Below are 57,671 nucleotides of genomic sequence, written 5' to 3' on the forward strand. Positions count from 1 at the left end.
TGGCAACGATCGGTCTTGATAGACTGTACTATTCAAAAATAACCGAGGACACTAACGGTGAGGAAACTTATGCCCAACCTTCTGTACTTGCAAAAGCCATCACTGCTGAACTCTCGGTAGAACTGGTGGAAGCAATTCTGTATGCTGACGACGGAGCGGCTGAGGTTGTGAAAGATTTTAACAGTGGTACTCTCACTCTCGGTGTAGACGACATTGGTCCGACAGTCGCAGCGGATTTAACTGGTGCTTCTACAGATGATAACGGAGTATTAATCTCAGCCAGTGAAAACGTGGGTACACCCGTTGCAGTTGGGTTTCGTGCGCAAAGGGCTAATGGAACATACCGCTATTTTTGGTTGTATCGCGTTAAGTTTGGACTACCAGCAACCAACTTGCAGACAAAGGCTGATTCCATTACCTTTTCTACACCCACCATTGAGGGAACCGTTATGCGTAGAAATAAGCTGGATGGATTGGGCAAGCACCCATGGAAAGCGGAAGTTACAGAAGGTGATCCTGGTGTTTCATCGACCACCATAACAGGTTGGTTCACAGAGGTCTATGAACCTGTATATACACCTGAACCATAGGAGGAGAAATAATGGATAAGGATAGAAGTGCCTCAATCAACATAGGTGACAAAGAGTATGAACTGGTTTTAACTACACGTGCAACAAAGGCCATTGCGGGTCGTTACGGTGGTCTTGAAAACCTTGGAGAAAAGCTGATGAAATCAGAAAACTTCGAGATGGCACTGGACGAGATTGTTTGGCTAATTACATTGCTTGCAAACCAGTCCATTTTGATTCGTAATCTTAAGAATAAGAACGCACCAGAAGAATTGCTTACAGAGGAAGAAGTGGAGCTTCTTACTTCACCGCTTGACTTAGCGGCATATAAAACTGCAATTACCGAGGCAATGTTCAAAGGTACAAAGAGAAATGTGGAAAGTGAGGAGGAAACTCCAAAAAACGTGGAAGTCGGGTAACGGACGCTGAGGTCTTTACCCGGCTTCTTTATTATGGAACAGTCCAGATGGGCATGGAGGCAGAGGAATTCTGGCTTCTGCCAATTGGACTGTTTTTTGATTTATGGGCTTGCCATAAGCAGTGGCATGGCATTGAAAAGCCAAAGAAAACTCAGACCATTGACGATATTATCCCACTAGGCATATAGGAGGAGGTGAAGGGATGGCGGATAATTTTGGATTAAAAATAGGTGTCGAGGGTGAGCGAGAATTTAAGAAGGCACTCTCCGAAATCAATCAATCATTTAAGGTACTAGGTAGTGAAATGGCCCTTGTAACCAGTCAATTTGATAAAAACGATAAATCCATTCAATCGATTACGGCTCGAAATGCCGTTTTAAATAAAGAAATTGACGCACAGAAAGAAAAGATTTCTACCCTTAAGGCTGCCCTTGATAATGCCTCCTCCTCTTTCGGTGAAAATGACCGTCGTACCCAAAACTGGCAGATACAATTAAATAGGGCTCAGGCAGAACTGAACCTTATGGAACGTGAACTTGAGGAGTCTACAATTGAAGCGGATAATCTCGGTGAAGAGTTAGAGGATTCAGGTAAAAGTGCAGAGGATGCTGGTGGCAGGTTTGAAAAGCTTGGCGGTGTACTCAAGGGAATTGGTGTGGCGATGGGTGCGGTTGCCGTTGCCGCTGGAGCCGCGGCTATTAAGTTAGGTAAAGAGGTAGTTACTCAGTTCGGAGAATTAGAACAAAACCTAGGTGGATCGGAGGCGGTTTTTGGAGCATATGCTGCATCGATTCAGAAAACTGGTGAGGAAGCCTATAAAAATCTAGGTGTTTCCCAAAGTGAGTACCTTGCAACTGCCAACAAAATGGGCGCGTTATTCCAAGGTTCTGGTATACAGCAACAGAGAAGTCTTGAGCTAACTGAAAAGGCCATGCAACGTGCGGCAGACATGGCATCTGTTATGGGTATTGATATGTCCTCGGCATTGGAGGCAGTCACTGGGGCGGCAAAGGGTAACTTTGATATGATGGATAACTTAGGTGTTGCGATGAACGCTACAAACATCGAAGCCTATGCTCTCGCAAAGGGTCTGGATTTCACTTGGAATACTGCAACACAAGCGGAAAAAGCCGAAGTAGCAATGCAAATGTTCTTTGAGAACACAGAGCAGTATGCAGGTAACTTTGCAAAAGAATCAACCGAGACAATCTCCGGTTCTATTGGGTTACTACAGGCCGCACTTGGTTCATTTACAGCTGGACTCGGTAATGCCAATGCTGATATGACGAATCTGACTGAGAATCTTGTGGAGGCTTTCGAGGCAGTTGTAACTAATATCGTACCGGTCTTGGAAAATATCGTAGCCGCCTTACCAACAGCGACGGGCGCAATATTAGCAGCGGTTGCAGACTTGCTTCCAATGCTTCTTGAATTGGTTACAAATATTTTCACGCAAGTACTGGAAACAATTTTGAGCCTTTTACCCGAACTTATTCCAGCTGCGGTAAGTGCTCTAATGACGATTGTCGGTGCATTAATTGATAACCTTCCACTGCTGATAAATGCAGCAATCGAACTAGTAACAGCACTTGTGGATGGGATCGGAATAGCGTTACCACAACTCATCCCTGCCGCGGTTTCTGCTGTAATGCAGATTGTCCAAGGATTGATGGATAACCTACCACTCATTTTAGATGCCGCTTTGCAGTTGATTATAGGATTAGCACAGGGATTGGTAGATGCCATACCTCAGCTTACTTCTGCCTTACCTGTCATCATCAAAGCAATAGTGGATTTTATCATTAAATCTATTCCGCAGATTATTGAAGCGGGTATTCAATTATTGACCTCACTGGTTACAGCTTTGCCTACCATTATTACAGCAGTTGTGGAAGCAATTCCGCAAATTATCGATAGTATCATCAGTGCTGTTATTGGGTCGATTCCTTTGATTATTGATGCAGGTATCCGGCTTCTAATATCACTCATTCGGGCATTGCCACAGATTATTACTACTGTTGTAGGTGCTATTCCCAAGATTGTTAGCTCACTGGTGAATGCCATTATTGGTAACATCGATAAGATTATCTTAGCGGGTGTACAACTGTTTGTGGCACTGATTGCAAATCTACCGAGGATAATCGTGGAGATCATTAAAGCCGTACCGCAGATTATCTCTGGACTGGTTAGGGCATTTACTGGCTATATCGGTCAAATGGCACAAGTGGGCGGCAATTTGATTAAAGGTTTGTGGAAGGGTATTTCAGACGCAGGGGCTTGGCTATGGAATAAAATCTCTGGATTTTTCGGTAATGTGGTATCGAAGATTAAGAACTTCTTTGGTATCAAATCCCCCTCTGCTCTGTTTGCTGGAATTGGTCACAACATGGGTGAAGGTATCGGTGTAGGTTTTGAGGATGCAATGACAGCAGTCTCGAAGGATATGCAAAATGCAGTACCAACGACCTTTGATTTTAATTACAGAGGTGTATCTGGACAAGGCAATGCCAGGGGTTCAAGTATCACTCAAAATATTTCAGTTGTGACACCTAAAGCTCTATCAGAAAAAGAACTAGCACGGGAGTTTAAGAATCTATCCCGTAAACTGGCACTTGAATTGTAAAGGAGGTACGGAAATGGAGCTAACATACACCAATAGAGACGGAGAGAGCATTACGCTTAAGCAAAGCCGACCGTACTTTCTTACAAAGATAGATGGTACTGGCAACATCCGTCAAACTGTCAACACTTTCAAGGCGCCAGACCAAGATGGCGCTTTTTATATTTCCTCCACACTAGATATGCGAAACATAACGATTGAGGGTACGGTTGTTGCTGATACTCCCGATGAAGCTTATAAAAGGAGACAACGCTTCCTTCAAATATTCAGTCCCAAGCTATTAGGGACTCTTCAATACCGTGACCGACAGATATCCTGTGTGGTGGAGGAGGCAGGTTTTAGTGTTTCTAATCGGCAACGAATACCAAACTTCTTTGTCAGTCTACTCTGTCCATCCCCTTTCTTTGAGACATTAGATGAGGTACGAGAGGAACTGGCATCATGGATACCGCTATTTGAGTTTGAGTTGGAAATTCCAATGACTGGGATGGAGTTCGGAATGCGTCAACCTAGCCAAATCATTACAGTGGAAAATATCGGGGATGTATCTTGTGGATGTGAGATTGTATTCCGAGCCTTAGGTACTGTGTCGAACCCTGAACTATTAAACATAGACACGGGAGAATATATCCGACTTCTCACTACAATGAGCGCTGGGGATGAACTTCGTGTATATACCCACTTCGCTGGTAAGCGTGTGGTCCAGATTGATGGGTCAACGATTACAAATGCTTTTTCACTGTTGGATACCAATTCGGTGTTCTTTCAACTCGCGGCAGGTCTTAATACACTGCGATACGATGCTTCAGTCAATATGGAACTGTTAGAGGTTAGTATTTACTTTCGTCCGCAGTTTCTGGGGGTGTAAAGATGGAACTGTATATCTACAATTCAAACCGAGAGCTTGTGGGCATTGTGGAGTCCTTCGAGTACTTACGCTGGACGAGACGCTATTCTCAGTGTGGCTCATTTGAGTTAAAGGCAATTGCAACTACGGAAAATACAGAACTATTAAAGGAAGGAAATATCATCTGGAAAAATGATGATGAGGAAGCGGGGATCATCGAACATCTAGAACTTTCTCAAACCGAGCATGAAATTATTACTGCAAGTGGACGTTTTACAACTTCTTTTCTCTCCCGCCGCATTGTTTGGCAAACGGAGAAATTGTCTGGTGACATTTCTGCCTGTGTGGAGCAACTGATAAACAACAATCTTATCAATCCTTCTGATACAGCAAGGAAGATTTCGAACCTATCCTTTTCTGCTCCAAACTTAAATGTTCCTATTAGCACACAGGTATCGTATCGAAATTTAATGGATGCCGTGACGGGACTATGTGTTGCTTCGGATATTGGCATTAAGACCGTATTCACTCCTGCGACAGGGGTTTTTACTGTGGCATTGTATAGAGGAACGGAATCACAAGCGGTTTTTTCTAAGGAATTTGAAAACCTTACGGAACAGATTTACACAATAAGTGCTGGAGATTATGCCAACACCGCTCTCGTTGGTGGTGAAGGAGAAGGTACAGATCGAACCTTTGTTGCGATTACAAGTGGCTCAGGTGAGACAAGACACGAAATTTTTGTGGATGCTAAGGATTTGCGAGAGGAAGACTTTGGCTCTGATTACATTGATACACTGATCTTTCGGGGGCAAAGTAAGCTGAGTGAGCAAGCCATACGCTATTCATTTGATACATCGGTCAATCCACACGGCAATTTGACATATAAAACAGATTTTGATCTTGGTCAGACCGTCAAAGTTATTTCCAAAGCGTGGGGTGTATCCATGACGACACGTATCACCGAAGTCGAAGAAACTTATGACGCAGATGGCCAGAGCATTAGTGTAGTGTTCGGAAAATCTGAGTTGACAATCGCACAAAAAATTCGCTCCGACTTGAGTGAAGTTAAAACAGCAATAATGGCACCAACTGGCATATCCGAAATTGCACAGGCTTTAGGAACTGTGGAGGAAACGCTGGAAACTGTAGAGGAAACCTTGGGAGACTTGACGGAGGTAGATTCAGAGATTCAAGGAGACAACGTTGCATCTACTATCAACAATCTGTATGGAAAACTGCCTGCACTCGAAATTAATGTTGGCGGAGGTACTGTGTCGATTGGTCAATATGCGTTGCACCAGATGAACCCTGGAGATGCCTTTTATTTCACCTCATGGAGCGGCAATAAGTTTAGTGACCAGCCAAATGACGACGGTCATGTCTTTTTAGTAAAGCATAACGGGGATAACACGGGGAATGGCTTTCAAAGGGCAATGGGTTTCTTTATTTCTCGTAATACCATGACATTTTATGTGATTTCTATTTTCGTATTTAACAATCCTTCTGGTCAAGCAAACTGGCTTAATATCAATAATGAACCTGTCACTACTTCAAGGATTGCCAATGGAGCAGTCACCGGTTTGAAAATGGCAGGCCGAACAATTACAGCTGCCAAAATGGTATCCTCCTTTAGCGACTACTCAACTACAGAACAAAACACAGGGCGGTTATGGATAGATGGCAAGACGATTTATCGTAAAGAGATAAATCTCGGTTCGCTTACGGATACAACACCAAAACATGTACCTCATGGTATAGCAAACCTAAGCACTGTTGTCAGTTTATCCGGTTTTGTCACGAATGGGAATATTTTCTTACCACTACCTCTTGCTCGGTATAACAACTTCGCATCGCAAATTGGACTCTTCGTGAATATGACCGACATTGTTGTCGAACCAGGAAATGATAGAACAGCATATACAGGCTATGTAGTTATAGAGTACACAAAAACAGCTTAGAAGGAGGGAATAATTAATGGAGAAAAGTGGTTTTTTCAACTCATCCGATGGAGATAGAGTTTATGATGCAACGGACTTTGCTGCCTATTTTGGAAGCCTTGTCTCGAACGGTGTATTTTATGCCATACCAACAAACCTTCTGGTTTCTCCTGGGATTGGGTTGGCAGTCAGCATAGCATCGGGCAGTGCATGGATTAATGGTTATCGATATGAAAATACGAATCTTTTAAATAAACCTCTTGCTACAGCAGACGGAAGCAATCCTCGCATAGACAGGGTTGTGGTTCGGTTAAGTCAAATTACGAGAAACATTCAGATTGCCATTGTCACGGGTACTCCCACAGTATCACCCGTAGCCCCAGAGTTGACAAGAACAAGCGATGTCTATGAACTTGGCATTGCTGATGTTCTAGTACCTTCGGCTGCTACCTCAATTTCAGCAAATAACATTATAGATACACGATTAAATACTAGTCTTTGCGGATTGGTAAACTCGCTAGTTTCGGCTGTTTATGAATAGGAGGTGAATGTAAGTGGCGGATATTAACGGAATAACTCTGCAGGCGGGTTCTAGCCCGACCGTCCATTACACAATTACTTATACCAAAAGCCGTCTAAATAATAGTCAGATGAGATACAACTTCACCATATCCGCTGCGTTGGGTTCATCAGGTTCCTTTATTCGTAGTGGTTATGCATTGCTTTGTACTATGACTGTAAATGGATCTTCTTCACAGGTACGTATTAAAGCGGCGGACGGAGATAACTGGGAAGGGACCACACCAAGGCTCAGATATGTTTCGGTGACCTGTGCTTCTACTACAGGTAATGCAACCCAGCCAGTCACATTTAAAGTGGTATCTGATGGACGATTGCCATTATCTTCTGGGGTAATTACAAATTCAAGCTATACGGTATTAAGTTCTCCATTGCTTACTACAGCTTGTGGAGCCCCAACATCTTGTACGGTTTCTCCAACACTTGCGGAAGGGAATGTGACTCTTTCTTGGAGCGGTGCTTCTGGGGGGATCAATAATACAATTTCTAGTTACGAGATTCAATATAGTGATTCCACCGATAATGTCACATGGGGAGCGTGGACTGCCTTGACTACGCTGACCACCACAGCAACAAGTGGTAGTGTATCGGTTGCACCGCCTCCTACCCGGGGTAATTACCGAAGATTTCGTGTACGAACCCGTGGTACAGCAGGGGCTAGTTATTACTCTAGCTGGAAAGTATCCACAAATAGTGTCCGCAGGAATACGGTGCCTAAGCCAGCAACGACTGCTGTTGCCTCCCCTGCGGCATATAGTAATGAGACTATCACACTTACTTGGAGCGGAGCGTCCAGTGGTACCAGTCCAATTAAGGGATATCAAATTGCCAGTCGCACATCCACGGATAACAGCACATGGAGTGCGTGGAATGTGTTGACCATGTTGACATTGGCAGCAAGCGGTGGTAGCTATAATCCAATTGTATCGAGGACCCCAGGAACATATACACAATTTGGTATTTGGACAATTGACACATTTGATGTTTACTCAATAGAGAAAATCAGTAATAGCATTTATTGCAACATCACTGCCTGTGCAGCACCGACTGCCTGCACGGTAAGTGCAACATTATCTGAAGGAAACGTTACTCTTTCGTGGAGTGGGGCATCTGGTGGCGCAGGTAATCCCATCACTTCCTACGAAATACAATATAGTGATTCGCCAGATAATAGCAATTGGGGTGCTTGGATGGCATTGGCGATAGTCAATACTTCTGCAACAAGCAGTATTTTAAATGTCAGTCCACCTGCTACACGTGGTCATTATCGTCGGTTCCGAATAAGAACCCGTGGTACAGCTGGAGAGGATTTTTACTCAGGCTGGACTATTACCAGTAATACTGTTCGTAAAAACATACTACCAATACCGCCGACTTCTTTTACTGCAAACCCTCCTATCTATGAAGTAAATACAATAAACCTTTCGTGGAGTGGAACGGTACCTGGAACCAGCTCCATCAAGCAATATGTTATTCAACAGGCTACTTCGATAGATGGACTAAATTGGTCTGCTTATGAAGCACTGACGACAGTTATTTCCAATGCGACTTCAGGCACTCTTCAGGTAAATGCCTCACAGGTTGCCGGTAGATATACTCGTTATCGAATCAGCGTCACAGATGCACTTGATGCAGTGTCTGCCTATGTTGTTAGTAACGTGGTAAAGAAAAACAGCCCGCCTGTAGCACCGATAGTGGACTGTCCAATGTCTGGCAATTTTACTTATAATGCTACACCGCGTTTTATGATTACAACAGGAATTGAACCAGATGGACAAACACAAATAGTGGAGGTAAGGATTGACTCTGGTCCATGGCAAAACAGCGTAGACAATCCTGAGCGGTTTTCTGTAAGCGGCTATCTTGGTAATGGGGTCAAGACAATTTACCAAGCTGAACCGCTTTCTGCAGGTAATCATACGGTTACCTTCCGTTGTCTTGACAGTGATATCGAATCAGCAAGTATAGAAGTTGTTCGTACTTTTACGATATTGGCATTACCTTTTGAAATCATCACTCCAAATGTGACGCATGTAAAGGCAGCACATATTCAGACGCTTCGAACTGCTGTAAATAGGGTGCGTAGCTATTACAATCTGTCCCCTATGACTTGGAAAGAGGAGATTATTGCAGGAAAGACCACTATTAAGAATTGGGCATTTCATATCGTTGAAATACGCAAGGCTATTGATGCGATTGTTGTAATGGTTAATGGTTTTGATTCTTCGCAGGCATTCGATATACCACCAGTCACATGGCTACCTATCGGTACAGGACGACCAAAAGCGGATGTGATGCAACAAATTCATGATCTAATTCAAATAATGTAAAGGTAACATTCAGCGCTCTTGTCATTTGCAGGGGCGCTTTTCTATATGGAAAAACACGAAATGGAGGTGTCTATTAATGAAAGAGATTTGGAATTGGATACAGCTGGCTATTGCCGCTGTCGGTGGATTTCTTGGATGGTTTCTCGGAGGTTATGATGGATTTCTTTATGCGTTGGTTGCCTTTGTTGTCATTGATTATGTAACGGGAGTGCTTTGTGCCATTGTGAATAAAAAGCTGTGCAGTGAAATTGGTGCTAAGGGAATTTTCAAAAAGGTGTTTATCTTTGCAATGGTAGGTATTGCTCATATTATCGATACACAAATTTTAGGTAGCATTGGAGACAATAGTGGAGCCTTACGCACAGCAGTAATCTTTTTCTACCTGAGTAATGAAGGAGTATCCATTTTAGAGAATGCTGGTCATATTGGACTACCCATCCCAGAGAAACTAAAATCAGTTCTACAGCAATTACATGGACGTGATCAAGAACCCCGTAAGCCAGGTGATGAAGTATGATTGACATAACGAGAGCAGTAACGGTGTTCATCGGCCGCAGAGGTGAACATCACTATCGAAATATTGAGTTTGATGTATCCAGCTTATTGGAAGAAAAATACCCCAGTGCCTCGTTAAATGCAATTTACAAAAGACCGGATGGTAATGCTTATCCAGTGATCACGAGCTATGCTGACGGAGTTCTTACATGGTCGCCCAGCGCAACGGATACATCGACTGTTGGTGTTGGTCGTCTAGAAATTAGGGTTACTTACGGAGATGTGGTTGGAAAAAGCATTCAGATATTAACCATCGTTGAGGATGCCCTTGAAGATGGAATTGCCGAGCCGCCCGAACCTCCTGCACAGGAATGGCTTAATCAGGTTCTTTCTGCATTAGCTGAACTAGATGTTAATGAAATAAATAGTCTACTAAATCTCATCTACAGCCTGTTAAATAATAACTACAATTTGCTAAATACCACACACGGTCTAATCGAGGATATACGAGACACACTATACACTCGGACTGGAATTATCCTTAACCATTTGCACCCGATAGAAAGTGCTACTGCACCGGACATGGTAAGCCGGAGAGCATCCATAACATTCACAGGCATAAATAGCGGTAACAACGTAGTACTTGGCACGGCAACCTATACATTTGTTACATCCTTGGGCAGTCCAACAGCAAACAATGTGCAGGTGCTAATCCAAGGTACCCTCCGCAATACAGTTAAGAAACTTGCCGAAGCCATAAGGGGTATTCAAGATGTAGAGAACATTGCATATGGGTCAGGAACATCACCAAACCCAGCAAGTACAGCCTATTGGACGAGCCGAGTTTTCTCCATTGGTGAAGTTACTATTCCTTCTGGTGAGAGTCTATTCTTATTGGAAAGAGCGGAAAATGCTACGACACCATTGACCATCACCTCTACCGCAACAGCTACTATCAACGCATTTACCAGAGCAAGCTATTTGAGATATGTCTTAAGCGGTAATACTACAGGTGGGAGCGGTATTAACAGTATTCGAGGACCTTTGCAAACATTATTGCCCATTGGTAGCGTGGTTATAGGCGGGCAGGGTAGATTGCTTTATCCAACAGCTTATGATTGTCATTTAGTTACCCTTTGCCGCCAATCGGATACGAGTGAAAAAGAACTAGACCTATATATTTCAAATGATGAAGTGAACTTTACCAGAATCTCACGTAGCACACCTATAGGTGCCGATAGTTCAAACGCTGGGATGCATATTCATATTCAAATGCGTCAAAGTCGGGTGCCTTCAGGTTATGGACTGTATATCAGTATGGGAAGTGATGGAACATCGGCGAGTGCTTTTTGTGATTTGAAGTTTACCTATCATCTATACCCTGTGGCTCTTGCATCTGACACAAACTCTTGATTAGTGAGGTGATCTTAATGAATCTGCATAAGTTAATACTTACAAATAATGCCTGTTTCAAAGCAGGAAAAACAATATTACCGAAGGGCATCATGGTTCACTCAACCGGAGCTAACAACCCGTGGCTCAAGCGATATATTGGACCGGATGATGGCTTGCTAGGAAAGAATCAATACAACAACCATTGGAATCAAGACAAACCTGGAGGCCGTCAAGTATGTGTCCATGCCTTTATTGGTAAATTAGCAGATGGCTCCATTGCAACCTATCAAACATTGCCTTGGAATCACCGAGGTTGGCATGCTGGAGGAGCTGCGAACAATACTCATATTGGATTTGAAATTTGCGAGGACGGTTTGACCGATGCCTCGTATTTTTCTGCTGTTTATAAGGAAGCTGTGGAGCTTTGTGTTTATCTTTGCAAACTCTACGGGTTTAGTGAAAAAAATATCATCTGTCACAGCGAAGGTTATAAACGAGGCATTGCCAGTAACCATGGGGATGTGATGCACTGGTTTCCTAAACATGGGAAGAGCATGGATACCTTTCGAGCGGATGTGAAGAAACTATTAAGTGCTGAAAATAAACCAGTAGACACGGTGAAAAAGAAATATTACCGTGTGCAGATTGGTGCTTATACTGACAGTGCAAATGCTGAGGCACAGCTTGCCAAAGCTAAAAAGGCAGGCTTTACCGATGCATTTATTAAGTATGATTAACAAATGGAGCGAGTTAAAAATCATCGAGATTCCTAAATAAAATATTAAACTATTAATTTATCTAGCCTGTGGGGGTTCTTTCCTTGCAGGCTCTTTTTTTATGCCTTGATTTAATTAAATTCTACAAATCCTCAACTTCGACCTGTTCCCACGGCTATTAGGTAGGAGGTGATTCCTAGTGAATCAGCACGAGGATAAAAAAGTTACGAAGATCTCGGATGAGGTTATAGACAAAAGCACCACCGCACTTAAGAGAGTATCACAGGAACAGTTACAACGTGAGTTTGATTATATCCAGGCAGAAAAATTGCTGAGAAAGATGCTCGAAAAAGGCTTAATAACTGAAGTAGAATTCAACAAGATAGATGCACTTAATCGACAAACATTCTCCCCCTTTTTAGCTGAGATAATGCCCTGAAAACGTTGATATATAAGGGTTTCAGAGGTAATATGTGACCTACCAAGAGGGAGGTGAGAGGATGAAAAAGATAACGAAAATAGAAGGGAATCTAGCCAACTCTTTTATTAAGCCAAAAACACGAGTGGTTGCCTACTGCCGAGTTTCAACAGATAGTAATGAACAGCTAGTCAGCTTGCAAGCACAAAAGGCCCATTATGAGACCTACATAAAGGCGAATCCAGAATGGGAATATGCAGGCTTATATTATGACGAGGGAATCAGTGGCACGAAAAAGGAAAACCGCTCTGACCTGCTTAGAATGTTATCAGACTGTGAAACTGGGAGAATTGACTTAATCATTACAAAGTCCATCAGCCGATTTGCGAGAAATACTACAGACTGCTTGGAGATGGTTCGAAAACTGATAGACCTTGGGGTTCATATCTATTTTGAGAAGGAAAATATTAATACGGGTTCAATGGAAAGTGAATTGATGCTCTCTATTTTAAGTGGGCTTGCAGAAAGTGAGTCAATTTCCATTTCAGAAAATACGAAGTGGGCCATTCAAAGACGATTTCAAAACGGAACCTTTAAAATTTCCTACCCGCCATATGGGTATCAAAACATGGATGGTCAAATGATAGTAATCCCTAAGCAGGCTGAAATTGTAAAGTATATTTTTGCAGAAGTATTATCGGGAAAAGGCACACAGAAAGTTGCAAATGATCTTAATCAAAAGGGTATCCCATCAAAAAGAGGTGGTCGTTGGACAGCTACTACGATTAGAGGGATTTTGACCAATGAAAAATATACTGGCGATGTACTTTTGCAAAAGACATATACTGACAGCCATTTTAACAGGCACACCAATTACGGTGAGAAAAATATGTATCTAATAGAAAACCATCATGAGGCAATTATCAGCCATGAAGATTTTGAAGCTGTGGATGTTGTTCTCAATCAGAGAGCAAAGGAAAAAGGCATCGAAAAGCGCAATGAAAAATATCAAAACCGCTATTCTTTTTCTAGCAAAATTATCTGCTCGGAATGCGGCAGTACCTTTAAAAGACGGATTCATTCATCTGGAAGAAGATATATTGCTTGGTGCTGCAGTAAGCATATAAGCAATATAACGGAATGTTCTATGCAGTTCATTCGAGATGAAGATATAAAGACTGCATTTGTTACGATGATGAATAAACTCATTTTCGGTCAGAAATTCATAATAAGACCACTTTTAAATGGGTTACGTAACCAAAACAATGCAGCAAGTTTTCGTAGAATCGAAGAGTTGGAAAATAAGATTGAAAACAACATGGAGCAAAGCCAGATGCTGACGGGCTTAATGGCCAAAGGATATTTGGAACCTGCTCTATTTAATAAAGAAAAGAATTCACTGGAAGCAGAAAGAGAAAATCTTCTTGCTGAAAAAGAGCAACTTACTTATTCAGTCAACGGCAATTTTGCAAAGGTAGATGAGGTTGACCGTCTGCTTAAGTTTGCGACTAAGTCCAAAATGCTTACAGCCTATGAGGATGAGCTGTTTGAAAATTACGTAGAAAAGATTATTGTTTTTTCACGAGAGGAAGTTGGATTTGAATTGAAATGTGGAATCACATTGAGGGAAAGGTTGGTGAATTAGATGGGGCACACACCCTATGGATATAGAATTGAAGATGGAAAGGCTGTTGTAGATGATATAGCAGCAGAACAAGTAAAAGAATTATTTTCAGGATACTTGGCAGGACTTTCTTTGAAGGGAGCTGCTAAAGGAGCTGGGATAGACTGCTACCATGCCACTGCAGGAAAGATGTTGCAGAATAAGCACTACCTTGGAGATGAATTCTACCCTCCAATTATTGATAAGGAAACCTTCGAAAAAGCTAAAGTAGAAAAACGAAAACGAGCAGAAAAACTCGGAAGGATATGGGAGCCTAAAGATGAACCGGAAAGGGATTACCCTGTAAAGTTCAAAGCAAAACCTCTGGCGCAAAAATATGACGATCCATACAAGCAGGCAGAATATGCCTACAGTTTGATAGAAAGCGAGGTGTAACAAGTGGCAGTTAGTAGGAATGTAACAGTGATTCCGGCAATTAAACGAGTCGGAAATAATAAAAATAGTGAAAGCAAACCCAAAATACGAGTGGCTGCCTACTGTCGTGTTTCAACGGATAGTGAGGAGCAGGCTTCAAGCTATGACATTCAGATTGAGCATTATACAAATTATATTAAGAAGAACAAGGAATGGGAATTGGCAGGTATTTTTGCGGATGACGGCATCACAGGTACAAATACAAAAAAGCGTGATGAATTCAACCGCATGATTGAAGAGTGTATGGCAGGCAATATTGACATGATCATCACAAAATCCATCAGCCGATTTGCGAGAAACACCTTGGATTGCCTTAAATATATCCGTCAGTTAAAGGACAAAAACATAGCGGTATTCTTCGAGAAAGAGAATATCAACACTATGGATTCTAAGGGTGAAGTATTGTTGACCATCATGGCATCCCTTGCCCAACAAGAAAGCCAATCCTTAAGCCAGAACGTTAAGCTGGGTATTCAGTATCGATATCAGCAAGGTGAAGTACAGGTCAACCACAAGCGTTTCCTTGGATATACCAAGGATGAAAATAAACAGCTAGTGATTGATCCAGAGGGCGCTGAGGTTGTTAAACGGATTTACAGGGAGTACCTTGAAGGAGCCAGCCTTTTACAGATAGCAAGAGGACTAGAAGCAGACGGTATTCTAACAGCGGCGGGAAAAGCCAAATGGAGACCAGAAACATTGAAAAAGATACTGCAGAACGAAAAATACATTGGTGATGCCCTTCTACAAAAAACATATACGGTTGATTTCCTTTCTAAAAAGCGAGTCAAGAATAACGGCATCGTTCCCCAATATTATGTAGAAAACAGCCATGAACCTATCATTCCACGTGAGCTTTTTATGCAAGTTCAAGAAGAGATGGTTCGAAGAGCAAATCTTCGCGGTGGGAAAGGCGGTAAAAAGCGAGTTTACAGTAGTAAGTATGCTTTATCGAGTATTGTTTACTGCGGACAGTGCGGTGATATTTACCGACGGGTACATTGGAATAACCGAGGCTACAAGTCTATTGTTTGGAGATGCGTCAGCCGTTTGGAGGAGAAGGACTCTGAATGCACTGCCCCTACGATAAATGAGGAAACATTGCAGACAGCAGTGGTTAAGGCTATTAACGAACTTTTGGCTAACAAAGAACCCTTCCTCCAGGCGCTACAGAAAAACATAGCTACTGTATTTAATGAAGAAAATGATAATGCCACTGATGACATTGATAGCAAATTGGAAGAATTACAACAACAGCTTCTTGTCCAAGCAAAGTCCAAGAATGACTATGAAGATGTGGCTGATGAAATCTACCACCTTCGAGAATTGAAGCAAAATGCACTTGTTGAAAATGCAGAGCGTGAAGGAAAAAGGCAACGAATCGCTGAAATGACTGATTTCTTTAATGAACAATCCTGTGAGTTAGAGGAATATGATGAGCAGTTAGTAAGGAGGCTTATAGAAAAAGTTACGGTATTTCATGATAAGTTCGCCGTTGAATTCAAATCAGGAGTCGAGATTGATGTAGAAGGGTAATCTTTAGAAAGAGAACAGAAGAATTATATTGGATTTTTAAAGATAATATGATATAATAAAACGACTTGGAGGTGGAAGAATGTATAACTTTTCTTGCTAATTATATGATGCATAATAAGATATTTAAAGAAACGGCTATAGAACCGTTTGTTTTGTTATGCAAATTGCAAGAAAGTTAAGTATTCTACACTCAATAATACATTACAGTAACCTTATGTTATGTATAACAAAAGGTAATAATAGTATTTGTTTTTGAGCCGTAAGAATTTACTTTCTTGCGGCTTTTAATATTTGTAAAAGAAAGGAAGATAAACGTGATAGACAATGATACTATGTCATTCATGACAAAATCCTTGCAGAGTTGGATAACATTATAGAGTAATTAATGCCGAAAACCGACTTTGCTTATAAAATTTTTATAATGTAAAGGAGGAAGAAATATATGTCCTTAATAAATGTTTCAAATCTAACTTTTTCATATGAAGGAAGTTATGACAATATTTTTGAAAATGTAAGTTTTCAGATAGATACAGATTGGAAACTCGGTTTTATTGGAAGAAACGGACGCGGTAAAACTACTTTCTTAAATTTACTGCTTGGCAAATATGCGTATTCCGGCAATATAAGTTCTACAGTTAAGTTTGAGTATTTTCCTTATGATGTGGAAGATAAGAGTCTATATACAATTGAAGTAATGAAGAGTATTTGTACGGAATGTATGGATTGGGAGATTTTTCGTGAAATATCATTGCTTGATGTTCAAGAAGATGCTTTATATCGTCCGTTTAATACATTGTCAAATGGTGAGCAAACAAAGGTCCTTCTTGCAGCTTTATTCCTTACAGCGAGTTGTTTCCTGCTTATTGATGAACCTACAAACCATCTTGACATCGATGCACGTAATGTAGTGCAAAACTATTTGAAACGCAAGAAGGGGTTTATTTTGGTATCTCATGATAGAAGCTTACTTGATCAATGTGTTGACCATATACTATCTATCAATAAAACGAATATCGAAATCCAAAAGGGAAATTTTACTTCTTGGTGGGAGAACAAAACGTTACAAGATAATTTTGAACTGGCAGAAAACAAGAAACTCCTTAAAGAAATAGGAAGGTTGTCTTATGCAGCAAAACGTAGTTCAAACTGGTCAAATAAAGTAGAAAAAAGTAAATATGGAACAACAAATTCTGGTTCAAAACTGGATAAGGGTTATGTTGGACATAAGGCTGCAAAAGCGATGAAACGTGCCAAAAATATTGAGTCAAGACATCAGGAAGCCGTTTTACAAAAATCAGAACTGCTCCACAACATTGAACAATATGATGACTTAAAAATTTCACCACTTGAATTTCACAAAGAGTGCTTAATAGAAGCGAATGATTTATCATTGTCTTATGGAGATAAAGAAGTATGCAGTAATCTTAATTTCAGAGTCAATATTGGTGATAGAGTTGCCATTATCGGAAAAAATGGGAGTGGTAAGTCTAGTATCCTAAAATTGATTAATGGAGATGATATTAAATTTACCGGAAATTTTATGCTAGCAAGTGGACTAAAAATTTCTTATATTTCGCAAGATACTTCATATTTAAAAGGTAATCTATCTGAATTTGCCTATAATAATAAGATCGATGAAACTCTATTTAAAACGATTCTTCGTAAACTGGATTTTAATAGAGAGCAGTTTGATAAGAACATGGTGGATTTTAGTGCTGGTCAGAAAAAGAAAGTACTAATTGCTAAAAGCCTTTGTGAAAGTGCACATTTGTATATATGGGATGAGCCATTGAACTATATTGATATTTTTTCACGTATCCAAATTGAAAAAATGATTTTGGAATATTGTCCTACACTATTGTTTGTGGAGCATGATGATGCTTTTTGCAATAATATTTGTACGAAAAATATTAATTTAGGTTTGTAGAGATTTTGAGTTGCCACAATAACTAAAAGATATTTACATGAAAGGGTGAAGAAATGTTAAAACAAAAAGAATTAATTGCAAACGTTAAGAATCTTACTGAGTCAGATGAACGAATTACAGCTTGTATGATGTATGGATCGTTTACCAAAGGAGAAGGTGACCAATACTCTGATATAGAGTTCTATATATTTTTGAAAGATAGTATAACCTCGAACTTTGATTCATCCAACTGGTTGTTTGACGTAGCTCCGTACTTGATGCTTTATAAAAATGAGTACGGAACAGAGGTAGTTATTTTTGATAATCTTATACGTGGGGAATTTCATTTCCTTTCTGAAAAAGATATGAACATAATCCCCTCGTTTAAAGATTCAGGTTATATTCCTGATACGAAGGCTATGCTTATTTACGATGAAACAGGGCAATTAGAAAATTATTTATCAGAGATAAGTGGTGCAAGACCAAATAGACTTACTGAAGAAAATGCTAATTTTTTGTTGTGTAATTTCTCTAATCTATGGTTGATGGGAATAAACGTTCTAAAAAGAGGAGAATATGCTCGTTCATTAGAACTCTTATCACAACTTCAAAAAAATACACTACAACTTATACGTATGGCAGAAAAAAATGCTGATAATTGGCTAAACATGAGTAAAAACCTTGAAAAAGAAATTAGCCTTGAAAATTATAAAAAATTTGCAAAGACCACTGCTCGATTAGATAAGGTAGAATTATTTGAAGCCTATAAAAATTCTTTGCTATTAGTTATGGATTTGCAAAGTCACCTTATTGAACAATACAACTTAAAAGTTACACATGACATTTTAGAAAGATTGTTGAATTACATTAGTGAATAGGAGAGTAACGTTATTTACAGTATTGGGTACTGAAAATTAACAGCATACCTCAGTTTTTCAAAAAACAGCGAAGCCTATGGATATGTTTCCGTCTACCGATAGTGTAAAAAACGCAGTAGATATGTTTCCGAGAACGGACATAATCAAATGACATTCATTCTATCCTCTCAAGCCATGTTGAGACGGTTGTATTGATGTCACGCATATCTGGCAATTCGTAAATTTCAAAAACACAATATCTTGTGTCTTGAGGCTTGAAATATATTATTATAGCCTACTTATCATTTTATCGTAAGAGAACACATAGATAGGCTAAACAAAGATGAGGAGGTGGACTGATGGATTCAAAAATCTGGTATATTCCGGCAAAAAGCGACCGCTTTGAAAAGCCTGTCTGTATTTATTGCAGGGTCAGTACAACCAAAAAAGAACAGTTGTATAGCCTTGTTGTGTAGATTTCCGCTTTAACAAGAGCAGTTGCAAACGTCAGTCAGTGGAGATTGACAGATGTGGATATTGGATCAGCCAAAGGCGACGTTCCACGTCGAGAATTTGAGCGATTGAGGAATGCGAAGCTCACAACATCTCTGTTGTTCTGATAAAAAGCATCAGCAGGTTTGGCAGAGATACCGTTGAAACAACTTTCTGCATTAAACAGATTAAAAGCTGCCAGAGTCAGGGTGATTTTTGAGCAGGAGAATGTGGATACCGATGAGGTTGACAGCAATCTTATGATTTCAGCGATGGAGCCTGTTGCGTAGGCAGAAAATGAAAGTCGCAGCGAAAATATCCGTATTGGACTTGCACATTTAGAGCAGCAAACGGTACATCAGAATTTTATAAGCGAAAGCTGTACGGATATGCCAAGGGCAAAGATGGTGAGCTTGTTATTGATGATGAACAGGCAAAGGCGGTTCGAGATATCTTCCGTTGGTATCTTGATGGTGCCAGTGTGCTTGACATTATCAAAAAGCTTTCGGATGAAGGTATTCCATCCCCTACCGGAAAGGAAAAGTGGAATAAGCGTGCTATTAAAAAGATGCTTGAAAATGAAAAATATATTGGTACTGTAACACTGTTGGATTCGGCTACACAAGAATATGAGTACCAGATGAAAGAGTGCATTCTATCGATTATTACCGAAAGTGATTTCAGGGCGGTACAGGAAGAAAAGAAGAAGCGAAGCAACATCATCACTGATGATCACGGCACGCATCGCAGCAGTAAAAAATATAGTTCGAAGAAGAGATAACAAAATTTGAATTTGAAGGAGGAAATACATCTTATGAATATCTTGGTGTTAAACGGTAGTCCACACCCTAATGGGAATACGGTAGCTATGATAAATGCGTTTGCAGAAGGTGCAAGGGAAAAAGGACACTCTGTTGAGGTTATCAATATTTACGGAAAGAAGATCACAGGATGTCTTGGATGTGAATACTGCCATAATAACGAATATGGTATATGTGTGCAAAAGGATGATATGCTGGAGATATACGAGGCTTTAGAGTCAACGGAGGTCATGATTCTTGCTTCCCCGATGTATTTCCACAATATCAGCGGGCCACTTCAGTCGGTGATAAGCCGAATTTACGCTATGGGCAAACTGAAACACCTTAAAAAGTGCGGTATGTTGCTAAGCAGCAGAATCGATGGGATATATGCAGGAATTACGGAAATCCACAGGACAACGGTAAGAATCATGGGCGTGGAAGATATTGGGATTATTACATCTGTTGGAGATGAAAACTCTGTTGCCGAGAGAAGAAAGGAAATCATTGAGGCAGGAATTGTATCAGGACAGGTGAATGAAGAAAAATCGAAGAAAAAGCTGGAAGAAATTCGTGAGTTCGGCAGGAATCTTTAACCTATTGAGCATACAGACAACTCCCAGTTTGCAGGACTGTTGGGCTTGCAAATAGCCTACTCTATCGAGACAACAGATTTTTGATACCCATTCTCGTAATTGAACCGTTTGATGAGAAAAACTGTAAGGCAATAGGAAAAGTACTTACAAAGGGAATTTGCTTGTAAACAAGACATTAACAGTTGGATGGAATTGCTAGAATTGGTTAAACATAATTTTCCGGGTTTAGAAAAGGAAGTTTATAAAAAAGGGCTTCAAGTAAGTATCATGGAAAAGGAAGCATTGGTAGCGAAAGAAAATGGACTAGTGATAGGGGCCTTAGCTTTTTCCAATGATAGTAAAGAACTAGTTTTTTTAGCGGTTGATCCAGAATATCGTAAAATGGGAATTACGCAGAATTTGATAAAAAAGATGGCATCTTTATTTCCAACAGGAACGCAGTTAAGTGTTATTACATATAGAGAAGATGACTTGCACGGGCGCGCTGCAAGAAAGCTGTATCAGAATTTCGGGTTTAAATGCGGTGAATTGCTTACAGTATTTGAATATCCATGTTAAAGATTGGTTTATACTGTTTGATAAACGTTTCAATCTACTAACCTGATATACTTATCAGAGCGAGTTTTTCTGATGGTTATCCTTCCGCCAAGGCTCTACCATGTTCAAACGACATCTTTTTTGATCGTTCAAGGCATGTGGAGGTTTGCGTTGAAATATGTCCAAGAGAATAAGAATTGATATAGTTCAATTTTTTGCTCATCCCATTTTCAATATCTGTTGGAGCGTAACCGACAATTGCCTTGGATATTTATTTTAAGCGTTATAAAGTTAGTTCATCGTATTGGAGTAATATAAATCGTAAATGGGGCATTTCTTTTCATAATATTTATTGCGGAAATTTTTATGAAAATTCTTGACCTTCCAGTAGCTGGACCTTTTAGAATGATATTATCATTATTTTAGGAGGATTTATTATGATACAAAATGTAATGGAAATAAGATGGAATGATCTGCAGGAAATGGATATGAATAAGACGGTTCTTTTTATAGGAATTGCTCCTATTGAGGAACATGGCAGACATTTACCACTAGGTGTTGATATTTATGAAACACAGTTTTGGATGGATAATACTATGAAGAAACTGGAAAACGAATTTAGTGAGTATACATTTATTACATTGCCTGTCATACCTTATGGTCATGCAGTAATGAATGGTTTTCGTGGTAATATTCACCTATCACAGAAATTGTTCTACGATTTGATTCTTGCTACACTTCGTAATGTGGTTGAATGGGGAGTTAAGAATATCATTGTGATTTCAGGACATGCTGATCCAAGGCATACAATTGCTATCGAGCAAGCCTGCGAAAGTATTAAAAAAGAGAGCGGTGTGATTGCTTTTGCCCCTATGGGAGCTATTTTTTCAGGTAAAGTTTTATTGAAAACAGAAGATGCTATATGTGTGGAGAAACAAATGAAACAATTTTCAGATGATTTTCATGCAGGATGGATTGAAACCTCAAATATGCTTGAAATCAGACCTGATCTTGTTCATGACAATTACAAGGATCAGCCAGATATTAAGATAAATGGAAGAGATATGATTATTCCACAAGTAGTCAGTGCTGCAACAAAAGATTATGGACATCTTGGATGTCCGAAAGAAGCTTCTAAAGAAATTGGGAGAATACTTAATGAATGGACGATACAGAGGATTATGCATTGTGTAGCAGCCTATCTCAGAAGAACAGATTATGATATATACGAGCATCATCAATTATACAATATTCCCTCATTAAGGGTTAAGGAGGAAAATTAAATGTATAGTATTGGCCAGTTTTCTGTAATGTTTCAATTAAATAAAAAAACCCTAAGATACTATGATGATATTGGATTATTTAAGCCGGCTTTTGTTGATAATAATAATCAATACAGATATTATAAAGAAGAACAGATTGCTGTGATGAAAGAAATTATTAGGCTTAAAGATATTGGAATTCCTTTGGATTTGATTAGTAAAATATTAAATAGTCAAGAGGACACGCAGATAACGGAGTGTTATGACATACGTTTACGTGAAATAGAGGAAGCGCAGAGTTTATTAGAAAAGCAAAAACAACTGATTCTCAATTATAAAAAACAGAGCGAATATATAACTGACAAACCCTCTTTTAATATTGAAAAGGGATACTTTATCGAAAAAGGTTTTGTTTACTATATGAGCATAAACTCCGGAATGGAAGATATACAAAAAAATATCGGACTATTTTATGAAAACGCAAAAGGAATTTACTTGAAAGGATCACATATTTTTAAAATGAATATTGATGAAAACTCTGATAGCATTTCGGAAATATTTGCTTATACCATTAACGAAGATAATGATAGAGTTCGAAATCAAGTAAGGGAATTATGTATTAAGGTCGAATGTGAAGAAATGAAGCTGAAAGCTGAAGGTTATCAAGCATTATTTGAATATGCAGAAAAAAATAGTTTATCAATTAAGAATATATACGAGAAATATAAAATGGAAAAAGGTAAAATGAGCCTAACAATATTAACAAGTATTGAATAATGAAAATTTACTTGAATTATTATTTTCAAAAAGGTACAATTGAAGGAATTAAGAAGTTGAACCGCGTTGTCTATGAGATGACAATTATCAAATTGTGTGGAAAATAAGGAGGATTGTAATGAGCATTGAATTTGGCATGCCCACTTTAATTGAACTGGCAGGTTTGGAGGAAAATGCTAAGCTTTGCAATGATACGGTTAAACAATCTTTAATAATTGCAAAGAGTTGGAAATTCCACTTTTAAACATGCATATGAATAAAGGGGTTTATTTTACGCTTTCAGATCAAAAAATATTTCTATTTGATAAATATCGAGATATATATTTAAAGAACATTCAATATTTCAAAGGTATGTGTGAAACTCTGATTGATGGGGACAACATCAATATAGCCATAGAAAATTCGGAAAAATATCTAAGAATCCTTGATTTTAGGCACTTTGAGAGGCTTTTTCAGTTTTCACAAAGTGACCGAAAAGGGAAGAAAAAAGCAATTTCTGATGGGATGAACGTGTCAGTGGTATTAGATATGGTGTCCGGGAACACATCTGAGTAAGGTTAATATTTTTACTATTTTTCATTATTCAACTAAATAAGAACATGTCGTGAGACCGTTTGTTTTCAAGCTAATTGAGAATGGATGGTCTCTTTTTGTTTTCAGAAATTTATTTTAGAAAGGACGTCGTTCCGGATATGGGTGCAAAAATGAAGGAGTATTCTTCTTCGCAAGAAGAGGTTCAGACAGAAGGCAATACGAATACACAGGTGGATGAAATCAAGAATTTAAGGCTAAATCAGCTAGTAAATTTCAAAGATCATCCGCCTTACCTACCTCATCTCTAAAATCCTAGACATGGTCGATGAAGGTAAAATAGCTTTCACAATAGCAGTAGAACTTTCTTATCTAAAGGAAGAAGAACAATATGAATTACATGCAGTTATGGATATAGAGCAGTGCACACCGTCATTGTCACAGGCAAATCGTTTGAAGCGAATGAGCCAGAAAGGAGAATTGGATACGGATGAAATGTACAATATCTTAGGAGAGGAAAAACCGAATCAGAGGGAACAGATTAAGAGCAGTGTTGCTCACAATATTAAAGTGGATAACAATGATCATTTTAGGAGCACTAAGACTGTGCCTAGAACTGGCAAAGGTTACGCTGCTTCTGTTTGGACTTGTTGCAAGAGTTTGACTTTGACGTTAGGTCAAGTGATATAATCATAGCAGAATGATAAGGAGGGAGGGTATGTGTCAACTAAAGTGTCTAAGTTAGGAGGGACGTAATGGAATATACTAAAATAACAGAAGTGACAGAAAAGTTTGGTGTTTCTTCAAGAACGCTCCGCTATTATGATCAGGTTGGACTACTGAAAAGTGAGCGTCCGCCTTTTGAAAAATATCGCTTTTATGACCGCGAAAACATCAATCGTATTCAACAGATTTTAGTACTGCGTAAAATGCAAATTCCAATAAGAGATATTTTGAGGATTTATGAAAACCAGAGCATAGAAATCTTGGTGCAAAGCTTTGTGAATCGTATGGAGGCAATTGACAACGAAATCGATACGCTTTCCCAGCTAAAATCATATTTGAATGATTTTTTGAAAGCCATGACGGAACATGGAATCACACAGATATCTGCACTTCCTCTGCTATATGAGAAAGTTGAAAAAGAACTTTTCTCTAATCCAAAGCAGGATTTGACCATGGAGAAGCTGAATAACCTGTCGGACAAACTGGCAAAGCCACTGGATATGGATATTGTTGAATTACCATCTATGTTCGTGATTACCTCCATACTAACTGGAAGCGGCAGGTCAGAGATTGAGAATTTTTGCGACTGGCTATCTTCCAATCAAATCCCTTTTGGCAAACCAGGAAGCCGTACACTTTTTGAATACCAAAGTGGAGAGGAAATTGTTCTCATGCAAAGACTTACGGAAACTTTTGGCAATAGGGAAGGAAAGAACAGTTTATTAGAAGAAGGCCCTTTTGAAGGCCGGGAATTTTTAGGCGGTTTGTTCGCAGTTTCTTCAGCATATACAGACGAGGATTTAGGGGCTTTGCAACAACGTATGATTCAAAGCTTTGATGATAATCCGGGTTATGAGATTGATTTTTTGCATTCTGGGATTCTTCGACATGAAACGTTAATTGAATCGGTATTTTCTGCGGAAAGCAATCGGGAACGAATAAATCTTTACATTCCTGTTCGGCAGCGCAAGCCGAGCTTTACCGATTATCCGGAATTTGAACTTATTGATAATATTTCATTTGAAGAAATTGAGAATGCAAATCCGATTTTACAGGAATATACAGTTGATTTTCGTAAGATAACACAGATATATTATCCTCATTTTCAGATTCTCGAAAACGGAGAAGCTGAATTTATTGCCTGGATTTCTCAAAGGAAGCTGGATATCAACGTGGCAGTCAGACTTCCGTTTCGGATCGATATTGAATTTTTGGCAGAGGAAAAGAGTGAAGAGTATCTTTGGGGAACCACCGAAGGAAGCTTGTGGTTTTCCCATGGAAACTGTACCTATACTATGAATGCCGAAAACTATGCAGATATTGCTTTGAAGCAGCATGCGATAGTCTTTCAGCAACCAGTGCTGGAGAATGAGTACTCATATCCAAAAATTGGCGACATTCCTCATAACTGCTATAACAGGATGACGTGGATAGTAGGTGAAAAGCATTTTCCTGTTGTATTAAATGGTCAAGTTCGCTTTTGTGGTGTCAATTTTCCATATATGAATATGAATCTGCATCTGCAGGAACCCCAGTCCATTATCATCGGGACCAATGGACAAGGGAAAAAGCTGTTTCGTTCCATTAAAGTTTCACAGTTAAAAACGACACCCAAAACAAACACTATAAAGGGAACCATGCAAATCAATGTGAAACAAAGTAACAACACTTTACCGAATTTACGACAGATTGTACATGGTGAATACGGACAGAACTACTGGTTCAATGGATGTGCGGCTTATGTTATGGAGTGTTTAGGCGAATCAGACTATGACTACTGGCTTTTTGCGGGGTTGACAGGCGAAAATTTCATACAGATTTTTTCGAAGGATCATTTTCGTGGAGACGGTGTTATGGATTACCGGATGAGTGAACCTAGTAATCATTCTGTGGTGGAAGAAATTTTTAGGAAGATTGGATATGCGTCCACATTTGTTCCCCTTGCACAAATTCTTAAAAACAAAGAATTGTATATTCAGACTCTCATATCTTACATCGACAGAGGAATTCCAGTCATTATGAATGATTATGGGAATAACCCGCATAACCACTTTGGATTTGGGGTTTTAGTAGGTTATGAGAATTATGGGAAAACCCTGCTGTACATGTGTGGAGATAAAAAAGAGCCAGTACAGATTGCAACTGCAGATTTGTTGACAGATGATTATCAGAATGAAACAGGTCACTGCCATGGATGGTTGTTTATCGGTGAAAAGCAGGAAAACAGGGCTTTAGCCGAAATTTACCGGGAGCGGATTTTATCCCTGCCCCAGATGTTTGATTTTGAAAACAATTATTATTGTTTTGGAGTAAAGGCCTTTCTGACATGGGCGGACCAAATTGATGGTGGCATTTTTGAGCGGGTAAAATCAAGTGAATTTAACAACTCGGATATGTACACTGTGTATGTTTGCTGTCTGGCTACCAACAGCGGGGGCTGTAAAGGTTTTTTGGAAAAGACATTGGAACTGAATCCGGAGATGTCATTTATCAAAGAGGTAATTGCATTGTATGCACAAACAGGACACTACTGGAATGATGATAATGGAACAGACTTAGAAGCACTTGGCGGTGGTTTTAATGTCACACTGGAGGCTTTGCAGGATGAAACAAAGCGCAAAAGAATTGCACATAAACTGAGGAAATTTGCTGCTTGCATGAGACAGGTTGGTGACTTGATTGAAGGTTTTATATTAGAGCAAAAAGACTGACTGATAATGACTGATTGTCATAGCCTGCTTGAAAACAAGCGATTAAAAAGCAGACAGCGCAATCATTTGTTTGTCGAGATGGGGACGAAGAAGCTCATGACAGACTGTATAAGGAAGTGTGTGATTATATAAATGCTTCAGAAGTATTTCTTCAAAACTAGAGTGTAGTGGGATAAAAAAAGGAGTCACATGTATTTTATACGGGACAAACCAATGATTGTCTCCGTATGACCGAATAAATTCATATGAATTCCAACTGTAAAGTCGATAGGTATTAACGGAGAACAACCAGATCCTATCCCCTTGCAGCAGGATAGGAACGAACAGCTTGAAATAGAGCTGTTTTTTAGTACCATAAAAGTGTAATTGTTAAACGCATCATTTGGAGCCAAGAAGCATACTTCTCAGGTATGAAAAATCAAAAGATTCTCTTTTGTGCGACTGTACTGACCGCTCGATTGACTCCGGCAAAAGCGTTACAATTAATAAAAAGGCGATAAATGAAATTCCGGCTCCGAGCTGGCTCATACTTTTGCTTCTTTCGTCCTCCGAGCTGGAATCTCCCATATACGCCAAGGACGCGACGGACGTAGCGGATGACAAAATACCAGATAAACTGCGTGATAAACAGCGTCCAAAAGGATGAAGCCAAACCAAACAGGAACAAGCTGATAGCATAGCCTATAATACCAATGCTGATGATAGGCTTCCGGCCGATTCGGTCGGACAGCGCCCCCTAAAAAGGAGCGCATACTGTTTGCGTCAGCGCATATACGGCAGTAAGCCAGCCAAGCTCGTGGCCACCCGCACCGAGGTTTTCCATGTAAAATGGCATAACCGGAAGTATTAGGCTATATCCTAACGCAATCACAAATGTCGCAAGCTTCAAAGCGAAAATAAGCTTTTTATTCATTGAGCGTCACCGTCCCCGCCGCCCCGTCCACCGTTATCATTTGTCCGCTCTGGATGGTTCGTGTGGCGGTGTGTGTCGCCATGACAGCGGGGATGCCATATTCGCGGGCGACAATGCTTGAATGGCTGAGAGGGCCGCCAATGTCCGTTACAATCGCACTTGCGGAGGCAAACAACGGTGTCCATGCGGGAGTTGTGGTAACGGCAACTAGCACACTTCCAGACTGGAATCTTTCAAAATCTGCTGGGCTGTTCAGTACACAGGCGGGAGCAGTCACAACGCCAGCACTGGTGCCAATGCCCATCAACACAATTTTCCCATCTTTCCGCTTCTGTGGTACGTGTGATATGGCTTTTTCATTTTTCTCCGGCAACTTGGAGGGTGGCACATAACCCCGGTATTTTTTAAGTTCTGCTTTTCGAGCAGGTATCGCCTTGCTCATATTAAATAGAGGCATATTTTTATCCAACTGCGCTATGAGTGCTTCCAAATCCGATTTTGTCAGCCAGTAAATATCATCCAGATGTGAAATAGCTCCGCCGCGTATGAAGCGCTCTGAAATTTCCTGAAACATACGGCGAATCAGCGGATGCCCCATTCCCATCAAATAAATAGCGTTTTCACGCATGGGGGCGGTTTCCTGCGCCCAATGGAGCAACTTCAAAAACAGTTTTTTACGCGAGCCACCTATCTGTTGTAAAATCTCTTCTTCTGCCTGTTTCCTGCGCTTTTCAAATGTGGCTTGGCGTAAAAAAGGACTTTCCCCTTTTCCTTCCACGAATGTTTTTATGGATTCAAGGGTTGGTGTAAGCGTTTCTTGGGGTGTGGAATACGCGAAATCAAATTCATAAGCGGTACGCCCAAACTCTATAAAATACTGATTGATTCGATTTTTCCATTCTATCCATACTTCCTGCGAAACTCCGGCAGGCAGAACTGAGGACATGAAATCTTCCGCTATCTTTGTTGCCAGATTGTTTTGAAGATAAAGGTTGAGGGTGTTATTTTGCTTTACCCATTCCGAGAGGCTCCACAGGTTCTTTTCCGATTGCAGAGCAATCGTATCAAATCCGAGCAGGAAAACGGAAGTATCTGTTATACCGGCGCGGCGGGCTGCTCCCTGAAATAATTTTGTAAATAATGTTTCGCTGATAGAGGCGGCGGGTAATGTAAGTTGAATCCTTGTGAAATAAATACACGCGGCATAAAATACGGTCTGAATACCATCCATTATTTGATGGGTGTTCAGCGTATGCAGGGGCTTTTCTTCCCATTGCTTAATCACATCCTCAAATTCTTTTCGCGCCGCTTCCCAGCGTGGGACGCTGTTCGTGAGCACCCGGCGCAAAGAGCGGAGCGAAAGAGATTTGACAGCAATCAAAAGTGGTTTTGATTTAACGGAAAGATAGACATATCCGTTAATAATCGTGTATGCCCCGTTTTCCGGCAGTAGCTTTTTCGCGCTTTTATCAAACATATCTACCCATAAAAGCGCTGACGCACGGTTGACGATTTCAAGGCCAAGCGTGGCGAACAAGGGTGTAACAGGATTTGGCAAGTGTTCCGCCAGACTGCCCTTTGTGTATATAACATCTTTTTCCGGCAACACCCATTCCGGCGGCAAGACAGTAATGGGGCGAGCCTGAACAATATACAATTTATCTTTTTCCAGCGCCCACTCTACATCCATAGGCATTTGATAATACTTCTCAATTTTCTTTCCAAGCTGTGTCAGCCGCATGATTTGATTGCGGGTAAGAGCATGTTTCTTCTTTAACCGTTCAGAAACTGGGATTTCTTCTGTTCCGTCTGAGGTGCGAACCGTCATGATCTCTTTGTTTGCAGCTTCATACGATACAATTCGTTCGGCGTTCTTATCCACAACGATTGTATCGGGGGTGACTAAGCTGGAAACCACCGATTCGCCAAGTCCCCACGCAGCGTTAATAATCATTTCGCTACGTCTGCCATTGATAGGATTTAGCGTAAACATAACGCCGGACGCATCGGAAAACGCAAGCTTCTGTACTACAACGGCAAGCGCGACAACCTCCTGCTTTATATCATTCTTCACGCGGTAAGCAATAGCGCGAGCTGTCCACAGGGAAGCCCAGCACCGCTTTACAGCGGCAAGGACTTCATTCTCACCCTGTATGTTAAGATAAGTTTCCTGCTGGCCCGCAAAAGAAGCGTCGGGCAAATCTTCGGCGGTCGCGGAGGAACGGACAGCCACTGCGATATTCCCTAATTCGGCATAAGCGGTTTTAATTGCTGTCGACACTTCCTGCGGCATTTCTCCATTATGGAAAAGTATCACAATCTGCTTAGATACATCTTCAAGCTGTCTAGTATTGTTGGAGTCAATACCGTCCAGCAGCTTATTAATGTGAGGCTGGATATGGTTCCTCTCAACAAAAATCTGGTATGAGGCAGTCGTAACATGAAAGCCGTCCGGCACAGGGATTCCCGCTGTCAAGAGTTTTGATAAAGACATACCTTTTCCGCCGACCATTTCAAGGGTTGCCTGTTTATGAGCCAAGGGTAGGATATAATAAATCATAATCATTCACCTCCATCATTCATAATTCCGTGTAGAAATATATTGATTGTTTCATCTAGCATTTTTTCCGGACTGGCTGACGGTCGGGACGTGTAGACGATTGCTATAACGGAGTTAATTAACAAACGTACCATAAGATCGGCATCCGTTTTGCGAAAGATGCCTGCGGTCACTCCATTTTCAATCACGGATTTTATAATATCCTGATATGCGTAACGCGCAGCTTTCAGCCGCTTTTGATATTCTTCTTCTAAGTAGTCAGATTCTGTATTTAACCACATCAGTACAGTTCTATACTGCTTTGGCACTCCAAGATGATTAAGCATAATTTTTCTAAGGCACTGTTCCGGAGAGGATTCATCAGCAATAATCCTATGAACCTTTTGAATGGTTTCTTCTATTTCTTTCTCAACTGCGTATACAACAATCTCGTCTTTTGTTTTGAAAAAATCATACAGACTGGACTTTCCCATGTTTGCTAAAACTGCGATTTCCCGCATTGATGTTTTTTGAAATCCATTTTCAGCTATGAGGCGTAAAGCAACTCCGACTATTTCTTTCCGACGTGCTGCTTGTTGTTCGGGTGTAAGCATAATTCCTTTTGGCATGTGACGATACCTCCCTGTAGCGACCGACGGTCGTTTCTTGTATTCTCATTATATAGCGACCGTTGGTCGCTTGTCAAGATTGATTTTTTCAGTCTCTAGGAATTTATGTATTTTTCCAATTGTGGATAACTTTTAATCAAAATTAAGATACACCACTAAATAAGAGAAAAGGTGGTTATTAAATGAAAAAACGATACAACGTGTTTACGAAGAAGTTAACAAGAAACAGTAATATATTTTGAAATTAGAGAATTAAGATAAGAAGGCAACAGAAGCAGTATAATAAAAGCATCTTGTTAATATTAAGAGTTAGGGCATTAAAAATGGTTACATCCGACGGAGGCATTTGGAGTGAGTTTAGCAATTATCCGTGTCTTTTAGGCAAATTTCCGTTAAGATGGCGAATTGTTTGAGGCGTAGCCGAGTTATGAGCCATTAGGAAATTTGCCTAAAAGATGTGGTGTAATTGCTTAATGAACGTAACCGGCCGACATAGGGTGTAACCATTTTTTATTGTACTCAATACACGACGGAAAAAGATTCATTTCGGCCCTGCCACTAACCGGCAAGCAGGGCAAGTGTATTGACACTTGCACATTTTTAAGAATTCACCTGCGGTTAACTGTTAAAAATTGCTTGTTGGGGAGTGCCTTCCCCAAACCCTGAGACTTCGGGCCAAGTTGGCTCGAAGTCGTCCGGTAGTTCCGTCATTCTTATGTTAGCTTACAATGAAAAAATGAAGCGAGCTGTTCAGTCCGTCAATCAAGTGTTTCGAATAATCCCTAGCGGTTTAGCAGAACTTGATTGTAACCATCCCACCAGAATCACAGTTACGCAGTTCTAGTTGTGCTGCGTGCGTTTTTGCTACTTGTGCTGCAAACCAAAGGCCAAGGCCATTGTGTCCATCGGCGGTACGCGCTGCATCACCACGCCATAGGCGTTCTGTTGCATGGTGTAACGCCGTCTTGCTAAAGCCAGTGCCTTCATCACACACAGTGACTTGCCAGCCGCCATCTACCATGTTGCCTTCCAAATATATGTTTCCACCCGCCGGTGTATGCTCGATGGCATTCTGCACCACATTACCGAGAGCGCGAAGTAAATGGTCTTTCTGAATCCTCGCAGTACCCTCCAGGCCGTTTTGGGTTTGCAGATAAACCCTCTTGGCTTCTGAAATGGCCATTGTACTCTGGCAAAGCTCGTCAAACATGACGGGCAGGCTGGTGTTTTCAAATGCCTCATCCGCACCTACGGAGGTTTCCAGCAGGCTGGCAACATACTGCTTCGCCCGGTCGTTGCTTGCCGCAATTGTTTCAACCATTTTGCGGCTGCTCTCAGGCAGTTCTTCATCCAGCAGGAGTTCGGCGTTGCCTCCCACCAGGGTGAGCGGGGTTTTCAAATCATGCGCGAGTGCTGCTATTTCTGCCTCGCGTTCTTGCTGTGCTGCCCACTGGGAGGACAGGGAGCTGTACAATGCCTCCCGCATATGATCCATAGCACCGAGTGCCTGGTCGTACTCCCGTATGCCCGCGTGGGGAATTGCGAAATCCAGCTCCTGTGCGCCTACCTTCTCGCTCACCTCGCTGAACAGCTTCAGTTTGGCGGCAAGACGCCGACGGAGCCACAGGGTGTTAAACAGCAGACAAAGCACCAATGCCACACCAAGTGTGGCAAGCCATAGGTATTCAAATGGAGGCAGCATGTCGCGTATAACAGGGCTTACAAACTCTGCTCTGAAATACCAGTGAAAGATTATGGTGCTTCCATCCGTGTAGGTGTATCGCGAAACATGTATGTTGTATGAGTTTTCATGTAAAAACCCGGCTAGAACTTCCAACTTCTTTCCCTCTACGTTGCTTTCCAACACTTCGCCGTTTCGGCCAAACAAAGCGTACTCGGACAGAAAATCGTCGCCAGGAGAAACAAAAGTTTTTGGCTCTCTTGCCAGCATTTGTTCCACCTGTTGGTTGGAGACGTATCCTTGGTAAATAATGCCCGTGTTTTGAAGCCGCTCAAAGCAGAAATACCATACCAGGCAACATAACAGCATACAGCCAAGCATAACTATGGCAAAGCGCAAAAGCACAAAGGAAAGGTTTACAGAACACTGTCTTTTCGCCATTTGTAGCCCACCCCCCAAACGGTTTCTATGGGGCTGAGGTCGTCGGCTTTCAGCTTGACGCGGATATTTTTGATGTGCTCCGCAATGGCCGACGAATCGCCCTCGGCGTCAAAGCCGAAAACCGATTCGTATAATTGTTCTTTGGTAAACACCTGTCCGGCGTGCAGAACCAGGTGCTCACAGATAGCGTATTCGCTCTTGGTAAAGGGCAGTGTGTGTTCGCCCGCGATGGCCACTTTTCCCTGCATATCAAAGCGCACACCGCCCCGGTTCAGGGTGCGGGTCGGCTGGCGCATCTCCCGCCGAAGATGGGCGTTAACCCGTGCGCGCAGCTCCGCAATACTGAATGGTTTTTTAATGTAATCATCGGCGCCCAGGCCAAAGCCCTGTACAAGGGCCGCATCTTCCGCCTTGGCGGTTAAGAACAGGATGGGGCAATCCACCTCGGAACGGATACGGCTGCAAAGGGAAAAGCCATCCTCTCCAGGCATCATCACATCGAGCAGCAGAAGATCATACAGCTGACATCGGGCGGGCTGCACGGCAGCGGCATCAGCTTCGGTGTCTACCTGGTGGCCATCCTTTTTCAAGGCCGCTTGCACCAGGTCCAGCATATCAAGGTCATCATCGACCACTAACAGTTTCGGCATAGTCTATCCTCCTTATTTTATTCTTGTATAACTTTACCTTCCCATCTACTAAACCATAGTAGTGACAAAACTAGAACAATCGAAGTAATAATAATCAGAGAAATAATTCCAGGAAAAACAGGTGCACTTAAAAAGTCAAAATAATTTTTCAAAAACCGAACACCCCATTCCCAAGGAATTATCGGCCAAATTTTATCACCAATCGCATTTTCAAAGTAACCTGCTAAAATTGTACCAGATATCCCTAACAAAACAGAAATACTTGAACCTAACCGAAAAGCAATCAGTACGTGTAATAAATATAAAAATAAGTTGCTAAACAAAAATATATAAAATATGACAAGATATGAACCAAAGTGTGTTATGCTGATATCCAGAAACAAATTGACTCCAACATAGAAACATACTTCATATATTATCATACTTATGGCTGAAAGAAACAGCAGAAAGAACAATTTCCCTAGGTATACGCTTCTTCGTGACTCTACTAAACCCAGAGCATTTTGAATACCGTGTATATTTCTATCTAAATTAATTAAAATTGGCACAACAATACTAACAAAAATAGGATAACACATTTGTAATATAACGAAAAACAACCTCACATCAGGAATAATATGATATCCAGCAAAAGCGTAATAAACTAAAAATAATGTTGTAACCACTATAGGCAGTAACAGATGCAATAAAATAATTGGAGTTCGTTTGATTTTGGTAAAGTTAGAAAAAAACTCCCTCATAATAGTCATTTGCGATACACCTGCTTTCCGTACCAGCGCGAAAACAATGCTGAAAGAACCAGCATAGCAATCAAGGATATCAATACCAGCAACGAACTTTCTCCTAAATTTAAAATGTATCTTGAATCTGCTTCGACCAATAATCCGTTTGGCAAAACTCCAAATAATGTAATCATAAACCTCGCGGGCCAGCTATATGGGAAGAACCAAAACAAAGGCGTCAAGGAAAAAAACAAACCGCCGAACGCACTGGCGAACAAATTTATTATCACAGAACCAACAAATCCAATTTTTTGATCCAAAAACAAACAGAAAGGGATCTGCCATAATAAAGAGAACCACAATAAGCAGTATCCTAAAATATAATATCCGGTATGACCAATTGCAACTGAAACACCTGACAATATGCATTCAGAGATAACAGTGATAAACGATAGCAATAATGATATTATCAAAAGATTAAACGCTATCAAAATTGTTTTAGAAATAAATGTCTTCTTCAAGTCGATGGGCAAACTATAAAGAGTTCGGTATTGGTGTTTTTGATCCTTATTATTCACTGAATGACATAAAAACATAACAGACAAAGACGCAATAGGCATACACCAATTGCAAACGAGAGAGCTTGAAAAACCACCTAAACCAATACCAATAAATATAAATACCATAGATATTAAAATTAAAGCTACTGGAATGAATATAATGAGTTTTCTAAATAGGGAGCGTTTAAATTTCAAGTTTTCTGCTTTTAAATATGTTCGTAACATCAGTATGCACGCTCCTTTCTGATGATATCCATAAACAATTGTTCTAAATTTTCACTTGCATCAATTTTATCTTGATACAGGAGCGATCCGTTGTATATGATCCCTATGTCATCGGCAACTTGTTGTACTTCGCTTAAAATATGACTTGATATAATTACAGAAATCCCAGACTCCGCAAATGTTCGAATTATTTTCCTTAATTCTTCAATACCAAAAGGGTCTAACCCGTTTATAGGTTCATCTAAGACTAATAATTTAGGGTTATTTAGTAGCGCTAATGCTATACCCAATCTCTGTTTCATTCCCAACGAAAAATCGGATGTCTTTTTATTTTCAGCACCCATTAAGTCCATTTTTTGTAAAACTTCATTACATTTTCTTGTTGAAATCCCCATAAGAGTCGCTCGCACTTTTAAATTTTCAAATGCCGTTAAATTCTCATACAGTGGAGGGGATTCGATTAATGAACCAATATTCAATAAATCTTTTCGAGTCCAAGGGTGATTGTTGAATAATATTTCACCTGAAGTCGGTCTGATAATTCCTGTAATCATCTTCAACAATGTTGATTTGCCAGCACCATTAGGACCTAATAAACCGTATACAGAATTTTTTCTTACAGACATAGATAAATCTTTTATTGCATATGTCTTTTTAAATTTTTTAAAAACACTATTTGTTTTTATTATGTACTCATGCATCATAACTTCCTCCTTTTGATTTGTTACTGCTATGGTAACAGCCATTTTTAAGGATTTTATAAGGAAGCGGGTGCTTACTCAAAAATTCACCCCGGACAGCAGCTCGGTTAGCGCCACAACAACGTTTTTTTATTTTTCGTTGTTGTGGCGGTCATCGCTTATTAAGTTAAATTCTAAACAAGCTGAAATTTTATCTATTTTTTTCTGCGTTCACGATACTTCTTTATGATTAGATTTCTAATGACTATGAGAACTATCGCTGCAATAACGATGATTATGGTTTCCATAATAGAATTCTCCTTAATGGTTGCTTTTTTATCAAGAAAAAAATGAACAGTAAATTAATATTTTTGTTCAAAACCTCTTGCATGTTACGTAGCGTAATGTATTAAAATTGAAGTAACATGAAAGGGAAGGTGAACTTATATGAAAGATAATGATAGCGACAAAAATGACACACAAAAATTTGTTATAAAGACAAAACAAGGAGACGTTGAAATTTCATGGTCCTGTAACCAGAGGCCAGGGTTTTGCCCTCATTGTCACAAGTGCATTCCTTTGAACTCCATTGTATTTAAAAAAGAAAATGGAAATAGTGTCGAAACCTATTCGGGTATGGATGCAGTTAAGACGAAAAAACATGGCAGATTAAAAGAAGATAGCATAGATAATAATAGGCAGATTGGGGAATGTCCATATTGTCATAAGGCAATTCCCGTACGCAAGATTATATTCAAAAAAACAGGTGAGGAAGGACGGTAGATTCTGTTTTTATTTAAAACAGGTCAAAGCACGCGAAAGTGAATGATATGGAAAATAAAAAGGATTTGTTAACAATTGGAGAATTAGCACACATGGCTGGTGTAACAATACGTACACTTCAGTATTATGACCAGAAGAATTTACTGAAGCCAGTTGTTACAGAGGGTGGAAGAAGAAAATATACGCGTGATGATGTCTTACGTCTTGAGCAGATTTTATTTCTTAAATCATTGGGCTTTTCTTTAGATGAAATTGATACAAAGATACTGAAATATAATAATAAGGCTGACTTAGTGGAAGTATTCAGACAACAGCGAAAAGTTCTTATCGGACAGATTGAACACTTAAATAATATGGTGGATATGCTTGATGCGGCTATTGTTGAGACAAAAAATAGTCAGGAAATCAATATGGATTGCATTATTGCGATTATTGAGTCGATGAAACGAGGCAATTCATATGGATTCTTAGTGAGATATTTTAATAATGAACAACTGAAAAGCTTTGCAACTCGATTGTTTGACGTGTCTTATGGTTTGAATGCAAAAGAAGTGTTTGATAAACTACAAGAACTTTATGAAAAAGGTGTTGATCCAGAGGGGAAAGAAGGACAGTATCTAGCAAAACTCTGGTGGGATATGGTCAACGAATTTACATATGGAGACGTTGACTTATTGAAAGCAATGATTAATGCAGGTAGAGATATACAAAATTGGCCGGATGAAGTGAAAGATATTAAAAAGCCTATTGGAAGTTTTCTTGCAAAGGCACTCAATTCTTATATTTACAATAACAGTTTAGAAAAGAGTATAAGAAACTTATGGATGTTGAGCAAATAGAATAGTTACAATTAATAGTCATTTTGCCGCCAAGCCCCCACCAGGTTCAAACGACATCTTTTTTGACCGTTCAAGGCATGTGGAGTTTGATGTGAAGATAGAGAAAAAATAAATTTTCTTGATTCAATCTTTATGTCAACCATTTTTGAAAATGTCCCGAAAAACGTTAAACATTAGCACCAGTTTTTGCTGGTGCTTTATTACATTGAAACCTAAATTTTAAGGCATGGAAAACAAACCTTAGAATCAAATTAATTTCTAAGATAGAAAAACAATAAGAATTTTAAGCTGTGATTTCATTTTTATGGTGAACTTGCTGATTACAATACTGCTCAAATGAAGCTTGTTTCCACGGATGACTCATTGGTGGTATGTAACGTTTCTTTGGCTCCTTTGGAGCCTCAACCAAGTCAAAGTTCTTTGATGAAGGAGCATGGTTCGGAAGAAGTTCAAGCGCATAAACTTTTTCATTCACACAAAAATACAGTTCATTATTAAATGCCTTAATTACTACACCAGAGGTGCCTTTATGATAGTACACAGGGTAACCGTTAGTATCCACAGGCAGGTAATACTGTTTGTTATATTTTATGCAGCATCCGTTATCTACTTTTCTGCTAGCAAGCACTGCAAGAGTTAAGTTAATTTTTCCAAATTGGATTGCTTTTCAAACACAGATTTGATATTATCAACAGGTAAAGCAAATTGAACATTGAATTTTTTTATGTAGGAGTTTAAAAATTCATTTGAACGTATAGTGGTTGCTGAAACCTTTATTCCTTCAAATTCTTCTAAGAGTTCTGAGAAATGTGTAAGATTTGAATCTTCATATTTAGTTCTATATAAATCGACAATGTCTTGTTTGACTGTGTCATCAAGTGCTATAGCTGGCTTTCTTCCTCTATTACCATGTATAAAAAAAGATTTTCCTTCCTCCTTATAGCCCTTTATTAATCTGTTAATAGTTCTAACAGTACAACTCAACTCTATTGCTGGTCTCTGCTTGTTACCATTCTTATCGACTAACTTCTTTATTACTCTAAACTTCATCTCTTCGTTCATTCTTAAAACTACCTTTCTAATTATGTCCACCCTATCTCCTACTAATGAGGTTTTATTATACTACATATTCTATATTTGGGACATAATCATTTTTGGTACAATAAGACAATGCCATATTTCAATCAAAAAATTAACGCGAAAAAAATATGCAGCATATTGACACTACCACTACTTAGTGTTACTATATAGCAGTAGTAAGTAATACTGAATATTGGTAATACTATATAGTGTAGAGGTGATTAAATTGGAGAATATCACAGAAATGTTAAAAGGAGTACTGGAAGGCTGTGTCCTTGAAATCATCAGCCACGAGGAAATCTATGGTTACGAGATCACACGGCGGCTGAATGCCCTCGGATTTTCGGATGTTGTGGATGGGACAGTTTATACCATTTTGGTGCGGCTTGAGAAAAACAGGCTGGTGGAAATTACGAAAAAGCCATCGGATATGGGACCGCCGCGAAAGTTTTTTACGCTCAACGACGAGGGGCGTGAGGAGCTGAGGAGGTTCTGGGAAAGATGGGAGTTCGTATCATCAAAAATTAATGAGTTAAAGGAGAGAAGACAATGAACTTTTGGGAAAAAGTTACGGGAAGCGACATGACTAAAGAATTGAAAACTTTTGAATCACGAGCTAAAAGGTTACCGACTGCTTATCAAGAGGCATGGGAAAAAATTAAAGCTAATCTTTGGCCGCACTCAGATTTCACCGGTCGCAACCTTATGCCAATTCTTGACGGTGTGCTTGGACTGCTGGAAGAAACAGCGGCAGATGGTCAGAATGTCAAAGAGGTTTTGGGTGAAGATATCAAGGGCTTCTGTTCAGCGCTGGCTGGTGAAGAAGGGGCAAAGTCTTTTCGCGACAAGTGGCGAAAGCAACTCAACAATAATATCGCTAAAAAATTAGGTAAATAGGAGGATAAAATGAGAATACAAGATATCATCGAAGGCAAAAAAGAGTGGCGAGCACACATGGCGCGTGTCAAAGCACTCCCGAAAGATTATCAGATTGTTTATAAAGAGATTCAAAAATATCTTTTTAAGGTCGGCCCTGTTGAGCTAACCGATGGGATAGGTTTGCTCTCTGGGATTATCGATCTTTTTGAAGAGGGCGCAGCCTTGGGAAAAGGCGTGCTCGAAGTGACAGGCAGTGACGTAGCAGCTTTCTGCGACGATTTAATCAAAGATTCAAAAACTTACGCTGACATTTATCAAGAATCTGTTGACCAAGAAGTTAACAAAGCAATGAAAAAGGTTACGGATAAAACAAAGTAAAAGGGATATATCGGGATAGAAAAAGCAATTGAAGCGAAAGTTCTGCGACTCCATTAAATGGGGAGTATATTGAAAAGCAGCTTAATGCTTGCATTAAAGGGATAGTGGTTAACAAAAACATCAAGTAAGGGGATGGTAGAGTGTGTGTAAATACGAGTGGATATTATGCCCGGTCTGTGGCAACAAAACACGGGTCAAGATAGGTGTTGATACGGTGCTTGAAAACTTCCCGTTATTTTGTCCCAAGTGTAAACAGGAAACGATAATCAATGTAAAACAACTCAATATATCAGTTATTAAAGAGCCAGACGCTAAGACGCAGAGCCGATAACATGTGAATGAAATCACAGTTGTCGGCTCTTTTTTTATGATAATTACTTAAGCTGCATTGAAAGGGTTAGCTGCAGATTTGAGCAAAGTTACTATATTGTAGAGGAGGAAAAGTAAATGAAAAATAATATCATACAAGTTAAAGGGGTAAAGAAATCTTACAAAGATGTAGAAGTACTCAAAGGAGTAGATTTTGAAGTAGAGAAGGGAGGTATCTTTGCATTACTAGGATCTAATGGAGCTGGAAAGACAACGATGATTAGAATCATGGCTACTTTACTTAAACCAGATGCCGGCAGTGTTGTGATAAATGGTTTTAATATTGAAAAAAATGCAGGGGACATTAGAGGTTCTATCAGTCTTACTGGTCAGTTTGCTGCTATTGATGAAATTTTGACGGGACGTGAAAATCTTCAAATGATAGCAAAACTTAGACATCTTAAAAATCCAAATCAAGTAGCAGATGAGTTAATTAATAGTTTTGGTATGTCAGCGGCTGCGAACCGCAGAGTGGGTACCTACTCGGGAGGTATGAAAAGAAGAATTGATATAGCAATGAGTCTTGTAGGAAATCCAAAGATTGTTTTTCTAGACGAACCAACGACAGGTCTTGATCCAGAAGCACGTTTAGAAGTGTGGAAGATTGTAAAAGAGTTATCAGCTTCAGGAACTACAGTATTGTTAACGACTCAATATTTAGAAGAAGCAGAACAACTTGCAGATAAAATCGCTATTCTTCATGGTGGAAAAATTATTGCTCTAGATACATTAGAAGGATTGAAAAAATTATTTCCGCCTGCAAAGGTTGAATATATTGAAAAACAACCTACATTAGAAGAAATATTCCTAACAATCATAGGTAAGAAGGGGGAGAAATAAATGGAATCAACAAATAAATATTTTTTCAAAGATATAAGTGTTATGTTTGGGCGTTCTATGCGTCATATTTTTAGAAGTATGGATACAATTATTACAGTTAGTATCACACCAATTGCGATTATGTTATTATTTGTTTATGTATTTGGTGGTGCAATAGAAACAGGTACAGAAAATTATATTGATTATCTATTACCAGGTATAATGCTAATGACTATTGGTAGTGGGATTGCATATGTAGCATATCGTTTATTTACAGATAAAGATCGTGGTATCTTTGAACGCTTTCACTCTATGCCTATAGCTCGTTCTACAGTATTATGGGGACATGTATTAACTTCATTAATATCAAATGGAATTTCTGTAGTAGTGATTATACTTGTGGCATTATTAATGGGTTTCCGTTCTTCAGCAGGAATCTTAGAATGGTTAGCGGTATTTGGAGTTCTTGGAATTTTTACACTTGCTTTGACTTGGATTGCTGTAATTGCGGGACTTGCTGCTAAAACACCAGATGGTGCAGGAGCATTCTCTTACCCAATAATCTTCTTACCATTTATCAGTTCTGCGTTTGTACCAACACATACTATGCCTTCAGCAGTACGTTTTTTTGCAGAAAATCAACCTGTAACTCCCATCGTAGAAGCTATTCGTAACTTATTAGCAAATCAGCCAGTGGGAAATGAGATATGGACTGCTTTGACTTGGTGTATAGTAATAATAGTTATTGCATATATATTTGCAATGAGGATTTATAAGAAATTGTAACCTATCCTTACACTAAATACAGTTACTTATCTATAGAGTAAATTTTGCAAAAAGGTTATTATATTTTATTAATTTATTAATAATGTTGACAATATTGGTATAACAAGTTAATATATATCTATAATATATATATCGAAACGATATATATCATAAATGTATATGGGGGTAAAAATGTTAGAGTATATTATTCTTGGTTTTTTAATGAGCGGTGAAATGAGTGGATATGATTTAAAGCAAAAAATGACTGAAAGTACATCAAACTTTTTTGATGCAGGTTATGGAAGCATATATCCTGCTTTGAAAAGAATGGAAGCTAAGTGTGTTATAAGTTCACGGGAAATTGTTGAGGGAGGAAAGTATAAAAAATTATATGCTATAACTGAGTTAGGAAAATCAGAGTTCCTCAATTGGCTTGAACTGCCAGTGGAATTTTCAAGGACAAAGCCGGATCACCTTATAAAGGTATTTTTCTTCAAGTTTTTGCCGAAAGAAAAGGCAATAGAAAAGTTGAAAGCCTTTATTAATGAAGTAGAGCCTGTATATAAAAAATTTAATGAAGCTGAGAGCAAGGTAAAGGGAAAGTATGATATTTTTGAATTTTCTACATTGATTTTTGGAGTTGGCTATTACAATTACGTAATAGATTGGAGCAATAATTTGTTAAAGGAATTGAAAGGAGAAATTTTATGAAGATAATAACTATTTTAGGAAGTCCGAAAAGAAACGGCAAAACTGCGAAAGCTCTTGACATGCTCGAAGGAAATCTTATTTCACAGGGACACGAGGTAGAAAGGGTACAACTTAGTGACCATGTTATTAAAGGATGTATCGGATGTTATGCTTGCATGGCAAATAACGATGGACCTGGATGTATTTTAAAAGATGATGCGGTATTGATATTTAAACAAATGATATCGGCAGATGCTGTTGTATATGCCTCTCCTATTTACTGTTATGACTTTACCTCACAGTTCAAAACTTTTATTGACAGGCATTACTGTCTTACAATACATTTTGGTTCTTCCCACCACACATCATCAATTGAGGGAAAGAAGGTTGCACTTTTAATTACATGCATGGGCAGTAAAGAAGGAAATGCAGATCTTGCAGAGGAAATTTTCGATAGATCAATGAGAAATGTGCTAAAATGCAATTTAGTTGGAAAATATACTATTCCATTAAGTGAAGCACCTGATTTTAGTGATAGAGCCAAGGAAGTTGCTGATAAGTTGACAAAGGATATGACACGAAAGTAACTTATGTAAAAAGTATTGGTTCTGATACGTGAAAATTTATTTGTCTTAAATTGGGGAAGAAGATAAATAGTTGGATTATAATAAATTTTGTTTTGTAATTTATAAGAGAGGAAGTGTGAATTAACTTGAAGAAAATAAATATGATGGACAAGAGCATCAATAGTAAAGTTGTGTCGAAACGTATTATGCAGTTGATATTTATTTTAATAGGAGTTTTGGCTATATACACAGCTTATCTAGGATTTGCTTATGGTGCAGTCAACTGGTATTATGGATTTTCACCTGAACAAGGGTATTCAGAAGGACTTCTTATGCTAGACAGCAACGTGCGTTTTTACAGTGGATTATGGTTGGGTGTCGGAATTATAATGTTGTGGATGATTCCTCGGGTTGATAAGGATAAGAACATGCTTCGTGTTATTACAATCTTCTTTTTTCTTGGTGGAATTGGTCGCTTGATATCCATAAGCGATGGAACAAATACCGTCATGTAAATAGACCTTCAATTTGATATGCTTTAATAAAGTAATCAGAATGGAGGTTTTAATATGGTATCAGCTAAAGAAAATATGCTGATTTGGAAGCAGCGAATTGATGAAAGAAATAAAAGCGGTATGACAGTCAAAGAATGGTGTGAAATGAACGGACTTAGCAAACATAAGTATAACTATTGGAATCACAAAATAATAACTAAAAAAAAGCCTATTGAAGAAATAGCATTTACTGAAGTTACACCAATCCTTTCAGAGAGAGATAATCTAATATCAAACTCAAATAAATCTGATGATTTTCAGATAATTTATAAAGATATTCAAGTCACAGTTCCAAGCAACTTTAATCAAAATTCGTTAGCAGGACTAATGAAGGTTCTGCAGGAATTATGATGCATCATATAGCCGATGGGGCAGAGCACATCTATCTTGCACTCGGTGCCACCGATTTCCGCAAGCAACAAAACGGACTTCTCTTAGAGCCCTTCGCTGGGACAAAAACGGCGTTATATTAGTTACAAAATTTCTTTCTGATGATATGAAATTTCAGTGGCCGAAAAATGAAGGAGAAGTTCGTGATATAACAAGACGCCAAATGGAATGGCTTCTAGATGGTTTGCAGATTGATCAGAAAAAAGCACATCGGGAAAGCATTGACACTGCAGGAAAAGGTGAAAATGTTAGAGCATAACGTTGAACTTCTTACTCAAGCAGTTTTGCATGCATCAAAACAACGTTTTGGGGCATCAAGTGAAAAAACTCCTAGAATAGAAGGACAATGCTCTCTTTTGGGTGAAATAACTGATGAAATTCCAGATGAAACTAAAGTTATAAATATTAAAGAACATAAGAGACCTAACGGTGGAAGTTTATCCTTTAATTTTACCCCTTGATATGTGTTTGTGGGAACATATCAAGGGGAAACTATGGTGTAGGGTACAGGTGTGGGACGGGACTTATACTTAAGTTTATTTAAGTATAAAATCAGAGTAGAGCTTCGGAAGTATATAGTTGCCATCTTCGTATTGGGCGCTATAATAACCTACATGTGTATATCCTTTCAAGCATCGTATTTCTATTTTGTCCATATTATAATTGAAATGGAACATTGTTCTATATAGAAGCTGATTTTGCTCAAGTCTATTTGTTATATCATTATCAGAAAATAATATCAAAATCTTAGGCTGTGCATCCTTATGTGGGTAGTCCTTATCTATGTAATAAATTGGAGCGGCCTCATCAATCCGAACAAGACGAGTATCTAGCCCTCTCTCGGCTAAAACATTAAAATGAGTTGTGGGTTCACCGGCATCAAAAATATAACCTGATACATCTTCAACTGAGATCCCTCTTTTTGACAAGTAACTTTTATCAAAAAAAAGCATCATGGTAAGATATCCTCCAGCTGATATTCCACCAATATAATACTCGCTAAATAAATTCTGCTTTTCATTATATTCCATGACAAACTTAACTGCATCAGCGCTGTCCTCAATAAAGTTAGGAAATTTTGCTGCTGGATACATACGATAATCAGCAGTTGCGATAGCAATACCATAATTTGATGCAAGTGTTTTTAGTATAATTTCGTCTTGTCTTTCCCCTGAATCTAAGCCTCCACCATGAAAATATATTAAAACAGGACACTTATGCTCTGTTTTAGGGATATAAAAATCTAGTAAACATTCCTTGTATATAGAGTATGATACATCTTTTATTACATCTACAAGATACATTTTGAATTCTCCTTTCTATCATGTTCTGTACTATTAACATGAATGAGATGTGTCGTTTACCTGACTAGCAATAGCTTCGACTATGCGTTCCCAGGTTCCTTTAGGCATATCATGTCTCATTCCTTCAATCAAAAGTAATTTAGCATTAGGTATTGTGCGTGCTGTATCTTTTCCTGCTTCAATACGAAACAATGTATCTGCAGTTCCATGAATTACTAGTGTTGGAATTGTTAATAATAAAAGGGGGTGTCTCCTATCACCATTAGCAACCAACGCTGCATTTTGGAGTACAGCTCCTTGTGGATAATAAGAACGATCATAGCTTTCTTCACAATACCGCCTTGCACGTTCGTCTTCAAAAGGAAATCCTTTACTCCAAATATTTTTCCACATACGGAAAGTACAATCAATATACGCATCATGTCCATTTGGAGGTGTTGCTGTAACAATCGCCAATGTTTCTGGTGATATTTGCTTCCATTTGTCTTTATGAAGATGATACTATAAAACGTCTGTGTTTTCAATCATATGTATATACATTCTTGAAATAGATGTTTACAAATATACTTATATAAAACACAATATAAGTATATTCGTAAAGGTGAATGACGAAGATGACAATAAGCCAATTGAAATTGGTAGATATGTTCCCTTGGACGGGGGACAAGGATACATCTGTAGAAATCAATGCAAGCCATTGTCTGCTTCGATTTCTATCTCTTACAAACACAATTTTTGCTTTTACTTCATTGCCATCTTTGTCTGAACCGATTCTTACAATTGTAGAAGAAAGTATTTTAGCTTTGATCCATTAGTCCACTTATCTATAACCTGATTTTCTGAACAAAGTCTATTTTTTTCATTGAAGTGTAAAGACAAGCATAAAAATGTATTGAAATACTTTAATGCAGGAAAATCCTTTTCCTTTTGAAAAATTGCATTGTTTAAGTATATAGCCAATTTTATTGTCTTTGAAAAATCTGGTTATTGCAAAATTTAATTGTTTATTGTTATTATCATTTGGTATAATAGTGTTCATAAGAAACATTCCTTTCTTTGGTGTGATGTTTTTCACAATTCTATTATACCAAAAGGAATGTTTTTTGTTTTATTGCTTTAATTTAAAGGCTTTAGCCTTTAAATTTATCTGCGAAAGTTGAGTACTTAATTATTTAAATGTGAATTTGTTCCTTTAAAAATTATTGGCTTGCAATAGGCATTAATAAATCTAGTTACCTAAGCATCTACTTTGTCAAAAGGACTCAGCTATATTGGAATTTTATCTAGAGGAGAAGCGTAGTATTAAAGAGATTGCTCATCATGTTCAAAACGTTAACGATGAATGCGTACTGTTGACAGTACGTTTTTATTATGCTATATTAGTTAACAAAAATTAATTAAATTTAGTTAACTAATATAGCTGTACACATGGAGGATTTTATGGAAAATAATTTTTCTACTCTTGTAAATTTATTATGGGAGGAATGCATACGGAATCTCAATTCTACACTAACAGAGGAGGAAGTAAATAAATTTTCTAATAATGACTACTATTATTTACTGGTGATTCATTCATTACAGAAACCTAATTTCTCACAGATTGCAGAAAAATTAGCATTAACAAAGCCGGCTGTTTCTGCAATCATTAGAAAGCTAATTAGTATGAATCTAGTTGAAAAACTGCAATCGACAGAAGATAAAAGAATCTATTATGTTGAACTAACAGAAAAGGGCAAAAGTATATTAAGTGGTGATATGGCAGTTTATAAATGGGTTACAGATACCATAAAAAGTATTGTTAAAGATGAGAATGAGCTTATTGTAGTTGAGCGTATCATATCAAAATTGGTAGAAAGTTTAAAGGAACGAAAGAAGGGAAAAGAATGATTTTTTATTTTAGCGGAACAGGAAATTCAAAGCATATTGCAGAGAAGATATCAAATTCCACAGGTGAAAGACTTATATATATGTCTGAAAATACTATAGTAAAAAATGAGATATATGAAGTGGATAAAGATGAGAAAATAGGATTTGTTTTTCCAACATATTGGTACAGTGTTCCAACAATAGTTGAGAAGTTTATTGACAAGCTGATTTTATCTGGATATCAGCAACAGTATGTTTATGGGATTGCAACATATGGAATTGCTGCTGGTCATGTTATGAACAGGCTAATCAAAATCCTAAAGAATAAGAATCTTCAAATAAACGGCATATTCGGAGTGAAGATGGTAGATAATTATGTAATTGGATATGATATTATGAATTTAGAGAAGCAGAAAAGAATTTTAAATAGTGCAGAGGAAGAAATAGATAAAATTATTTCTATGATTAAACAGCACAAAAATATTGAATACATAAAAAAAGGAAGGATAGCATTTATTACACCGGTAACAGCATATGCCTATAGAAAAGTTAATCATACTAAGAAGTTCTATGCAACAGAAGTTTGTAACGGATGCAGGAAATGCGAGAGCGGATGTCCCTGTAATGTTATTCATATGGAAAATGGAAAACCTAAGTGGACAGGAAACTGTGCATTTTGCCTTAAATGCATTCATGGGGCAAACAATCAGCAATTCAGTATGGTAAATTTACTGAAAAAAGAAATAGGTATCAATATATAAATCGTTAGTAGTAATGGTGTTGATCCATTTGTATTTTGCATTTATTTAGTTCTGGAGTTACAGCTTTTTACTATCAGATATGAAAGAATATCTGTACATGATTTAGAAAGAATATTGTTAAAGGATGGTATGGGGGAAAATGAATAAAAAAATAGCAATTATTACTGGAGCAACAGGTGGTATTGGAAAAGAATTTACAAGATTGCTTATGGAAGAGACTGTAGATGCAATATGTGCTGTAGCAAAGAATCAAGGAAATATCTATGAGTAAACAGATTATATCGGAACGGACGAATCTTTTTGAACCAAATGTATATATTAGCATGTATGTGGAGATAGCTGGAAGTCCATCACTAAAACTGCTTAAAGAAGCCATACAAAAAGCATTTCAATGTAATGAACTCACAATGTCAAAGGTAATAATAGATGAAGAGGGACGAGCATATTATCAGAAATTAAAGCAAACTGGATGCAAGGTCATAATTGCAGAAAGTGAATGGAAAAATATTATAAAGGAAAATGAAAAACAGCCATTTGCAATCAAACAGGGCGAATTGATGCGAGTGTTTATAAAAGAAAATGGTGGTATCCTCTTTATGGCACATCATTTAGTAGGGGATGGAAAATCGATTATTGTGTTTTTACAGGACGTGCTAACTGCATTGGCAGGAAATGAAATTCATTATAAGCCAGCCGATATTCTTACAAGGGAATCTTTACGAAGGAAGACTAAACTAAACTTCTTTGAACGGAGATATTTATCACATCTAAACAAGATATGGAAAAAAGAAGAGCAGTGTTATTTTTGGGATTCTTATGATGCTATTCATCAGAAGTATTGGGATGGACATTCTTCTAATATTTTGACTCATACATTTAGTGTGAAAGAAACAGAACATATAAAAGAGATGGCGAGAGCAGCTAAAGTAACGGTAAATAGCTATCTGATTAGTTTAATCCTTTCTGTCAGAAAAGGATTAAGCGTAGTAGGAATTCCGGTTGATATCCGGGAAAATGATGATTCAATGTCAAATCAGGTATCTGGAATTGCAATAAACTATAGATATTTAAAGCATAAAAAGATACAAGAGAATGCAAGGGCAATCCATAAAAAGATTAATAAAATGCTGAGTTATCCAAAAAAGAGATACTTTGTATTGCTTTTTTTGGCAGAACTTTGTCCAACACTAATAGATGCGGTATTGCTTGTAACGCATGGACTGATACAGAATAAAACCGTTGAAAAAGCGGCATATGTTTTTGGCTATAAAGGAAGTAAGAAAAGAGATTTGGGTGTTACTAATCTTGGCGTTATTAAAAATCACACTGACTATGATAAATATAAAATTAATAATATCATTTTTGTACCACCATCAGTATCCTATTCTCAACATATTATAGGGATATCTACAATAAATGAAAGAATCACCATTACATATCACGGCATGGGGGAGGAGGAAAACAGCTGGTTTGAAGAGCTGGTTTGTATACTGAGTAAAAGAACTTAAAAATGTTTTTTCTACTATCCATTTGCTTATTAGTTTAAGGGTAGAGTGTATGTCTTAGGCGTTTTCAGCCGACAGAGATAACACTCACCATATTAATTGCTGTTATTATTCTACAGCTTTTTCTTCTTTATAAAAAGGATTGCTCGATCCCATATGATATCAAAAACGTAGGGGCCAACCATAGCTGTTTTATCCAAATAAACTCTAAAGACTATACGAGCGTCTTGATTGTTATCAACGCCATATGCTTTTCCTAGAGGATTTCCTGTACTGTAAGGGATGACAACGACTTTTTCTGATAAAGTTTCACTTGAGACAAAAATGTAAATTATGATATTATCAAGAAAGATATATATAATGCGATAAAGTTCTTATATTGTGACTTCTAAAATATCACTGCTAAATTGATAAACAACTTCAGCTAAATTTTAAACCGACTGAAAGACTGGTGAAGCTTCAGTATTTCAGCCAGTTTAAAATTAAACTTACGTACTGTTTATCACAGGTTCGACCCTAGGATCTTTTAGAAGGTAGAATATATTAGAACTTTCGCAATTTATATAATAATATAAAATATGTTAAGCAAGAAGGTTTTATATTGAGAAAATCAAAAATATTACGAAGAAAGCGTGTAAATGGAATATTATCATCAATTTATGACTATTCACTTACGATTGTTGAGGCACCTATTGGATTTGGAAAAACTACAGCTGTTATGGATTTTATTCATTCAGAAAGTAGTCCGTGTTTATTTATTGCATTTTATAGAAATTGTGATACATATGAAGAGTTTTGGTGTCAATTTTTAAAGGAAATAAATAAGCTGGATAAGTCTATCGGTATTAAATTGGAAAAGCTTGGCTTTCCAACAAATGTGTCACAATTAGAAAAAACACTTTTGGCGCTAGATGATATTGATTTTGATAGAAAGACTATTTTAGTGATTGATGATTATCATTTGTGCGAAAATCGTAATGTCAATGATTTTATTATGCGAATTGCTGCTGAACAATTGGACAACCTTCATATTGTAATTGTTACTAGAAGTACGATTAATATTGATTTTGTGGAAATGCTTTCAAAAGGGATATGCAATGTTATATCACAACAGCAGTTAAAATTTAATAATGATGAAATACATGATTATTGTAAAATGGTAAACAGTGATATTTTGGAAAATGATATTGAGAAGATTAAAAAATATACGGATGGATGGATATCTTTTATGTATATCGTGCTGCGTGGATTAGATCAAGGCATACCGGTTGGAATAGATAAAAGCATTGATGAATTGATTGAAAGCACTTTGTTTCAGGTATATGATGAGGAGATTCAAACATTTTTGCTTAAGCTTTCAATATTAGATACTTTTTCGGAAAAATTAGCATTATATATAACTGAAAATTTAAAAACTCATGAAATTCTTAAAAAACTTCTTAGAGAAAACGCTTTTGTGTTTTATGATGAAATAAATAAAACGTATAAAATACATAATGTACTTCTTGATTTTCTAAGAATGAGACAGAATTTTAAAAGCAGCGAAATTCAAAGATTAAATAGACGTTTGGGTAACTGGTACATGGATAGAAGAGAATTGCTCACTGCTTATTCATATTACTATAAATCTGAGGATTATAATATTATTCTTACACATTTAAATAATCCAAATAACATCGACAATAATCTTATTGATTTTGATGGGGTTGTTTCAATATTTGAAAACCTGTCTGAGGAAGAGTTATGCAAGTATCCGATAGCGTACCTTCAGTATATTTTTATGCGAATTTTAAGAGGCAGTAATGAGATTGTTTTGAATTGCATAGAGAAATTAGAAAAATTTCAATACGCATATGAGCATATGGAGAGTATTGATTTAAAATATAAAAAGCATATTATTGCTGAAATATTAATTATTAAAAAGTTCACTTGCTTTAACCATTTGGACAAAATTTCTGAAACTAGTGAGCAGGCTCTAAAGCTGCTGAATGGCGAGCAGTCATATATTATGAAGAGAGAAAATGAATTTACCTTTGGTTCACCACAGCTAATTTATATTTATTTCAGAGAACAGGGAACTTTTAATAAAATATTGCAGCTTGCTAAGCTGAAATTTCCTAATCACGCAAAGCTTTCAAATGGTTGTGGGACAGGTGCTGAGTATTTAGCACAGGCTGAATATTCGCTTGAAACAGGTGATTGGGAAATGGCAGAGTTATACAGTACGAAAGCAATCTATAAAGCTAGTACGAAATCTCAATACAGTATAATTATTTGTGCAAGGTTTAATCTGATGAGGCTGTATGTACTGCAGAATAAAATAGATCAGGCATTAGCTATGCTGAAACAGCTTGGAGAAAAAGTTATGCTGCTGAATAATTTTTTAATAAACACTACTTTCGAATTATGCAAAGGTTATTTGTATGCTAACCTTTGTCAGCCAGAAAAAGCACCATATTGGTTGCAGACAGGAAATGTGGATGCAGCTGACTTATTTTATCAGGGAGTAGCATTTAATTATATCGTTTATGGAAAAACCATAATGGCAGCTAAAAATTATATAAAGCTTGAGATTGAGAGTGAAAGCTTTGTTGAGTATTTTTCAATTTATAACAATCAATTAGGATTTATTCATAATGCTATTTTTGATTCTGTAGCTAAATTTAACCTTTATGGTATGGAGATAGGAAAACCAGTTCTTGAAAGAATTTTAAAGCAAGGACAAGCTGATGATATTATAATGCCATTTGTTGAAGATTATATGTATATAGAAAAAATGATAATAGATGTAGTTGCACAGGAAAATCCGAATAATAAATATATCAAGCGTATTATTAAATACGGAAGGCAATATGTCAAGAGTATTAGCAGTATAAATAGTCATAGGGCAAAACTATCTCCAAGGGAAATAGAGGTTCTTTCACTTGTAGCAGAAGGACTGAATAGAGGTGAGATTGCATCACGACTTGTTTTGTCACAAAGCACAGTGAAGAAGCATTTACAGAATATATATAGCAAACTAGATGCAAATGGGAAAATAGAAGCTATAAGAATAGCACGAAAGTATGATTTATTAAAATAAGATACTCCATATGGAGTATGTACACAAAAAAGACTGCTTGTTATAATGATTTGTAAAAGATTTATTCTTGGCAAATATGTAATAAAAAGGTGGTCACCTATGAGAAATATTAAAAAACGTTTTAATATAGTAGTTGTTGTGTTTTTTACAATATTTACAGTGCTAAATGGAATTTCACCTAAGGCTGCTGTTAATAATAAAGCAGCAAAACGGGATATTCATATTGCAATCAGCTGCGTCTTAACGGCAGAACAAGAAGTAAAAACATCTGATTTTAATACAAGTACTGCTCTTAAGCAGTATAATAATGCTGTGAAATCAGTAAAAAAGATAAAGAAATATGGGAAAAAGTATCATGCTGTTTATAAAAGTTTGAATAAAAGACTGAACAATGTGAAATTAAGAATAGAAGAAAAAATACAGAAAGATAAGGAGAACAGTGGACCAGTAGCAGTTTTGGAGACAACTAATATTTCGAAAAGCGGTTCGGTAGTTTCAAAGGTTGATTTCAAGAAGGATTTGTACATAAAAGCAGATGATGTTACTTTGAATAATGTAGAAGTGGAAGGTACTATATTTATTGATCCTGGCAAAAACGGAACAGTAGTTTTAAATAATGTATCTGCAGGAGATATAAAAATTTTATCAGGTGGAGAAAATGGAATCCATTTGAACGGAACATCAGCAGGAACGCTTGAAATATGTACGGATCAGGAAGCAACAGAGGGAAGTGCTACTTTAAGAATCACTGCTGATGTGAATACATCGATTGGACATACTACAGTAACCTCCAATGCTATCATTGATTCAACAGGACGTATTGGAACGATTGAAGTGAATGAGGGGGCAAATAGAGTACCTCCAGTTGTAACTTTAATAGGTACATTCACAGATACAGTTATCGTTAATACAAGTGCAACTATAGCGACTGACAATGGAGATAATGCTCAGACTACTCAGGTGGCATGTTTAAAAATCGCAGCAAATCAAAATGACGTTGTTAATGTATCTGGTAAAATAGATGAGATACAGATAACAGGTTTTTCTGATTTGACAATTGGAGATGGAGCCGTGATTGGAGCAATAAGTGCTTCAGTTCCAATTACAGTAAAAGTTGCTCAGACTGCAGTGATTTCTCAGATTGTAGATGGATTAACAGATGGATTTTATTATGATTCAACGATTGATTTTATAATTCCATCTGCACCAAGTGACAACAACTATAATCCGCCACCTGCATCTCAAGCAGTTTCAGCGGTTGCATTAAATAAAGCCTCTGATAATTTAATTGTAGGAGATACAGATACTCTGACAGCAACTGTAAGTCCGGCTGCTGCAACAAATAAGAATGTATCATGGAGTTCAAGTGATACGAGTATTGTCAATGTAGATGCTGCTGGAAAAATAACTGCTGTGGGAGCAGGAACAGCAAAAATAACCTGTACAACAGCAGATGGCGGTAAGACAGCCTGCTGCAGTATAACGGTAAATGATCCTGTTCCAGTAACTTCAGTATCTCTAGATAAAACTTTTGATGCACTTGTGTGTACAGCAAATTTTAAGGAAACAGATACTCTTAAAGCAACAATTAGCCCCAGCAATGCAACAGATCAAAAAGTATTGTGGAGTTCAAGTAATCCAAATATAATCAGTGTTGATAACAATGGTAAAGTGACAGCTGTAAGTGGAGGAAATGCGAAAATAACCTGTACAACAGAAGATGGTGTTAAAACGGCATCCTGTATAGTTACTGCAACAAAATCTGGAGGAGTTATAAACGTATCTAAGGGTACTACATATAATCTCGAAGAAAATCTTGATATGGGAAATCTGATACGTCAAAAATTGATATGGGAAGTAGTTTCATATCCAAATTTTGTGAGCGTAACTCAGGATGGTAAAATAACAGCAGGAAACGTAGAGGGAGCTACACAAATAAATTGTTATTATGAGGATGATACAAGAAGTCCTAAAACTCCAATTTTCATTTATTTAATACAAGTAACAGACTAAGCATTAATATAGATTTTGTAATATAGTAACGGCCAATCTAACGAATGGCCGTTAATTTTTTAGTCTCTAGGAATTTATGCTTTTTGCCAATTATTGATAGCTTTTGGATAATGTTAAGATATACTTTCTTTGTCTTAATCAGTTAAGATTTATTCGTAAAGAAATATCATTTCTGCTATACTGGGGGTAACAGGAACAGGAGGGAGTCATATGCCAGATCAGAAGTGTCAGGAAGAGTACCTACGAAGAATTCATAAAGTGCAGGATTACATAGAGTATCATTTAGGGCAGTCCCTGTCTATCGAGGAACTTTCCAATGCCGCGGGGTTTTCTAAATATCATTTCAGCCGTATTTTTCAGGGAATGTTACATGAGCCATTAGCCCATTATGTGAATCGGATTCGAATGGAGAGGGCACTGTTTCTGCTGGCACATCGAGCAGACAAAAATATGACGGACATTGCCTATGAACTTGGGCTTTCAGATTCAGCTGTATTTTCCCGGGCCTTTAAGAATTACTATGGTGTCAGTCCAAGAGAATATCGGAAGGAATATAGCAAGAATTGCAAAGATTCTTTTTTATTGTCTGAGTACAATAAGAACACAGCAAAGAAAGAATGGGCAGGCAATCCGTTTCCTGTTACCGCGCAGATTACCATTGTAAAACTAGAGGAGAAACAGGTTGCTTATGTGAGACATACAGGTACCTATGAGACCTTAGCAAAAGAGTACGGGGGTCTGATGCAGACGCTATTTGCTTATGCAAAGAAGCAGCATCTTCTTGTAGAGGGTCAGAACTGGCCGCTTGCCATATATCATGACAATCCGGAATTCGGAGAGGAGAGCCAGTTCCGTACAAGCCTCTGTCTGACGGTGCCGGAGGATATCCCAGTTCAGGAAGACGGAATCCTTGGAAGGATGAAGTTAGAAGGCGGTTTGTATGCAGTGGGACATTTTCGTATTCAGCAGGAACAGTATAGCGATATTTGGAATTATATGTATCAGAAGTGGCTTACGGACAGTGGTTATGTTCCGAGAAACTCCTACCCATTTGAAGTGTATCGCAACAATCCACATGCCAATGAGAGTCATATCCATGAGGTGGATATCTACGTTCCTATTGAGCCCATTCATTTCTAACATGCTGCAAATCGATTCAGAGGTGAGCATATGGAAGAAATCAAGATTAAAGGAGCACGAATCCACAATCTGAAAAATATCAATCTAACAATTCCCAAACATCAACTGGTGGTCATTACTGGTATTAGTGGCTCCGGTAAATCCAGTCTTGCATTTGATATTCTGTTTGAAGAAGGTAAGAACCAGTATCTACGGTCTATTGGCATTCTGGCAGGGCTTGATAATGAGGACCGATTCGATATGATGGAAGGCATTGGCCCAACGGTGGCGGTGCGTCAAAATACTATAAGGCAGAGCAACCCACGTTCTACAGTTGGTACAAAGACTGGAATTCTAAATCAGCTAGCTCTCATTTTTACCAGTGATGGAAAAACCTTAGATGAGCATAGAACACATCTCTCCCCAAGTTACTTTCTTTATACAACGGCTGAAGGCACCTGTATTAGCTGTCAGGGTAGAGGTTCTTATTATGATATCAATCTAGAACAGCTAATTCCAGATAACACAACAACTCTTTTAGAAGTCTATGAGGGTCTTAAGGTAACCACTGGTTTCTTACGGATTCTAAAGAAGAAATACTGTATGTATTTTGATATCCCATTCTGGCAGCTTCCAGAAGATATTCAAGACGAAGTGGTTTATGGAACATACCAAAATGGGAAACAAAGCTACTGTCTGGAGCGGATACTAAGAAATGCTTATGAAAAAGGTGAGGATGTTGAGGAAGTCTATGTGAAGACCATCTGTCCAGACTGTCATGGTGAAAGGGTCAGTGATGATGCAAGAGAAGTCTTTTTTTATGGAAAACGGATTGGTGAACTGGGACAGATGACACTTACAGGTCTCCTTGATTATCTGGATGGAATACCTGAGGAAGAACTTTCTCAGTTTAGTAAGAATGTATTGAAAAATGTGAGGCAGAAATTAAAGCAGCTGATCCAGTTTCGCTTGGGACATCTGACTCTTTACCGTGAGATGTCATCCTTAAGTGGTGGCGAGGTACAGCGCATCTTTCTCCATCTCCATCTAGAGTCAAGACTGGATTCCTTGATTTATATCTTTGATGAACCCATGGCAGGATTGCATCCGTTTGAGAAGCAAAGCATGATTGAAGCGGTAAAGAAATTAAGAGACCTTGGCAATACAGTGATCGTGGTGGAGCATGATAAGGAGATGATTAGTCAGGCTGATCATATAATAGAGATTGGTCCGAAAGCAGGTGTAGAAGGTGGAACAGTGGTCTATCAGGGTGATTATGCGGGTTATGTGAAAGCAGATACGCTGCTTAGTCAATATCTTTCAGGTAAATGTACTATGCCAGAACGTGAGGGCAGAACAGATACATTTCATAAGGAAGATTGTCTAATACTGAAACATGCCAATACCAATTATTTAAAGGACGTTACAGTAGCATTTCCACTTCATGTTATGGTTGGGATTGCAGGATTATCAGGGAGTGGCAAGAGTTCTTTGATAGAGGACACTTTATTGAAACGTCTTGTAAGTAACCAGAAATATGGACATGCAACTGGTATTTCTGGTGTAGAAAGGATATGCAGCTTCACCAAGATATCACAGGAACCCATTGGAAAAAGTGCCACTTCTACACCTGCCTCTTATATAGGAATCTGGGATAAAATCCGTGAGCTTTTTTCAAAACAACCAGAAGCAAAAATAAGAAACATGGATGC

The 57,671-nt window shown here is 38.3% G+C and carries 59 protein-coding genes and 3 pseudogenes (2 of these 62 running past the window's edge); 51 read left to right on the forward strand and 11 right to left on the reverse strand.

The genetic code is table 11. The annotated features are described in order from the left end of the window. From CLORY_RS00940 to CLORY_RS01060, 28 genes are all read left to right on the forward strand, one after another. Window positions 1-590, forward strand: the 3' portion of a protein-coding gene (locus CLORY_RS00940; RefSeq protein WP_035197483.1) for a major tail protein. Its footprint begins 1 nt before the window's first position; the window shows 590 of its 591 coding nt (coding positions 2-591); its start codon straddles the left edge of the window (only 2 of its three bases are visible, at window positions 1-2); its stop codon occupies window positions 588-590. Between the two features lie 11 nt (window positions 591-601). Further along, window positions 602-988, forward strand: coding sequence for a hypothetical protein (locus CLORY_RS00945; RefSeq protein WP_035197482.1), 387 nt, complete (start codon window positions 602-604; stop codon window positions 986-988). Between the two features lie 47 nt (window positions 989-1,035). Beyond that, the gene (locus CLORY_RS23155) at window positions 1,036-1,176 is read left to right on the forward strand and encodes a hypothetical protein (protein WP_000525096.1); all 141 of its coding nucleotides are present in this window, start codon (window positions 1,036-1,038) and stop codon (window positions 1,174-1,176) included. 14 nt (window positions 1,177-1,190) lie between these two features. Next, on the forward strand, window positions 1,191-3,611 hold the full coding sequence (locus CLORY_RS00950) for a phage tail protein (protein WP_079421696.1): 2,421 nt from the start codon (window positions 1,191-1,193) through the stop codon (window positions 3,609-3,611). A gap of 13 nt (window positions 3,612-3,624) precedes the next feature. Then, window positions 3,625-4,476, forward strand: a complete 852-nt coding sequence (locus tag CLORY_RS00955) for a phage tail family protein (protein WP_079421697.1) — start codon at window positions 3,625-3,627, stop codon at window positions 4,474-4,476. Between the two features lie 2 nt (window positions 4,477-4,478). Beyond that, entirely contained in the window at window positions 4,479-6,416 is a 1,938-nt protein-coding gene (locus tag CLORY_RS00960) for a siphovirus ReqiPepy6 Gp37-like family protein (RefSeq protein WP_079421698.1), read from the forward strand. 16 nt (window positions 6,417-6,432) lie between these two features. Then, a complete protein-coding gene (locus tag CLORY_RS00965; RefSeq protein WP_079421699.1) occupies window positions 6,433-6,936 on the forward strand; it encodes a hypothetical protein in 504 nt (167 codons plus the stop codon). Between the two features lie 13 nt (window positions 6,937-6,949). Continuing rightward, window positions 6,950-9,304: a hypothetical protein gene (locus CLORY_RS00970; RefSeq protein WP_079421700.1), complete on the forward strand. Its 2,355-nt coding sequence runs from the start codon at window positions 6,950-6,952 to the stop codon at window positions 9,302-9,304. 76 nt (window positions 9,305-9,380) lie between these two features. Beyond that, window positions 9,381-9,821: a phage holin family protein gene (locus CLORY_RS00975; RefSeq protein ID WP_079421701.1), complete on the forward strand. Its 441-nt coding sequence runs from the start codon at window positions 9,381-9,383 to the stop codon at window positions 9,819-9,821. Next, window positions 9,818-11,212 carry a hypothetical protein gene (locus CLORY_RS00980; protein WP_079421702.1) on the forward strand — a complete coding sequence of 465 codons (1,395 nt, stop codon included), beginning with the start codon at window positions 9,818-9,820 and terminating at the stop codon, window positions 11,210-11,212. Before CLORY_RS00975 ends, CLORY_RS00980 begins: the two co-directional genes overlap by 4 nt. A 17-nt stretch (window positions 11,213-11,229) precedes the next feature. Further along, window positions 11,230-11,931 (forward strand): N-acetylmuramoyl-L-alanine amidase, encoded by a 702-nt coding sequence (locus CLORY_RS00985; RefSeq protein WP_079421703.1) that lies wholly within the window; start codon window positions 11,230-11,232, stop codon window positions 11,929-11,931. A 178-nt stretch (window positions 11,932-12,109) separates the two neighbouring features. Continuing rightward, a complete protein-coding gene (locus CLORY_RS00990; protein WP_079421704.1) occupies window positions 12,110-12,349 on the forward strand; it encodes an SHOCT domain-containing protein in 240 nt (79 codons plus the stop codon). Between the two features lie 61 nt (window positions 12,350-12,410). Beyond that, window positions 12,411-13,973 (forward strand): recombinase family protein, encoded by a 1,563-nt coding sequence (locus CLORY_RS00995; RefSeq protein ID WP_079421705.1) that lies wholly within the window; start codon window positions 12,411-12,413, stop codon window positions 13,971-13,973. Further along, complete coding sequence (locus CLORY_RS01000; protein WP_079421706.1) at window positions 13,974-14,387, forward strand: recombinase family protein; 414 nt, start codon at window positions 13,974-13,976, stop codon at window positions 14,385-14,387. A gap of 3 nt (window positions 14,388-14,390) precedes the next feature. Next, window positions 14,391-15,962, forward strand: a complete 1,572-nt coding sequence (locus tag CLORY_RS01005; protein WP_079421707.1) for a recombinase family protein — start codon at window positions 14,391-14,393, stop codon at window positions 15,960-15,962. A 442-nt stretch (window positions 15,963-16,404) separates the two neighbouring features. After that, window positions 16,405-17,889, forward strand: coding sequence for an ABC-F type ribosomal protection protein Lsa(E) (gene lsa(E), locus CLORY_RS01010; RefSeq protein WP_002294513.1), 1,485 nt, complete (start codon window positions 16,405-16,407; stop codon window positions 17,887-17,889). Window positions 17,890-17,942: 53 nt separating this feature from the next. Beyond that, on the forward strand, window positions 17,943-18,746 hold the full coding sequence (gene lnu(B) / locus CLORY_RS01015) for a lincosamide nucleotidyltransferase Lnu(B) (protein WP_002294514.1): 804 nt from the start codon (window positions 17,943-17,945) through the stop codon (window positions 18,744-18,746). Window positions 18,747-19,378: 632 nt separating this feature from the next. After that, entirely contained in the window at window positions 19,379-19,507 is a 129-nt protein-coding gene (locus tag CLORY_RS23905; protein WP_278335291.1) for a hypothetical protein, read from the forward strand. A 191-nt stretch (window positions 19,508-19,698) separates the two neighbouring features. Beyond that, the gene (locus tag CLORY_RS23605) at window positions 19,699-19,998 is read left to right on the forward strand and encodes a recombinase family protein (RefSeq protein ID WP_242954283.1); all 300 of its coding nucleotides are present in this window, start codon (window positions 19,699-19,701) and stop codon (window positions 19,996-19,998) included. 33 nt (window positions 19,999-20,031) lie between these two features. After that, window positions 20,032-20,613 carry a flavodoxin family protein gene (locus tag CLORY_RS01025; RefSeq protein ID WP_079421708.1) on the forward strand — a complete coding sequence of 194 codons (582 nt, stop codon included), beginning with the start codon at window positions 20,032-20,034 and terminating at the stop codon, window positions 20,611-20,613. A gap of 201 nt (window positions 20,614-20,814) precedes the next feature. Beyond that, window positions 20,815-21,171 carry a GNAT family N-acetyltransferase gene (locus CLORY_RS01030; RefSeq protein WP_242954284.1) on the forward strand — a complete coding sequence of 119 codons (357 nt, stop codon included), beginning with the start codon at window positions 20,815-20,817 and terminating at the stop codon, window positions 21,169-21,171. A 416-nt stretch (window positions 21,172-21,587) separates the two neighbouring features. Then, window positions 21,588-22,433, forward strand: coding sequence for a creatininase family protein (locus CLORY_RS01035; RefSeq protein ID WP_139375937.1), 846 nt, complete (start codon window positions 21,588-21,590; stop codon window positions 22,431-22,433). Next, window positions 22,434-23,189, forward strand: coding sequence for a MerR family transcriptional regulator (locus CLORY_RS01040; protein ID WP_079421710.1), 756 nt, complete (start codon window positions 22,434-22,436; stop codon window positions 23,187-23,189). Window positions 23,190-23,307: 118 nt separating this feature from the next. Continuing rightward, entirely contained in the window at window positions 23,308-23,433 is a 126-nt protein-coding gene (locus CLORY_RS23910) for a hypothetical protein (RefSeq protein ID WP_278335292.1), read from the forward strand. A gap of 2 nt (window positions 23,434-23,435) precedes the next feature. Further along, a complete protein-coding gene (locus tag CLORY_RS01045) occupies window positions 23,436-23,744 on the forward strand; it encodes a hypothetical protein (protein WP_079421711.1) in 309 nt (102 codons plus the stop codon). 137 nt (window positions 23,745-23,881) lie between these two features. Further along, window positions 23,882-24,031 (forward strand): hypothetical protein, encoded by a 150-nt coding sequence (locus tag CLORY_RS23160; protein ID WP_169911486.1) that lies wholly within the window; start codon window positions 23,882-23,884, stop codon window positions 24,029-24,031. A 10-nt stretch (window positions 24,032-24,041) separates the two neighbouring features. After that, on the forward strand, window positions 24,042-24,410 hold the full coding sequence (locus tag CLORY_RS23610) for a hypothetical protein (protein ID WP_242954285.1): 369 nt from the start codon (window positions 24,042-24,044) through the stop codon (window positions 24,408-24,410). Between the two features lie 65 nt (window positions 24,411-24,475). Next, entirely contained in the window at window positions 24,476-27,157 is a 2,682-nt protein-coding gene (locus tag CLORY_RS01060; RefSeq protein ID WP_079421713.1) for a MerR family transcriptional regulator, read from the forward strand. A gap of 736 nt (window positions 27,158-27,893) precedes the next feature. Here CLORY_RS01060 and CLORY_RS23615 read toward each other — a convergent pair. The 8 genes from CLORY_RS23615 to CLORY_RS01100 all read right to left on the reverse strand — a co-directional run bounded on the left by CLORY_RS23615 (window position 27,894) and on the right by CLORY_RS01100 (window position 36,218). Next, window positions 27,894-28,070 carry an MFS transporter gene (locus CLORY_RS23615; RefSeq protein WP_242954286.1) on the reverse strand — a complete coding sequence of 59 codons (177 nt, stop codon included), beginning with the start codon at window positions 28,068-28,070 and terminating at the stop codon, window positions 27,894-27,896. After that, a complete protein-coding gene (locus CLORY_RS01070; RefSeq protein WP_079421714.1) occupies window positions 28,063-30,630 on the reverse strand; it encodes a PEP/pyruvate-binding domain-containing protein in 2,568 nt (855 codons plus the stop codon). Before CLORY_RS01070 ends, CLORY_RS23615 begins: the two co-directional genes overlap by 8 nt. Before the next feature lie 2 nt (window positions 30,631-30,632). Continuing rightward, window positions 30,633-31,238: a TetR/AcrR family transcriptional regulator gene (locus CLORY_RS01075; protein ID WP_079421715.1), complete on the reverse strand. Its 606-nt coding sequence runs from the start codon at window positions 31,236-31,238 to the stop codon at window positions 30,633-30,635. Between the two features lie 790 nt (window positions 31,239-32,028). Beyond that, window positions 32,029-33,360, reverse strand: coding sequence for a HAMP domain-containing sensor histidine kinase (locus CLORY_RS01080; protein WP_079421716.1), 1,332 nt, complete (start codon window positions 33,358-33,360; stop codon window positions 32,029-32,031). After that, window positions 33,336-34,010, reverse strand: coding sequence for a response regulator transcription factor (locus CLORY_RS01085; protein ID WP_079421717.1), 675 nt, complete (start codon window positions 34,008-34,010; stop codon window positions 33,336-33,338). Before CLORY_RS01085 ends, CLORY_RS01080 begins: the two co-directional genes overlap by 25 nt. Before the next feature lie 17 nt (window positions 34,011-34,027). Continuing rightward, window positions 34,028-34,759, reverse strand: a complete 732-nt coding sequence (locus CLORY_RS01090) for a lantibiotic immunity ABC transporter MutG family permease subunit (RefSeq protein ID WP_079421718.1) — start codon at window positions 34,757-34,759, stop codon at window positions 34,028-34,030. Beyond that, window positions 34,756-35,517: a lantibiotic immunity ABC transporter MutE/EpiE family permease subunit gene (locus tag CLORY_RS01095; protein WP_079421719.1), complete on the reverse strand. Its 762-nt coding sequence runs from the start codon at window positions 35,515-35,517 to the stop codon at window positions 34,756-34,758. The genes CLORY_RS01090 and CLORY_RS01095 overlap by 4 nt, the downstream gene beginning before the upstream one ends. After that, complete coding sequence (locus tag CLORY_RS01100; RefSeq protein ID WP_079421720.1) at window positions 35,517-36,218, reverse strand: lantibiotic protection ABC transporter ATP-binding protein; 702 nt, start codon at window positions 36,216-36,218, stop codon at window positions 35,517-35,519. Before CLORY_RS01100 ends, CLORY_RS01095 begins: the two co-directional genes overlap by 1 nt. A 426-nt stretch (window positions 36,219-36,644) precedes the next feature. On the opposite strand from CLORY_RS01100, the gene CLORY_RS01105 reads away from it, so the two are divergent. Both CLORY_RS01105 and CLORY_RS01110 read left to right on the forward strand, forming a co-directional pair. Further along, the gene (locus CLORY_RS01105; protein WP_079421721.1) at window positions 36,645-36,980 is read left to right on the forward strand and encodes a hypothetical protein; all 336 of its coding nucleotides are present in this window, start codon (window positions 36,645-36,647) and stop codon (window positions 36,978-36,980) included. Window positions 36,981-37,027: 47 nt separating this feature from the next. Beyond that, window positions 37,028-37,819 carry a MerR family transcriptional regulator gene (locus CLORY_RS01110; protein WP_079421722.1) on the forward strand — a complete coding sequence of 264 codons (792 nt, stop codon included), beginning with the start codon at window positions 37,028-37,030 and terminating at the stop codon, window positions 37,817-37,819. 283 nt (window positions 37,820-38,102) lie between these two features. On the opposite strand, the pseudogene CLORY_RS24305 reads toward CLORY_RS01110, so the two are convergent. Continuing rightward, a pseudogene (locus CLORY_RS24305) lies at window positions 38,103-38,581 on the reverse strand (ISNCY family transposase); the annotation flags it as partial. A gap of 544 nt (window positions 38,582-39,125) precedes the next feature. Between CLORY_RS24305 and CLORY_RS01120 the strand changes: the two are divergent. The 12 genes and pseudogenes from CLORY_RS01120 to CLORY_RS01175 all read left to right on the forward strand — a co-directional run. After that, entirely contained in the window at window positions 39,126-39,452 is a 327-nt protein-coding gene (locus CLORY_RS01120; protein WP_079421723.1) for a PadR family transcriptional regulator, read from the forward strand. Next, window positions 39,449-39,796, forward strand: a complete 348-nt coding sequence (locus CLORY_RS01125; RefSeq protein WP_079421724.1) for a DUF1048 domain-containing protein — start codon at window positions 39,449-39,451, stop codon at window positions 39,794-39,796. Before CLORY_RS01120 ends, CLORY_RS01125 begins: the two co-directional genes overlap by 4 nt. A 9-nt stretch (window positions 39,797-39,805) precedes the next feature. Beyond that, complete coding sequence (locus CLORY_RS01130) at window positions 39,806-40,156, forward strand: DUF1048 domain-containing protein (protein WP_079421725.1); 351 nt, start codon at window positions 39,806-39,808, stop codon at window positions 40,154-40,156. A gap of 142 nt (window positions 40,157-40,298) precedes the next feature. Beyond that, window positions 40,299-40,487: a cysteine-rich KTR domain-containing protein gene (locus tag CLORY_RS01135; protein ID WP_079421726.1), complete on the forward strand. Its 189-nt coding sequence runs from the start codon at window positions 40,299-40,301 to the stop codon at window positions 40,485-40,487. Window positions 40,488-40,603: 116 nt separating this feature from the next. Continuing rightward, window positions 40,604-41,365 carry an ABC transporter ATP-binding protein gene (locus CLORY_RS01140; protein WP_079421727.1) on the forward strand — a complete coding sequence of 254 codons (762 nt, stop codon included), beginning with the start codon at window positions 40,604-40,606 and terminating at the stop codon, window positions 41,363-41,365. Next, a complete protein-coding gene (locus tag CLORY_RS01145; protein WP_079421728.1) occupies window positions 41,366-42,130 on the forward strand; it encodes an ABC transporter permease in 765 nt (254 codons plus the stop codon). It begins immediately after the preceding gene. A 171-nt stretch (window positions 42,131-42,301) separates the two neighbouring features. After that, on the forward strand, window positions 42,302-42,820 hold the full coding sequence (locus CLORY_RS01150) for a helix-turn-helix transcriptional regulator (RefSeq protein ID WP_079421729.1): 519 nt from the start codon (window positions 42,302-42,304) through the stop codon (window positions 42,818-42,820). Then, window positions 42,817-43,386 carry a flavodoxin family protein gene (locus CLORY_RS01155; RefSeq protein WP_079421730.1) on the forward strand — a complete coding sequence of 190 codons (570 nt, stop codon included), beginning with the start codon at window positions 42,817-42,819 and terminating at the stop codon, window positions 43,384-43,386. The genes CLORY_RS01150 and CLORY_RS01155 overlap by 4 nt, the downstream gene beginning before the upstream one ends. A 125-nt stretch (window positions 43,387-43,511) precedes the next feature. After that, window positions 43,512-43,880 (forward strand): DUF4345 domain-containing protein, encoded by a 369-nt coding sequence (locus tag CLORY_RS01160; protein WP_242954289.1) that lies wholly within the window; start codon window positions 43,512-43,514, stop codon window positions 43,878-43,880. Window positions 43,881-43,934: 54 nt separating this feature from the next. Then, a complete protein-coding gene (gene tnpA, locus CLORY_RS01165) occupies window positions 43,935-44,270 on the forward strand; it encodes an IS66 family insertion sequence element accessory protein TnpA (protein ID WP_079421731.1) in 336 nt (111 codons plus the stop codon). An 82-nt stretch (window positions 44,271-44,352) separates the two neighbouring features. Next, window positions 44,353-44,568 (forward strand): annotated as a pseudogene (gene tnpB / locus CLORY_RS01170) (IS66 family insertion sequence element accessory protein TnpB); the annotation flags it as partial. Next, window positions 44,489-44,734 (forward strand): annotated as a pseudogene (locus CLORY_RS01175) (hypothetical protein); the annotation flags it as partial. The pseudogenes tnpB and CLORY_RS01175, both read left to right, overlap by 80 nt. Before the next feature lie 111 nt (window positions 44,735-44,845). On the opposite strand, the gene CLORY_RS01180 reads toward CLORY_RS01175, so the two are convergent. Continuing rightward, window positions 44,846-45,613: an alpha/beta hydrolase gene (locus tag CLORY_RS01180; protein ID WP_079421733.1), complete on the reverse strand. Its 768-nt coding sequence runs from the start codon at window positions 45,611-45,613 to the stop codon at window positions 44,846-44,848. Window positions 45,614-45,646: 33 nt separating this feature from the next. After that, window positions 45,647-46,069 (reverse strand): alpha/beta fold hydrolase, encoded by a 423-nt coding sequence (locus tag CLORY_RS01185; protein ID WP_242954291.1) that lies wholly within the window; start codon window positions 46,067-46,069, stop codon window positions 45,647-45,649. Window positions 46,070-46,227: 158 nt separating this feature from the next. Here CLORY_RS01185 and CLORY_RS24150 point away from each other — a divergent pair, with 158 nt between their 5' ends. The 9 genes from CLORY_RS24150 to CLORY_RS01230 all read left to right on the forward strand — a co-directional run. Then, entirely contained in the window at window positions 46,228-46,428 is a 201-nt protein-coding gene (locus CLORY_RS24150; protein ID WP_079421734.1) for a hypothetical protein, read from the forward strand. A gap of 625 nt (window positions 46,429-47,053) precedes the next feature. Beyond that, window positions 47,054-47,500: a MarR family transcriptional regulator gene (locus tag CLORY_RS01200; protein ID WP_079421736.1), complete on the forward strand. Its 447-nt coding sequence runs from the start codon at window positions 47,054-47,056 to the stop codon at window positions 47,498-47,500. Beyond that, complete coding sequence (locus tag CLORY_RS01205; protein ID WP_079421737.1) at window positions 47,497-48,240, forward strand: EFR1 family ferrodoxin; 744 nt, start codon at window positions 47,497-47,499, stop codon at window positions 48,238-48,240. Before CLORY_RS01200 ends, CLORY_RS01205 begins: the two co-directional genes overlap by 4 nt. 139 nt (window positions 48,241-48,379) lie before the next feature. Next, entirely contained in the window at window positions 48,380-48,511 is a 132-nt protein-coding gene (locus CLORY_RS23915; protein WP_278335293.1) for a hypothetical protein, read from the forward strand. Continuing rightward, a complete protein-coding gene (locus CLORY_RS01210; protein ID WP_079421738.1) occupies window positions 48,504-49,748 on the forward strand; it encodes a condensation domain-containing protein in 1,245 nt (414 codons plus the stop codon). The genes CLORY_RS23915 and CLORY_RS01210 overlap by 8 nt, the downstream gene beginning before the upstream one ends. Before the next feature lie 598 nt (window positions 49,749-50,346). Beyond that, a complete protein-coding gene (locus tag CLORY_RS01215; protein ID WP_079421739.1) occupies window positions 50,347-52,827 on the forward strand; it encodes a helix-turn-helix transcriptional regulator in 2,481 nt (826 codons plus the stop codon). A 99-nt stretch (window positions 52,828-52,926) separates the two neighbouring features. Then, a complete protein-coding gene (locus CLORY_RS01220; protein ID WP_169911488.1) occupies window positions 52,927-54,840 on the forward strand; it encodes an Ig-like domain-containing protein in 1,914 nt (637 codons plus the stop codon). A gap of 210 nt (window positions 54,841-55,050) precedes the next feature. After that, the gene (locus CLORY_RS01225; RefSeq protein ID WP_079421741.1) at window positions 55,051-55,980 is read left to right on the forward strand and encodes an AraC family transcriptional regulator; all 930 of its coding nucleotides are present in this window, start codon (window positions 55,051-55,053) and stop codon (window positions 55,978-55,980) included. Window positions 55,981-56,010: 30 nt separating this feature from the next. Continuing rightward, window positions 56,011-57,671 carry the 5' portion of an excinuclease ABC subunit UvrA gene (locus tag CLORY_RS01230; RefSeq protein WP_079421742.1) on the forward strand. 628 nt of this gene lie beyond the right edge of the window, so only the first 1,661 of its 2,289 coding nucleotides appear in the window; it begins with the start codon at window positions 56,011-56,013; its stop codon lies off the right edge, out of view.

This window comes from Clostridium oryzae, assembly GCF_002029235.1.
In the GTDB taxonomy this organism is placed as follows: Bacteria; Bacillota; Clostridia; order Clostridiales; family Clostridiaceae; genus Clostridium_AE; species Clostridium_AE oryzae.

Excerpts from the sequence above, each read along its gene's own strand:
- CLORY_RS01200 (WP_079421736.1), top strand. The coding sequence starts at position 47,054 with ATGGAAAATAATTTTTCTACTCTTGTAAATTTATTATGGGAGGAATGC.
- CLORY_RS01070 (WP_079421714.1), bottom strand. The coding sequence starts at position 30,630 with ATGATTTATTATATCCTACCCTTGGCTCATAAACAGGCAACCCTTGAA.
- CLORY_RS00950 (WP_079421696.1), top strand. The coding sequence starts at position 1,191 with ATGGCGGATAATTTTGGATTAAAAATAGGTGTCGAGGGTGAGCGAGAA.
- CLORY_RS01110 (WP_079421722.1), top strand. The coding sequence starts at position 37,028 with ATGGAAAATAAAAAGGATTTGTTAACAATTGGAGAATTAGCACACATG.
- CLORY_RS00975 (WP_079421701.1), top strand. The coding sequence starts at position 9,381 with ATGAAAGAGATTTGGAATTGGATACAGCTGGCTATTGCCGCTGTCGGT.
- CLORY_RS00985 (WP_079421703.1), top strand. The coding sequence starts at position 11,230 with ATGAATCTGCATAAGTTAATACTTACAAATAATGCCTGTTTCAAAGCA.
- CLORY_RS01220 (WP_169911488.1), top strand. The coding sequence starts at position 52,927 with ATGAGAAATATTAAAAAACGTTTTAATATAGTAGTTGTTGTGTTTTTT.
- CLORY_RS01150 (WP_079421729.1), top strand. The coding sequence starts at position 42,302 with ATGTTAGAGTATATTATTCTTGGTTTTTTAATGAGCGGTGAAATGAGT.
- CLORY_RS01090 (WP_079421718.1), bottom strand. The coding sequence starts at position 34,759 with ATGACTATTATGAGGGAGTTTTTTTCTAACTTTACCAAAATCAAACGA.
- CLORY_RS00955 (WP_079421697.1), top strand. The coding sequence starts at position 3,625 with ATGGAGCTAACATACACCAATAGAGACGGAGAGAGCATTACGCTTAAG.
- CLORY_RS00995 (WP_079421705.1), top strand. The coding sequence starts at position 12,411 with ATGAAAAAGATAACGAAAATAGAAGGGAATCTAGCCAACTCTTTTATT.
- CLORY_RS01025 (WP_079421708.1), top strand. The coding sequence starts at position 20,032 with ATGAATATCTTGGTGTTAAACGGTAGTCCACACCCTAATGGGAATACG.
- CLORY_RS01105 (WP_079421721.1), top strand. The coding sequence starts at position 36,645 with ATGAAAGATAATGATAGCGACAAAAATGACACACAAAAATTTGTTATA.
- CLORY_RS01180 (WP_079421733.1), bottom strand. The coding sequence starts at position 45,613 with ATGTATCTTGTAGATGTAATAAAAGATGTATCATACTCTATATACAAG.
- CLORY_RS01080 (WP_079421716.1), bottom strand. The coding sequence starts at position 33,360 with ATGGCGAAAAGACAGTGTTCTGTAAACCTTTCCTTTGTGCTTTTGCGC.
- CLORY_RS24150 (WP_079421734.1), top strand. The coding sequence starts at position 46,228 with ATGACAATAAGCCAATTGAAATTGGTAGATATGTTCCCTTGGACGGGG.
- CLORY_RS00945 (WP_035197482.1), top strand. The coding sequence starts at position 602 with ATGGATAAGGATAGAAGTGCCTCAATCAACATAGGTGACAAAGAGTAT.
- CLORY_RS23915 (WP_278335293.1), top strand. The coding sequence starts at position 48,380 with ATGAATAAAAAAATAGCAATTATTACTGGAGCAACAGGTGGTATTGGA.
- CLORY_RS01085 (WP_079421717.1), bottom strand. The coding sequence starts at position 34,010 with ATGCCGAAACTGTTAGTGGTCGATGATGACCTTGATATGCTGGACCTG.
- CLORY_RS01100 (WP_079421720.1), bottom strand. The coding sequence starts at position 36,218 with ATGCATGAGTACATAATAAAAACAAATAGTGTTTTTAAAAAATTTAAA.
- CLORY_RS23615 (WP_242954286.1), bottom strand. The coding sequence starts at position 28,070 with ATGAATAAAAAGCTTATTTTCGCTTTGAAGCTTGCGACATTTGTGATT.
- CLORY_RS01130 (WP_079421725.1), top strand. The coding sequence starts at position 39,806 with ATGAGAATACAAGATATCATCGAAGGCAAAAAAGAGTGGCGAGCACAC.
- CLORY_RS01075 (WP_079421715.1), bottom strand. The coding sequence starts at position 31,238 with ATGCCAAAAGGAATTATGCTTACACCCGAACAACAAGCAGCACGTCGG.
- CLORY_RS00965 (WP_079421699.1), top strand. The coding sequence starts at position 6,433 with ATGGAGAAAAGTGGTTTTTTCAACTCATCCGATGGAGATAGAGTTTAT.
- CLORY_RS01095 (WP_079421719.1), bottom strand. The coding sequence starts at position 35,517 with ATGTTACGAACATATTTAAAAGCAGAAAACTTGAAATTTAAACGCTCC.
- CLORY_RS00980 (WP_079421702.1), top strand. The coding sequence starts at position 9,818 with ATGATTGACATAACGAGAGCAGTAACGGTGTTCATCGGCCGCAGAGGT.
- CLORY_RS01225 (WP_079421741.1), top strand. The coding sequence starts at position 55,051 with ATGCCAGATCAGAAGTGTCAGGAAGAGTACCTACGAAGAATTCATAAA.
- CLORY_RS01210 (WP_079421738.1), top strand. The coding sequence starts at position 48,504 with ATGAGTAAACAGATTATATCGGAACGGACGAATCTTTTTGAACCAAAT.
- CLORY_RS23160 (WP_169911486.1), top strand. The coding sequence starts at position 23,882 with ATGGGTGCAAAAATGAAGGAGTATTCTTCTTCGCAAGAAGAGGTTCAG.
- tnpA (WP_079421731.1), top strand. The coding sequence starts at position 43,935 with ATGGTATCAGCTAAAGAAAATATGCTGATTTGGAAGCAGCGAATTGAT.
- CLORY_RS01145 (WP_079421728.1), top strand. The coding sequence starts at position 41,366 with ATGGAATCAACAAATAAATATTTTTTCAAAGATATAAGTGTTATGTTT.
- CLORY_RS01205 (WP_079421737.1), top strand. The coding sequence starts at position 47,497 with ATGATTTTTTATTTTAGCGGAACAGGAAATTCAAAGCATATTGCAGAG.
- CLORY_RS01000 (WP_079421706.1), top strand. The coding sequence starts at position 13,974 with ATGGGGCACACACCCTATGGATATAGAATTGAAGATGGAAAGGCTGTT.
- CLORY_RS23610 (WP_242954285.1), top strand. The coding sequence starts at position 24,042 with ATGGTCGATGAAGGTAAAATAGCTTTCACAATAGCAGTAGAACTTTCT.
- CLORY_RS01045 (WP_079421711.1), top strand. The coding sequence starts at position 23,436 with ATGCATATGAATAAAGGGGTTTATTTTACGCTTTCAGATCAAAAAATA.
- CLORY_RS01155 (WP_079421730.1), top strand. The coding sequence starts at position 42,817 with ATGAAGATAATAACTATTTTAGGAAGTCCGAAAAGAAACGGCAAAACT.
- CLORY_RS01040 (WP_079421710.1), top strand. The coding sequence starts at position 22,434 with ATGTATAGTATTGGCCAGTTTTCTGTAATGTTTCAATTAAATAAAAAA.
- CLORY_RS01035 (WP_139375937.1), top strand. The coding sequence starts at position 21,588 with ATGATACAAAATGTAATGGAAATAAGATGGAATGATCTGCAGGAAATG.
- CLORY_RS01125 (WP_079421724.1), top strand. The coding sequence starts at position 39,449 with ATGAACTTTTGGGAAAAAGTTACGGGAAGCGACATGACTAAAGAATTG.
- CLORY_RS01060 (WP_079421713.1), top strand. The coding sequence starts at position 24,476 with ATGGAATATACTAAAATAACAGAAGTGACAGAAAAGTTTGGTGTTTCT.
- CLORY_RS01140 (WP_079421727.1), top strand. The coding sequence starts at position 40,604 with ATGAAAAATAATATCATACAAGTTAAAGGGGTAAAGAAATCTTACAAA.
- CLORY_RS23155 (WP_000525096.1), top strand. The coding sequence starts at position 1,036 with ATGGGCATGGAGGCAGAGGAATTCTGGCTTCTGCCAATTGGACTGTTT.
- CLORY_RS23910 (WP_278335292.1), top strand. The coding sequence starts at position 23,308 with ATGAGCATTGAATTTGGCATGCCCACTTTAATTGAACTGGCAGGTTTG.
- CLORY_RS00960 (WP_079421698.1), top strand. The coding sequence starts at position 4,479 with ATGGAACTGTATATCTACAATTCAAACCGAGAGCTTGTGGGCATTGTG.